Source organism: Streptomyces sp. NPDC018610 (assembly GCF_044391765.1).
Classification (GTDB): Bacteria; Actinomycetota; Actinomycetes; order Streptomycetales; family Streptomycetaceae; genus Streptomyces.
In genome coordinates this window covers 174399-228980 of record NZ_JBISAL010000007.1, presented here as the reverse complement: position 1 = coordinate 228980, position 54582 = coordinate 174399, and the positions used below count along the sequence as shown (strand labels likewise).

The window sequence follows — 54582 nt, the reverse complement described above, 5'->3', positions numbered from 1 at the left end:
GCTCGGCCTCATGAGCCGCGACCCGGCCACCGCCGCGCACTACCTCGGCTCCGACACCCATATGAGCTACCTGATGAAGGACCGCGACTGGAAGGTCATCCTTCAGGAGCGGAGCTCGGGGAGCGGCTACTCGCCGCGCCTGGACACGGACGACCGGGCCGGCTTCGGCGCGGCCCTCCAGGCGGCGGCCACGGGCATCGACCCGGCGGACCGGCACGCACACTACGTCCCCCACACGAAGCAGAACGACGCGGTGCTCAAGTCGGCCCTGTCCCACCTGTCCGGCCAGGGCGACGACTTCCCTCCGTCCCTGCGCGGACCGATGGCGAGCATCCTGGTCAACCACGGCTCCACCGTCCACGCCGCCATGAGCGAGATCGACATCTCCCGATCCCCCCTGGAGCAGGACCAGCTCTTCGAAGTGGTCAAGCAGGCCTCCAAGGACAAGGACGCCTACGGCACCCTGAACGGCGGACTCAACCAGGCCATGGTCGCCGCCCTCCACGACGACCACTCGAAATCCACCGAGTCCCTCACCCGCGCCGGCCGCACGGTCGGCTTCCTGGAGGAGGCCCGCATCCAGGCCCAGGGCGACCCCCAGACCGCCGCCTTCGAGTCCAAGCCCCTCTTCGACAAGGCGATCAGCTACATCCCGGTGGCGAGCGGAGAGATCCAGGAGGGCTTCGACCTCGTCACGGAGAAGTGGCTGGAGGACGAGCAGGAGCGGTTGGACAAGAAACAGTCCGATGAGAATTTCAAGGCGTATGCCGGGAGAAATCACCAGTTGATGGCTCTGGTAGATGAATGGTCGAAGACACACCCGGGAAACGGGACCGCGTACTTTGATCCGCAGACTGAGATCACCAGATCCGCCTCGGACGGGATTGCCCACGCGACCGGAGTATCTGGGGAGCGTGCTAAATGAGCATTCGTATCGGTACCGCGGGCCTTGCCGGCTTACTCCTGCTCGCTTCTCTTTCCTGCGGTGCCCCTACGGACGGCACAGTGCCGAGCGAAGTCTGTGGAACTCGTGTCGACCCCGACCTCACACGTCCGCTTGTGAAGCCGGGGACCGGCTGGCATGAGTACAACAAGGTTGATCGCTCTGAGGCCGTCACGGCCCCCTGCTTGGTCTTCTCAGGGAGCGAAGCGGTCCTCAGCCTTCGCTTCTCATGGCGGCCGGTAGCGACGGACCTGATGTACCTTGCCACGGACACGGGCACGGTCTCAGGCGTAACAGACCCCCACAGCATCGCCTCTCCCTACAAGACGATCGTGGGAACCGACGGAGCGATCTCCACCGCACCATGCAAGACCAAGGGCGGAAACTACTTCACGCTCACCCTCCAGCTGCCGCGGATCCAACTCCTGGACCGAACCCACCGCAAGGACATCGAGAAGTTCATGCGGGCCTACTTTCCGGCCACGGTCAAGACGCTGGGGTGTCGGGCGACTCCTCCTTGAACAGGTGCACCACGGACCACCACTCATCCGGACGGCTCTCCCGGCCAGGGCGTGCACCCGGTGAAGAACCGGCACATGAGTACAAGCACTCATGTGCTGTCGAGTCCCGTCCGATTGGATGGTTGTCGACGACCGGCTCGGACCGCTCGGTGGTCGGTCCGAGCCGGAACCGCTGACGGTCGTAGCTACAGTTGTCACCGAGGCTTGCGCACGAACGCACGGGGGAGGTTGTTGAGTTGTCGAGCGATCCTGGATCCGACGCGCCGTTGTCGCCGCTGGTGCCGTTGCTGACCGGCCTGGCGGGTCTGGGCGGCATCGCGGGCGCCGCCGGCGGAGCCGCGGCCAACCTGTACACGGAACTGTCGTCGTTCACGGAGTTCCAGAAGAAGGTCGACGACCTGATCCGCGACCTGAAGGGTTCGCAGGCGGGACCGGGGAAGGTCGGCCGGGACCAGCTGACACGGCACCAGTTCGGCGGCGGGGGCGGATCGTGGGCCGAGGCGGCCGGTCTGTACTCGGCGTACGAGTCGGTGATCACCGAGCTGGAGACGCTGTCCAAGCTGCTGTCCGACTCCATGGAGGGCATGGGCATCGCCGTCCTGGCCTCGCACAAGGGCTACAAGAACATCGACGTCGACGTCCGCAACCGGATGATGGCGATCAGCGCGGAGACGACCAAGCACTACGGCGGCAGCTACGACCCCTCGCAGCAGAAGAACGCCGGCGGCCATGGTCAGGGCGGCGAGACGAAGCCGGAGGAGTCCGGGCCGCCGTCGACGGGCGACACGGGCGGCACGATCTGATGGTTCTCAAGACGACGGGGGAAGGCTGATGGCTGGTGGAGGTACGTCCTTCGAGAGCATGAGCCACGAGCAGATGCTGGCGTGGCTCGATCAGGCGAACTCGGGTGAGGTGCAGGCCGCGGCGAGTCGTCTGGCGACGGCCGCCACGGAGATCCAGAAGATCGGTGAACAGCTGAAGCTCCGCCCGCAGATGGTGGAGTGGAAGGGCGAGGGCGCGGACGCGTTCCGTTCCTGGGCCAATGATCTGGCGAACTCCACGCTCCGGCTGGCCGACTTCAGCAAGGCGGCAGGGGAGCAACTGGGGCACGCGTCGAACGCGATCGCCACGGCCCAGGCGTCGATCCCGCGGGACACCAAGAGCGCACAGGCGAACCTGGACGCGGCCACGGCCGCGCACAACGACCCGGACGCGGCGGCGATCCGCGCGAAGTCCGCGGGCGAACTGGCCGCGCTGAAGGCGAACCAGGAGAAGGTCCGCCAGGAGGCGGCGGACCAGATGCGCAAACTGGCCCAGTCCTACCAGGCGTCCACAAGCCAGATGAACAGCTTGGAACGCCCCAAGTTCCCTCCGCCGCCGAAAACGATGATGCCCGGTCACGGTGAAACGTCCGAAGACCTTGCGCGCCCGGGGAGCGGAATGCAGGGTGCACAGAAGGGCGTATATGCCGGAGGTGGCTCCGGTGCGAAGGCCGTCGGCGGCTCGGGGACGGCGAGCCCGGAGCACCACAGCGCCGTTGTGACCCCCGGGCCTCACGCCGAGTCACTGAGGCGCGGTTCGACACCGGAAAGCGATACTCCCGAACACTTGGGTCCGCCCACACCCGCGCCTTCTCCACACGTCGGTGTCGACTCGGTAGGCACGCTGCCGGACACTCGTCAACAGCCGCCCGCAGGACCGACGAACGTTCCTTCCACGACCAACCGTCCGGACCCTGGGCCTGTGCTGCCGACGAACGCCCCGATCCCGCCGATGGCGGGTGGTGCCGCGCGTCTGCCGTCGGCTTCGGGGCAAGTGGGGAAGCAGTTCAGTGGAGGACGTGTGTCTGGCCAGACCGGGCTGGGACCTGGCGGCTCTACTCCGTTCCGCGGCGTCACCGGGGCGACCCCTGCTCCGGGACGGAGTCTGCCCAGTACCGGCGGAGCAACCGGGCGACCTGTTACAGGTGTTCAGCAACCGGCGTCCGGCCGGGGCTCCTCGTCCGGTTCGGGCATCACCGGTGGGCGCCCATCGGCAAATACCGGCACCGGCCGTTCAACGGGGCGCCTCCGTGGTGGAGCGCTCAGCGAAGGACCCGCCGGCGGGCGGGGCTCCACAGGCCGTACACCGCTCGCGGGCCAGTCGGGTCAGGCGGCCGCTCGGGCAACAGGCCCCACCACCGGACGTGCGATGCCATCGGCTCGCGATGGCATCGTCGGCGGCACCCAGCAGCGGCCGGGCCGTACGCCGACGCGACCCGGTGCACCCGTGCCCTCGGCACCGACTCGGGGAGGCATCTCCGGCGGCGTGCCCAGCGAACGCGACAGCAGGGGAAGGCTCCGCGACGCTGCAGGCGGCTCTACAGCGGGTGCTCGCAAGCGGCGGGACAAGCGTGACGACGAGCGCCGCGGCGAACGACCGACCACCGAGTGAGACCAGGGGATACGACGATGCACATGCCCGCCGGTAGAGCGTGGCGCAGAGGAGTTCGGGCTACGGCTTCGCTGGCCGTTGGCCTGTTGCTGGTGGGCGGTGCGGCCACCCAGGCCCATGCCGACTCGACGCGCTCCCAGCAGTGGTTCCTGGACGCCATGCACGCCGAGGAGATGTGGCGGACGAGTACCGGCAAGGGCATCACCGTCGCTGTCATCGACCGTGGAGTCGACCCGCAGAACCCCGACCTCAAGGGACGTGTCCTTGACGGATTGGACCTGGCTGTCGGCCGCCCCGGAGACGAACATACGGATATCGACGGCCATGGCACGGGGATGGCTGGGCTTATCGCCGGCACGGGCGCCTATGGGGGAGGCAAAGGCGCCTTCGGTCTCGCGCCGGGCGTGAAGATCCTTCCGATCCGCATGCCAGGGGCTGAGGATGAAAGTCCTTTCTCAGGGCCCGAATACCTCAGCAAGGCAATTCGGTACGCAGCGAACGCCGGTGCTCGGTTGATCAACATCTCTCTGGGGTCGACCGCGCATTCTCCGCAATTGGACGATGCTGTGAGATACGCCTTGGGTCACGGCTCGCTCATCTTCGCAGCTACCGGAAACTCCGGAAACAAGGGCAACCCGGTCGAATACCCGGCCGCCACGCCCGGCGTTGTAGGCGTGGGGGCTGTCGGCGAGAACCTCCGGCGGGTGCCGTGGTCGACGTACGGCGCGCAAGTCGATGTCTCCGCCCCCGGCGAGGACATGGTCCACGCCTGCGGCGGCAAGACCGGCCTCTGCAAGACGGACGGCACCAGCGACGCCACCGCCCTCGCCTCCGCCAGTGCCGCCCTGATCTGGTCCAAGCACCCGACCTGGACCAACAACCAGGTCCTGCGCGTCATGCTCAACACCATCGGTGGCCCCACCGACGGTTCCAAGCGCAACGACTCCATCGGCTACGGCATCGTCCGGCCCCGCATCGCGCTGAAGACCCCGGGCGATCCGGGCCCGGCCGACGTCTACCCCCTCCCGGACCTGGCCGCGGCCGCATCCCCGTCCCCCAGCGCGAAGAGCTCCGCCCCCAAGGGCGAGAGCGGCTCCGTGCCGGACAAGAACACAGCCGCGGCATCCACGTCCGCCACCGAGAAGGACGACGGCAACAGCACACTCTGGATCGCCCTGGGCGCCGGAGCGGTCGTCGTCCTCGGCGGCGCCGCGGCGGCCCTCGTGCTGGCCAAGCGCCGACGTTCCGCAGGCAGCACAGAGGCAGGCAACGCAGGCAACGCAAGGGCAGGCAACGCAGGCGATGCGATCAGCACAGGCAGGGCGGCCCGGGAGAGCGCTGTGGCGGCGGCGGCCCAGTACCTGAACACGATCGCCTATCCGGACCGGGGCGGCACCGTCGTCGTCCTCCCGGACACCGGAACCGAGTACGCGTACGGCTGGACGTTCCAGTTCGACTTCGTGCAGCCCGGCCAGACCGCAGCCCCGGCGAACGCCTCTTCCCGTTACGTCATCGTCGTCCCGCATTCCGGCGTGGCTCCGCACTTCCCCGCGGCTCATCTGCCGACAGCCCAGTACATGGCGATGTGCGCCGCAGGAAACAGGGCGGCCGTCGATTCCTGACACCCCGATGCCGTGAAAACCCGGATGCGGCGCTCAGTAAGTTGATCCGGTGGGAATTTTCGACTGGTTGACCGGCACCAGGTACCCGGACAGTGGCGTGGCTCCGTCGTCCGCCGTGGATCTGCGGGCCGCACTGTTCGCGATCAATGGTTCGGACAAGCCGTACCGCGTACGCAACGCCCTGCCCGCGGAAAAGACCGATGTGGTGGCGGAATGGCGTGTCCTGGAACCCGCGTGGGGCTCCGGCCCGTACCGCAGGCAGGTCGAGCGGATCTTCAAGACCCGGATGCGTCTGGACCCGTCACGTCATGAGGTGCGGGTCTGCGACGAACTGAAGGAGGTCACGAGGGCCGGGGGCCCGCCCGGGCGGATCGTGGCCCGCAAGTCGGGCTGTGGTCCCAGGTTGCACATCGTGTCGTGGAAGGGGCACTACGAGCGGGGGCCCGACGGACGCCGGCAACGGGTCGAAGAGGTCCGCTTCGATTCGCGGGACATGCGTGATCCCCTGCAACAGGCGGTTCTCGGCGCGGGATGGACCTGGCGTGGAGCGTTCAGGCCCTGACCGGCGGCGAGGACGGACCCGCGTCCTGTTGCTTCCCACGCGAGGCAGACCGGCCTGGAGACCCTCGTCGGCGCTGCGGCCGAGACAGGAGACCTCAACGCGGACGGCATCGTCTTCGCGGGCAGCCTCGGCGTCCAGGTGTCCGGCGCCGATGAGCTGGACGTTCCTAAAAGGGCACGTGTGAAGCGAGGAGGCCGATAGCCCCCGTTCCGGACATGGGCCGCTGGGGCCACAGAGGGAATGGCTTCGTCATTCCCAGCGACCTGGTCGTGGTCGGGAAGGGCGATGACGTGGCGCTGAAGCCGCCGCCCGACCCGTGGGCGCACGTGAAGTAGGAGCGATGTCCGGGGCACTGCTGTGATGACCGGCCCGAAGAAGTAAGGCTTGCCGACGTGAAGACCAAGCTGAGCGCCTCCGCGCTCGCCCTACCCCTCGCACTGATCACACTTTCGGGATGCAGCATGACTGACGACTCGGGCTCCGACGACACCTCCTCGGTCGCTACGAGCACTTCGAAGGACGCCTCCGACGCGATGGAAAGGGTGTCCAGCGGTATCTACGACCTGATCGGGATCAAGGGCAAGGCGTCCGACAGCCGTCCGGGAGTCATGGACTGCCCGGGCAAGGACACGAAGAAGTACTTCCGCATCTTCCACCCGTGGAGCTTCTACCCGGCCTCGGCAAGTGATCTCGACGAGGCGATGGGGCGTCTCAAGACGGAACTGCCGAAGCACGGCTGGAAGATCACCGAGTACGGGCCCGACACCAGCAAGAATCAGAACATCAACCTGACCGCGGACAACGACGAGCAAAAGGTCGGCGTGGACATCGTCCAGATGGCGAAGAACGACCCGTCGAAACTGAGCTTCACCGTCGTCTCCGGCTGCTACCAGGTTCCGGACGGCGAATCGGTCGAGCGCTTCTGACGTGCGTCCCGCCGGGGCGGACCGCGGGGTCGAGGCGGGTCCTCCCCGTACCCGCAGGGGAGGCGGCGCGGACCGCCCGCGTGTGCCGGCTGATCTCAGCCGAGTCGCCCATTCGGCGTTGCGCGGTCCTGACAGACCACGAGCAGCAGACGGAGTTTGTTGCGCAGGTAGGCAAGGTAATAGCCCCAGCTGGCCGGTTTCTCCGGGTCCTTCTTCTTCTGCGCCTCGATCGCGAGGACGAAGGCCCGTGGTCCTCCGTCTCGATTCTCAGCAGGGTGTCGATGCGGCGGTCGACGGGCTTGGTCTCGGTGACGTCGTTGGGTAGCACACCGACCGCCGTTGCCTGGAAAAAGGGGGGGCACGCTAGGGTTTTGGGCACCCATCGGGAAGTGTCCTCTTCCTCGGTGGCCAGGCCCTCGATCGGGATTGCGAGTCCCGGCCGGGGGCCGATGCATGTGTGCGGTTGTTGGGGCTGAGAGTAGGGCAGTCGAGGGACCCGAAATCCAGCCGAGCCGGTGATGTTCACCCGCCCGAGTGAGTGCCGACCACGGGCGGGAGGGGTGGGGCTTGGTGGGGTTCTTTCTCCCCCGGGTTCTCTCAGTGGTTACGGCCTTCGGTGCCGGAACCCGTGGGTGCGGGTTCCGGTGGTGAGCAGCGCAGTTCGGCCCACACGATCTTGCGCGGGAACCGGTCCCCGCTCACGCCCCGCTCCCGGTCCGTCGAGAGCCCTGATCATGTGGCGGGACAACGCTTCAGCGTCCGAGTCCCCGCGTCCGGAGGACGGCCAGCGTGTACGCGACCCGGACGTCCAGGTGCTGGGGCGCCAGGCGGTAGGTCTTGCTGATGCCCCGGTAGTCCAGAACCGTGCCCGCGACGGGCGTGCGCCAGCGGGTTCGGGCCGGACCGCGGAGTGTGCAGTCGTCCGCGGTGCCATCGAAGAACGAGTACGCCATTGCGCAGAGTGCGAGTAGGAGCCAGCAAGGGGCGGTCATGACGTAGGTGAGCCAGGCGTACCAGGTGCCGGCCTTGCCCGTGACCGACTGCGGCGGGCTGGTGAGCTCTGCCGACCAACGGGCGCGCCGTGGCCAGGGAGCGATGCGGGCGGCTCGGCGGGTGATGCGCGCCAGGAGGGCGCCGTCGTCCGCGTGGACGTCGTAGGTGTCCGCAGTGGTGGGGCGGACGGAACACCACGGGCCGCCATCCGGTCCGACGTGGATCCAGAAGGGCCCAGGCGTCCGGGGGCCGAAATGCTGAGTGGTGCGGGGCTCGTACACCCGCGCCAGTGGGGCGTCCTCGGGGCGGGCGGACGGCCCCCGGATCATCCAGGCCGTGACGGCGTCGGTGGGCAGGTGCGCCGGCAGCGGGTCGAGTGCCGGAACGGGGTTCCTCGCAGAGACCTGGAACGAGTGCGGGGCACCGGTCATCGCTTCATCCATGCGTCGGGGCAGCGTAGCTCCAGCCAGCCAGCCGGGCAGGCTGAGCTCGGCGTTCTCGGCCAGCACCCATCCACACTCGTTGTGGGCGATGTCGAAGGCGCGCCGTGCGCCCAGCAGCCGGTAGTAGCTGTCGTCGATGCCGAGGCGGTGCTGACCGCCCGAGCAGGGCAGAGGCGGGGCCGCTCCAGGGCGCGGGGGGACACAGGTGAGGCTGTGGTCGCTCAGCAACTGCCTCAGTTCCCGTTCCTGGGTCTGGGGCTCGGTGATGCGCTCCAGCCGCAGACGCTCCCGGTCGATCCAGATCCGCCTTCGCCACCGTGGCTTTCGCATGCGCCCTCGGCCCGATTGCGGAACTTCCACTTCGAGCACGGTGAGCAGCAGCAGTGGGAGGCGGGCGAGCAACCAGATCGGCGGTCCCCACAGCCACTGGACGCAGTAGCGTCCCCAAAGGCGCAGCGCCGGCTTGGGCGGGCGAGGACCCCAGACGCCGTACGAGCAGGTCGTCACGGCGGTCATCCGGGTGCTTCCAACCCGTGGTGGACCGCGTCCTTGTACTTCTCGTATGTGCCGTGCACCTCATCGGAGACGGCTGTTTCTGCGGATGCGTACAACTTGTAACCGCGATACGCGGTTTCGGCGCCGCGCGACACCCACGAGGTCGGGTCGATGAACGTCTTGCCGTTTTCACCGGGCTTCACCGCATCGGCCAGGCCGGGGATCTTCCTGCGGGGGGAACGGTCGATGACCTTCGGGAAGACGTGTTCGTCCAGGTACCTCACGGGGCTGGTCAGCGGCCGTTCGTGACAAGTGGCGTGGTTGAACACCCGTTCCGCGAAGGGCACGAATCCGGCCAGGTCGAGACCGATATCGGTCCACGATCCCTTGGCCTCGAATTCCGCCTTGCAGTAACTGGTCAATGCCGTCGATCCCCCGTAGTCCGTAGGGCAACGATTGTGGCACGAGAGGTTTCTGGAGCAGGGGCTGCAGACCTCACCACGGCCGGTATCGAGCCAGGAGCCCTTGGGCTGGTCGACGGGCAGGCGGTGCCTGGAACCCCGTTTCGAGATGCGAAGCGTAGGAGTGATGCGGCTGCGGGCAGAGAAGGGGTGTCGGCAGGGGCGGAAAGGTGCAATTTCTTCATCGGGCAAGGCCTGTGGCATCTCTAGTCGGGCCGAGGAGGTCGTCGTCCGGCCACCGTCGACGGCCCGGCGGACAACGTCGGATCTCAGACTCTGGACGGTAACCGCGCGCATGCTGGCCTCGGGGTTTACACAGGGGTAACACTGAGGGGTCGGCCGTTCTCGGAAGGACCGGACCAGCGGTAGCTGACGAGGGATCCCCGGGACGGCCCCATCCCGCGCGCGGCAACGGCGCCGAGCGCCCATCCGCCGGTCTCGTACCGGCATCACCGGTCTCGTACCGGTAGCAGCCGTGCCAGAAAGGGGCCCAGTGACGACCCGAGACGACACCAAGACCCAGCTCGACGCCCTGCGCGTCGAGATCGAGCGCCGCAACCCCGCACAGCCCGAGTTCCACCAGGCCGTGCACGAGGTGCTGGACACGCTCGCGCCCGTGCTGGCGGCGCGGCCGGAGTACGCGGAGCCGGGGCTCATCGAGCGGCTGTGCGAGCCGGAGCGGCAGGTCATCTTCCGCGTCCCGTGGCAGGACGACCGGGGGCGCGTGCACGTCAACCGAGGGTTCCGGGTGGAGTTCAACAGCGCGCTCGGCCCGTACAAGGGCGGTCTGCGCTTCCACCCGTCCGTCAACCTCGGGATCATCAAGTTCCTCGGGTTCGAGCAGATCTTCAAGAACGCGCTGACCGGGCTCGGCATCGGCGGCGGCAAGGGCGGCAGCGACTTCGACCCGCACGGGCGCAGCGACGCGGAGATCATGCGGTTCTGCCAGTCGTTCATGACGGAGCTGTACCGCCACATCGGCGAGCACACCGACGTGCCGGCCGGTGACATCGGTGTCGGCGGTCGCGAGATCGGTTACCTGTTCGGGCAGTACCGGCGGATCACCAACCGCTGGGAGGCCGGCGTCCTCACCGGCAAGGGCTCGGGATGGGGCGGCTCGGCGATCCGGCCCGAGGCGACCGGGTACGGCAGCGTGCTGTTCGCGGCGGCGATGCTGCGCGAGCGCGGCGAGGACCTGGAGGGGCAGACGGCGGTGGTCTCCGGCTCCGGGAACGTCGCCATCTACACCGTCGAGAAGCTGCTCGCCCTCGGCGCCAACCCGCTGACCTGCTCCGACTCCAGCGGGTACGTCGTCGACGACAAGGGCATCGACGTCGACCTGCTGAAGCAGATCAAGGAGGTCGAGCGCGGGCGGATCAGCGAGTACGCCGAGCGGCGCGGGGCCTCGGCCCGGTTCGTGCCCGGCGGGCGGGTCTGGGAGGTGCCGGCCGATGTCGCGCTGCCCTCCGCCACCCAGAACGAGCTGGACGAGAACGACGCGGCGGTCCTGGTCCGCAACGGTGTGAAGGCGGTGGCGGAGGGCGCGAACATGCCCACCACGCCCGAGGCCGTGCACCTGTTCCAGCGGGCGGGTGTCGCCTTCGGCCCCGGCAAGGCCGCCAACGCGGGCGGGGTCGCGGTGAGCGCCCTGGAGATGGCGCAGAACCACGCGCGTACGGCGTGGTCGCCGGCCCGGGTGGAGGAGGAGCTCGCGCACATCATGAGCGACATCCACACCACCTGCCACGAGACCGCCGAACGCTACGGCGCTCCCGGCGACTACGTGACCGGCGCCAACATCGCCGGCTTCGAGCGCGTCGCCGACGCGATGCTCGCCCAGGGCGTCATCTGACGCGACGGGGGGCTTTTCCGCGTCCGTACACACACCGCGCCCCGTCCCGGGGAGACCGGGACGGGGCGCGGTGTGTGTACGGGACCGGGGGTGCGCTCAGTGCGCGGCCGCCCCCGCCGGGGCGCCGCCCTGGCCGCGGCCGGCCGGGCGGGCGACGACCAGGATGCTGGAGGTCACCGCGGCGATCAGCATCGCGGCCACGCCCCACCAGATCGCCTGCGTGTAGCCGTGGACGATGCCCTCGCGCAGCACCTGCGCCTTCTGCGAGGGGTTGGTCAGGTGCTGGCCGACGTACGTGCTCGTCGCCGAGGTGGCGATGGTGTTCAGCAGCGCCGTACCGAGCGAACCGCCCACCTGCTGGGAGGTGTTGACCATCGCGGAGGTCACACCGGCGTCCTGCGGCCGCACCCCGTGGGTCGCGGTGGAGAAGACCGGCATGAAGGTCAGGCCCATGCCGAGGCCGAGCAGCAGCTCGGCGGGCAGGACGTGGGTGGCGTACGCGGAGTCCACGCCGAGCTGGGTGAGCACCGCGAGGCCCGCGGCCGCGAGCAGCATGCCGGGCACCATCAGCAGGCGCGGGGGCGTGCGGGGCAGCAGCCGGGCGGAGATCTGCGTGGAGCCGAAGATGATCGCCGCGGACATGGGCAGGAACGCCAGGCCGCTCCTGACCGGGGTGTACCCGAGGATGCCCTGGAAGTAGTAGGTCATGAACAGGAACAGGCCGAACATGCCGATCGTGGCCAGGCCCATGTTCAGGAAGCAGCCCGCGCGGTTGCGGTCGGCGAGGATGCGCAGCGGCAGCAGCGGGTGCTTGGCCTTCGTCTGCCACAGCACGAACGCCAGCAGCAGCACGACACCGCCGGCCAGCATGCTCACCACCAGGCTGTCGCTCCAGCCGCGCGGCTCGGCCTCGGAGAAGCCGTAGACGACGGCGACCAGGCCGCCGCAGCCCAGGATCACGCCGGGGATGTCCAGCTTGGCCTCACGGTGGCCCGGTCGGTCGTGCAGCAGCATGAGGGCGCCGACGACCGCGACGGCCGCGATCGGGATGTTCACGTACAGGCACCAGCGCCAGTTCGCGTACGAGGTCAGGACGCCGCCCAGGAGCAGGCCGATCGCACCGCCCGCGCCGGCGATGGCGCCGTAGATGCCGAACGCCTTGCCGCGCTCGCGGGGGTCGGTGAACGTCGTCGTCATCAGGGAGAGCGCGGAGGGCGCGAGGAGGGCGCCGAACACGCCCTGCAGGGCGCGCGCCCCGAAGAGCATGCCGGGGCTCTGGGCGGCGCCGCCGATCGCGGAGGCGACGGCGAAGCCGGCCAGGCCGATGACGAAGGTGCGCTTGCGGCCGACCAGGTCGGCGACGCGGCCGCCGAGCAGCAGCAGGCCGCCGAAGGCGAGGGTGTAGGCCGTGATGACCCACTGGCGGTTGCCGTCGGACATGCCGAGGGCCTTCTGCGCGGACGGCAGCGCGATGTTCACGATGGTCGCGTCGAGGACCACCATCAACTGCGCCAGCGCGATGACCACCAGACCCCACCAGCGGCGGGGGTCCGGGGCGTCGGCGGCGCCGTTCGCGGTGGGGGCCGGAGCCGTGCGTATGGCCTCGGCCGGGGGAGAGTCGTTCATGACGAGAACGTCACTTCCTTGCTCGTGATGGTGGCGTGCGTGGTCCGCGGTGCGTGCGGTGGTGCGGGGGCGGTCAGGGCGCCACGTCGATGGGGCGCCCGTCCCCCTGGAGGGCCCGACTCCCGGAGGGCCGCCCCCCAGGGGCCCGGTCCGGCGGGTGCTCCGCGGACGACGTGCTCCGCGGGCGTTCGGCGCCCCGCGGACATCGGGGTACCGGGTGACCCGTTCTCCGGTCGCTTGAACGGACCAATGATCGGTCATTGAAGCCGATCGTCAGTATGGCTGATGGTCAGGTGAAGTGTACGCTGCCCGCATGAAGGACGAGTGTCCCCCTGATGTTCTTTCCCGTCGGCTGGGATATCTCCTGAAGCACGCCTACGTGGCCATGGCCGCCGAGATGGAGGCGGCGCTCGCGCCCTTCCGCCTCCTCCCGCGGGAACTCGGCGTCATGGCGGTGATCGCGGCCTCGCACGAGCAGCCGTCCCAGCTGGAGATCGCCGCGCGTCTCGGCGTCGACCGCACGACGATGGTCGGCGTCATCGACTCGCTGGAGAGCAAGGGGTACGTGGAGCGCCACCGCAGCGACCGCGACCGCCGCCGCAACGTGGTGACGCTCACCCCGGCCGGACAGGTGTGCCTGAAGGAAGCGGAGGAGGCCCGCGAACGCGTGGAACGCGACTTCCTCGCCCCCCTCGACGAAACCTCCGCCACCGCCCTGACCGAAGCCCTGCTCACCCTGCACGTCGCCCAGTCGAGGATGGGCCGCACACCCCTCGCCGGCCCCGGCCCGTGCGGGCCCTCCGCGCCCGGCGGGCCCGCCGGGGAACTCGTCGGCGAATGACCGGCCCGCGCGCCGACGCGTCCTTGTCGACGCGCCGGGGGCGGACGCGCCGGGGGCGGGCGAGTCGGCCGGCACACGTGCCGGCGGCCCCGGCCGGCGCGTAGCCGCCGGTACGCTCCGCCGGGCGTGACGGCGCTCCCGGATCGGACTCGGTGCACACCCCGGTGCTCCGCGCCGCCCCTCCCGTACGATGCGTCACCGTGGCGATACAGAACCCGCCCCCGTGGGGGCCGTACGGCGGCCCGCCGCCTCCACCGCCGGACATCCCGTCGAAGGACCTGCGGCCGCGACGCCTCTGGTACCTGGTGGCGGCGTTGCTGGGGCTCGTCCTCGCCGGAGTCGGCGCCGCCTTCCTCGTGGTGACGGTGAAGGACACGGTCGACTCGGTCGAAACATCCCGGAGCTTCCCCGGCGGCGAGTCGCGGACGTTCCGCTTCACCGCGGGGGAGACGAAGGCGATCTACGTCTCCCAGACCGGGCCGGGACACGTCGAGTGCCGGATCCCGGGGATGGCGTCCGGGGCGATGACCCGGCCGGACGGCACGTTCCGCGTCACCTCGGGGTCCCGGACCTGGGAACGCGTCTTCGAGGTGACGCCCGGCAGCAGCGGCGACTACGCACTCACCTGCACCTCGCAGCTGCCGGCCGAGTTCGCGCTCGGGGACAAGCCCCGGGTGGGAGCGACGATCGGCGGCATCGCCGCGGGCGTCGGCTGCTTCGTGGCCGCGTTCGCCGCGACGGTGACCATCTGCGTCGTCACCGCCGTCCGCCGCGGCCGCCACCGCCGCCGGCTCGCCGCCGCGTGGACCCGGCCCCCGCAGTGGGGCGGCCCCCCGCCGCCGTACGGACCCGCCCCGGGAACACCCGCCCCGCCCACGTACTGACCGGAGCCCCGGGCGTCACGGACCCCCGCGATCCCGTAGCCCTGACCGCGCACGCCCGCCTGGGTGCGCACCCGTCACCGATCGCGGCGGAGCGTGTCCGGCCGGCGGGACGCGCCGAGGGGCGACGGCGCGGGTGAGTGGTCCGTGGCGGAGGGGTCCGGGCGTGCCGCCGGTTTGACCTACGTCACCCCAGGGGTAATCTCTTCGGCTCGATTGGCCAGGCTGCCGTGGCGTGTGGCAGACTGTCCGAGTTGCTCGGTCGAGTGTTGATGCTGCGCGCCTCCCGCCGGGAGGACCGGAAGCGAGTCCCACAGTACTCGTCGCCCTAACTGCCTCATGGCAGCGCTGGGGCGGACGTACGGGAATCTTCCGGGAAGTGTGAGCGCGACACCGGCCAGGCGCCCGGTGGGTCTTCGATCCCCGGCTCGCGGATCCGGTAGGGCCGTGTGCAATCCCGCAGGGATGTTCGAACAAGGGACATCTGTGTCGGCGGGAGCGCGACACACCCGACCGCGTGGGTCGGAGAGTGACATGAAGGACCAAGGGAAACCGCGGAAGCGCACCGGGTTCCAGAGCGTGAGAAGAGACAGGACTACGAAGTAGCCATGGCGGGACAGAAGATCCGCATCCGGCTCAAGGCCTACGACCACGAGGTCATCGACTCCTCGGCGAAGAAGATCGTCGAGACGGTGACCCGCACTGGTGCGTCGGTCGCGGGCCCGGTGCCGCTGCCCACTGAGAAGAACGTGTACTGCGTCATCAAGTCGCCGCACAAGTACAAGGACTCGCGCGAGCACTTCGAGATGCGCACGCACAAGCGCCTGATCGACATCCTCGACCCGACCCCCAAGACCGTTGACTCTCTGATGCGACTCGACCTCCCGGCCGGTGTCGACATCGAGATCAAGCTCTGAGGGCTGGTGATCTGAGAATGGCTAAGCAGATCAAGGGCATCCTGGGCGAGAAGCTCGGCATGACGCAGGTGTGGGACGAGAACAACCGTGTTGTTCCGGTCACCGTCGTCAAGGCCGGCCCCAACGTCGTCACCCAGGTCCGTACGAACGATGTCGACGGCTACGAGTCCGTCCAGATCGCGTTCGGCGAGATCGACCCGCGCAAGGTGAACAAGCCCCTCAAGGGCCACTTCGCCAAGGCCGACGTCACCCCCCGCCGCCACCTCGTCGAGATCCGCACCGCGGACGCCTCCGAGTACACGCTGGGCCAGGAGATCTCCGCTGAGGTCTTCGAGGCGGGCGTCAAGGTGGACGTGACCGGCAAGAGCAAGGGCAAGGGCTTCGCCGGTGTCATGAAGCGTCACAACTTCCGTGGCCTCGGCGCCGGACACGGCACCCAGCGCAAGCACCGCTCGCCCGGTTCCATCGGTGGCTGCGCCACCCCGGGCCGCGTGTTCAAGGGCCTCCGCATGGCGGGTCGCATGGGCAACGAGCGGGTCACCACCCAGAACCTGACCGTCCACGCCGTTGACGCGGAGAAGGGTCTGCTGCTCATCAAGGGCGCGGTTCCCGGTCCGAACGGCGGCCTCGTCCTGGTCCGCACCGCGGCCAAGGGGGCCTGAGGTAACCGATGAGCACTGTTGACATCCTTTCGCCGGCGGGCGAGAAGGCCGGTACCGTCGAGCTCCCCGCGGAGATCTTCGGCGTTGAGAAGGTCAGCGTTCCGCTGATCCACCAGGTCGTCGTCGCGCAGCTGGCCGCCGCCCGTCAGGGCACGCACAAGACCAAGACCCGTGGCGAGGTCCGCGGCGGTGGCAAGAAGCCGTACCGCCAGAAGGGCACCGGTCGCGCCCGTCAGGGTTCGACCCGCGCGCCGCAGTTCGCCGGTGGTGGCGTCGTGCACGGTCCCGTGCCGCGCGACTACTCGCAGCGGACCCCGAAGAAGATGAAGGCCGCGGCCCTGCGCCACGCCCTCACCGACCGGGCCCGCCACGACCGCATCCACGTCGTCTCCGGCGTGGTCGAGGGCGAGATCTCCACCAAGGCCGCCAAGACGCTGTTCGGCAAGATCAGCGAGCGCAAGAACCTGCTGCTCGTCGCCGACCGCTCCGACGAGGCCGCGTGGCTGTCCGCCCGCAACCTGCCCCAGGTCCACATCCTGGAGCCGGGCCAGCTGAACACGTACGACGTTCTCGTCTCGGACGACGTGGTCTTCACCAAGGCCGCTTTCGAGTCCTTCGTCGCCGGCCCGAACAAGGCCAACGACACCGAAGGGAGCGAGGCCTGATGGCTACGCGTCACCCCTCCATCGCCTCGAAGGCCGCCAAGGCCGCCAAGGCCGCGCGCGTCGCCAAGGCGCGCCGTCACGCCGCCGAGGGCAAGAACACCGTCGAGACCCCGCTGAGCAAGTCGTACACGGACCACCGTGACGTGCTGCTCAAGCCGGTCGTCTCGGAGAAGAGCTACGCGCTCCTCGACGAGAACAAGTACACGTTCATCGTCGACCCGAACGCCAACAAGACCCAGATCAAGCAGGCCGTCCAGGCGGTCTTCGAGGTCAAGGTCACCGGGGTCAACACGATCAACCGCCAGGGCAAGCGCAAGCGGACCAAGAGCGGCTTCGGCCAGCGTGCCGCCACCAAGCGCGCGATCGTGACCCTCGCCGAGGGCGACCGTATCGACATCTTCGGCGGTCCGACCGCCTGACGGCGGTCCGGATCGTCCGATATCGGACGAGGACTGAGAAATGGGTATCCGCAAGTACAAGCCGACGACTCCGGGCCGTCGTGGCTCCAGCGTCGCCGACTTCGTCGAGGTCACGCGGTCCACGCCGGAGAAGTCGCTGGTCCGCCCCCTGCACAGCAAGGGCGGCCGTAACAACGCCGGTCGTGTGACCGTTCGCCACCAGGGTGGCGGACACAAGCGCGCCTACCGCGTGATCGACTTCCGTCGTCACGACAAGGACGGCGTGCCGGCGAAGGTCGCGCACATCGAGTACGACCCCAACCGCACCGCGCGCATCGCGCTGCTGCACTACGCCGACGGCGAGAAGCGCTACATCCTCGCCCCGCGCAACCTGCAGCAGGGCGACCGCGTGGAGAACGGTCCCGGGGCCGACATCAAGCCGGGCAACAACCTGGCCCTCCGCAACATCCCGGTCGGTACCACGATCCACGCGATCGAGCTCCGTCCCGGTGGCGGTGCCAAGTTCGCCCGTTCCGCCGGCGCCTCCGTGCAGCTGCTCGCGAAGGAGGGCACGATGGCCCACCTCCGCATGCCGTCCGGTGAGATCCGCCTGGTCGACCAGCGCTGCCGCGCCACGGTCGGCGAGGTCGGCAACGCCGAGCAGAGCAACATCAACTGGGGCAAGGCCGGCCGCAAGCGCTGGCTGGGCGTCCGCCCGACCGTTCGCGGTGTGGCGATGAACCCGGTTGACCACCCCCACGGTGGTGGTGAGGGCAAGACCTCCGGTGGTCGCCACCCGGTCAGCCCCTGGGGTCAGAAGGAAGGTCGTACTCGTTCTCCCAAGAAGGCGAGCAACAAGTACATCGTCCGCCGCCGCAAGACGAACAAGAAGCGCTAAGGACGGGTTGAGATGCCTCGTAGCTTGAAGAAGGGGCCTTTCGTCGACGACCACCTCATCAAGAAGGTGGACGTCCAGAACGAAGCCGGCACCAAGAACGTCATCAAGACCTGGTCCCGCCGCTCGATGATCGTCCCGGCGATGCTGGGCCACACGATCGCGGTGCACAACGGCAAGACCCACATCCCGGTGTTTGTCACCGAGTCCATGGTCGGCCACAAGCTCGGCGAGTTCTCGCCGACGCGCACCTTCCGGGGTCACGTCAAGGAAGACCGGAAGTCGAAGCGCCGCTAGTCAGCGGGGTGTGAATGACCATGACAAACACTGAAGGGACAACCATGGAAGCCAGGGCCCAGGCGCGGTACATCCGCGTCACGCCCATGAAGGCCCGCCGCGTGGTGGACCTCATCCGTGGCATGGATGCCACGGAGGCTCAGGCGGTCCTGCGTTTCGCCCCGCAGGCCGCGAGCGTGCCGGTCGGCAAGGTGCTGGACAGCGCCATTGCCAACGCCGCGCACAACTACGACCACACCGACGCCGACAGCCTCTACATCTCCGAGGCCTACGTCGACGAGGGCCCGACCCTGAAGCGGTTCCGTCCGCGCGCCCAGGGCCGCGCCTACCGGATCCGCAAGCGGACCAGCCACATCACCGTGGTCGTCAGCAGCAAGGAAGGAACCCGGTAATGGGCCAGAAGGTTAACCCGCATGGGTTCCGGCTCGGTGTCACGACCGACTTCAAGTCGCGTTGGTACGCCGACAAGCTGTACAAGGACTACGTCAAGGAAGACGTCGCCATCCGTCGGATGATGACGTCCGGCATGGAGCGCGCCGGCATCTCGAAGGTGGAGATCGAGCGCACCCGTGACCGCGTGCGTGTGGACATCCACACCGCTCGTCCGGGCATCGTCATCGGCCGCCGTGGCGCCGAGGCCGACCGCATCCGCGGCGACCTCGAGAAGCTCACGGGCAAGCAGGTCCAGCTGAACATCCTCGAGGTCAAGAACCCCGAGACCGACGCTCAGCTGGTTGCCCAGGCCGTCGCCGAGCAGCTCTCCTCCCGCGTCTCCTTCCGCCGTGCCATGCGCAAGAGCATGCAGTCGGCGATGAAGGCCGGCGCCAAGGGCATCAAGATCCAGTGCGGTGGCCGCCTCGGCGGCGCCGAGATGTCCCGCTCGGAGTTCTACCGCGAGGGCCGCGTGCCCCTGCACACGCTCCGCGCGAACGTGGACTACGGCTTCTTCGAGGCCAAGACGACCTTCGGCCGCATCGGTGTGAAGGTCTGGATCTACAAGGGCGACGTGAAGAACATCGCCGAGGTCCGCGCCGAGAACGCCGCCGCCCGTGCGGGCAACCGCCCGGCTCGTGGTGGCGCTGACCGCCCGGCCCGTGGTGGCCGTGGTGGCGAGCGGCGCGGTCGCAAGCCGCAGCAGCAGTCGGCCCCCGCCGCCGAGGCCCCCAAGGCCGAGGCTCCGGCCGCTGCCGCTCCGGCTGAGAGCACCGGAACGGAGGCCTGACCGAAATGCTGATCCCCCGTAGGGTCAAGCACCGCAAGCAGCACCACCCGAAGCGCAACGGTATGTCCAAGGGTGGAACGCAGGTTGCGTTCGGCGAGTACGGCATCCAGGCGCTGACCCCGGCCTACGTGACGAACCGCCAGATCGAGGCGGCTCGTATCGCGATGACCCGCCACATCAAGCGTGGCGGCAAGGTCTGGATCAACATCTACCCGGACCGTCCGCTGACCAAGAAGCCCGCCGAGACCCGCATGGGTTCCGGTAAGGGTTCGCCGGAGTGGTGGATCGCGAACGTCAAGCCCGGTCGGGTGATGTTCGAGCTGTCCTACCCGAACGAGAAGATCGCCCGTGAGGCGCTGACTCGTGCGGCCCACAAGCTGCCGATGAAGTGCCGGATCGTCAAGCGCGAGGCAGGTGAAGCGTGATGTCGGCCGGTACCAAGGCGTCCGAGCTGCGCGAGCTGGGCAACGAGGAGCTTCTGGGCAAGCTCCGCGAGGCCAAGGAAGAGCTGTTCAACCTCCGTTTCCAGGCGGCGACGGGCCAGCTCGAAAACCACGGCCGTCTGAAGGCGGTCCGCAAGGACATCGCGCGGATCTACACCCTGATGCGCGAGCGTGAGCTGGGCATCGAGACGGTGGAGAACGCATGAGCGAGAACAACGTGACTGAGCAGAAGACCGAGCGGAACGCCCGCAAGACGCGTGAGGGTTACGTCGTCAGCGACAAGATGGACAAGACCGTCGTCGTCGCCGTCGAGGACCGCGTCAAGCACGCGCTGTACGGCAAGGTCATCCGCCGCACCAGCAAGCTCAAGGCGCACGACGAGCAGAACGCTGCCGGCATCGGCGACCGCGTCCTCCTGATGGAGACCCGGAAGCTGTCCGCCACCAAGCACTGGCGCGTCGTCGAGATCCTCGAGAAGGCCAAGTAAGTAATTCCCGCAAGGGGATTCCTTAAGCAGGGTTCCTGCGGGGCATCCCTCGCAGGACAGTTCCGCCAGGCTCCGGGGGCCGCTCGCTGAGCGGCCCCCGGGGAACCGGCAGACAAACAGGAGATAGACGTGATCCAGCAGGAGTCGCGGCTGCGTGTCGCCGACAACACTGGTGCGAAGGAGATCCTTTGCATCCGTGTGCTCGGTGGCTCCGGTCGCCGCTACGCGGGCATCGGTGACGTCATCGTCGCCACCGTGAAGGACGCGATCCCCGGTGGCAACGTGAAGAAGGGTGACGTCGTCAAGGCGGTCATCGTTCGCACCGTCAAGGAGCGCCGCCGTCAGGACGGCTCGTACATCCGCTTCGACGAGAACGCCGCCGTCATTCTGAAGAACGACGGCGACCCTCGCGGCACCCGTATCTTCGGCCCCGTGGGCCGTGAGCTGCGCGAGAAGAAGTTCATGAAGATCATCTCCCTCGCGCCGGAGGTGCTGTGAGCATGAAGATCAAGAAGGGCGACCTGGTCCAGGTCATCACCGGTAAGGACAAGGGCAAGCAGGGCAAGGTCATCGCGGCCTTCCCCCGTGAGGACCGCGTCCTGGTCGAGGGTGTCAACCGGGTCAAGAAGCACACCAAGGCCGGCCCGACCGCCAGCGGTTCCCAGGCCGGCGGCATCGTGACCACCGAGGCCCCGATCCACGTCTCCAACGTCCAGCTGGTCGTGGAGAAGGACGGCAACAAGGTCGTCACGCGCGTCGGTTACCGCTTCGACGAGGACGGCAACAAGATCCGCGTTGCCAAGCGGACGGGTGAGGACATCTGATGGCTACCACCACTGCCCCGCGTCTGAAGCAGAAGTACCGCGACGAGATCGCCGCCAAGCTGCGTGACGAGTTCAAGTACGAGAACGTCATGCAGATCCCCGGCCTCGTCAAGATCGTGGTCAACATGGGTGTGGGCGACGCCGCCCGCGACTCCAAGCTGATCGAGGGCGCCATCCGCGACCTCACCACGATCACCGGCCAGAAGCCGGCGGTCACCAAGGCCCGTAAGTCCATCGCGCAGTTCAAGCTGCGTGAGGGCCAGCCGATCGGTGCCCACGTCACGCTCCGTGGCGACCGCATGTGGGAGTTCCTGGACCGCACCCTGTCGCTCGCGCTGCCGCGCATCCGCGACTTCCGCGGCCTGTCCCCCAAGCAGTTCGACGGCCGTGGCAACTACACCTTCGGTCTCACGGAGCAGGTCATGTTCCACGAGATCGACCAGGACAAGATCGACCGTGTCCGGGGTATGGACATCACCGTGGTCACCACGGCGACCAACGACGAAGAGGGCCGTGCCCTTCTCCGTCACCTCGGCTTCCCGTTCAAGGAGGCGTGAGCGAGATGGCGAAGAAGGCTCTCATCGCGAAGGCTGCTCGCAAGCCCAAGTTCGGTGTGCGCGGCTACACCCGCTGCCAGCGCTGCGGCCGTCCGCACTCCGTGTACCGCAAGTTCGGCCTGTGCCGCGTGTGCCTTCGTGAGATGGCTCACCGTGGCGAGCTGCCGGGCGTGACCAAGAGCTCCTGGTAACAACCCACTTGGGTTAGATCAGGACTCTCGGTAAGCAACTGGGGTCGGCAGGAGGCCCGCCCCCCATGGCTTAGGCTTGTGGGGTTGGGCGCCTGCCGCGCCCTAAACGACTTACTACGCCGTAGGTCCACCGCGCCGCACCCGTCCCGTCTCGGATCGGGGAGAGGGATGGCGCACCAGGAAACCCCGGCGAGAGAGGCCGAAGGCCAATTCATGACCATGACTGATCCGATCGCAGACATGCTTACGCGTCTGCGGAACGCGAACTCGGCATACCACGACTCCGTGACGATGCCGGCATCGAAGATCAAGTCGCACATCGCGGAGATCCTCCAGCAGGAGGGCTTCATCACCGGCTGGAAGACCGAGGACGCCGAGGTCGGCAAGAACCTCGTCCTCGAGCTGAAGTACGGCCCGAACCGTGAGCGCTCCATCGCGGGCATCAAGCGGATCTCCAAGCCCGGTCTCCGGGTCTACGCGAAGTCCACCAACCTGCCGAAGGTGCTGGGCGGCCTCGGCGTGGCGATCATCTCCACGTCGCACGGGCTCCTCACCGACAAGCAGGCCGGCAAGAAGGGCGTGGGTGGGGAAGTCCTCGCCTACGTCTGGTAGCGGAAGGGAACGGAGGAAACAGCTATGTCGCGTATTGGCAAGCTCCCCATCACGGTTCCCGCCGGCGTGGACGTCACCATCGACGGCCGTACGGTCAAGGTCAAGGGCCCCAAGGGCGAACTGACCCACACCGTCGCCGCGCCGATCGAGATCGTCAAGGCTGAGGACGGCGTCCTGAACGTCACCCGCCCGAACGACGAGCGTCAGAACAAGGCCCTGCACGGCCTGTCCCGCACGCTGGTGGCGAACATGATCACCGGCGTGACCCAGGGTTACGTGAAGAAGCTCGAGATCAGCGGTGTCGGTTACCGCGTGACGGCCAAGGGCTCGAACCTCGAGTTCGCTCTCGGCTACAGCCACCCGATCACCGTCGAGGCGCCCGAGGGCATCACCTTCAAGGTGGAGGCCCCCACCCGCTTCTCGGTCGAGGGCATCGACAAGCAGAAGGTCGGCGAGGTTGCGGCCAACATCCGCAAGCTGCGCAAGCCCGACCCGTACAAGGCCAAGGGTGTCAAGTACGAGGGCGAAGTCATCCGCCGCAAGGTCGGAAAGGCGGGTAAGTAAGCCATGGCATACGGGCAGAAGATCCTCAAGGGCGACGCCTACAAGCGCGCCGCGATCAAGCGCCGTCACATCCGGATCCGCAAGCGGATCGCGGGTACGGCGGAGCGCCCCCGTCTGGTCGTGACCCGCTCGAACCGCCACATCGTGGCGCAGGTGATCGACGACCTCAAGGGCCACACCCTGGCGTCGGCGTCCACGCTGGACACGTCGATCCGCGGTGGCGAGGGCGACAAGTCCTCGCAGGCCAAGCAGGTCGGCGCCCTGGTCGCCGAGCGTGCCAAGGCCGCCGGTGTCGAGGCCGTCGTGTTCGACCGTGGTGGCAACCAGTACGCCGGGCGCATCGCCGCCCTGGCGGACGCCGCCCGCGAAGCCGGCCTGAAGTTCTGAGCCGGTTCCGAGCTAGCGGAAACAGAGAGAGGTAATTCCAATGGCTGGACCCCAGCGCCGCGGTGGCGGTGCCGGTGGCGGCGAGCGGCGGGACCGGAAGGGCCGTGACGGCGGCGCAGCTGCCGCCGAGAAGACCGCGTACGTTGAGCGCGTCGTCGCGATCAACCGCGTCGCCAAGGTTGTGAAGGGTGGTCGTCGCTTCAGCTTCACCGCGCTGGTCGTGGTGGGCGACGGTGACGGCACCGTGGGTGTCGGATACGGCAAGGCCAAGGAGGTGCCGGCCGCCATCGCCAAGGGCGTTGAGGAGGCCAAGAAGCACTTCTTCAAGGTCCCCCGCATCCAGGGCACCATCCCGCACCCGATCCAGGGTGAGAAGGCTGCCGGCGTCGTGCTGCTCAAGCCCGCGTCGCCCGGTACCGGTGTTATCGCCGGTGGTCCGGTGCGCGCCGTGCTCGAGTGCGCCGGCATCCACGACATCCTGTCGAAGTCGCTCGGCTCCGACAACGCGATCAACATCGTGCACGCCACCGTGGAGGCCCTCAAGGGCCTGCAGCGTCCCGAGGAGGTCGCGGCCCGCCGCGGTCTGCCGCTCGAGGACGTCGCTCCCGCGGCTCTCCTGCGTGCGCGTGCCGGGGCGGGTGCGTAATCATGGCGCAGCTCAAGATCACGCAGACGAAGTCCTACATCGGCAGCAAGCAGAACCACCGCGACACCCTGCGTTCCCTGGGCCTCAAGCGCCTGGGTGACGTGGTCGTCAAGGAGGACCGCCCCGAGTTCCGCGGCATGGTGCACACCGTCCGCCACCTCGTGACGGTCGAGGAGGTCGACTGATCATGGCGGAGAACAACCCGCTCAAGATCCACAACCTCCGTCCCGCCCCGGGCGCCAAGACCGCCAAGACCCGTGTGGGTCGTGGTGAGGCGTCCAAGGGTAAGACGGCCGGTCGTGGTACGAAGGGCACGAAGGCCCGTTACCAGGTTCCGGAGCGCTTCGAGGGTGGCCAGATGCCGCTCCACATGCGCCTCCCGAAGCTGAAGGGCTTCAAGAACCCGTTCAAGACCGAGTTCCAGGTCGTGAACCTCGACAAGCTGACCGCGCTGTACCCCGAGGGTGGCGAGGTCACGGTCGAGGACCTGGTGGCCAAGGGCGCCGTTCGCAAGAACAGCCTGGTCAAGGTCCTGGGCCAGGGCGAGGTCTCCGTGGCGCTGCAGGTGACGGTGGACGCCGTCTCCGGCTCCGCCAAGGAGAAGATCACCGCCGCAGGCGGCACCGTCACCGAGCTCGTCTGAGTCCCTCAGGCGTCTCGATGACGTAGACGAACCCGACCGGGGATGCCTCACAATGAGGTATCCCCGGTTGGTCGTTCCATGGGGGGCATGGTCGCCGGTAAGGTGGCCTGCACTGTTCTTTTTCGTCGAACCTCAAGACCCGTCACCCTGACGCACTTGCGCGGGGGTCGCAGGAGGCACCGTGCTCACCGGCTTCGCCCGGGCGTTCAGGACGCCCGACCTGCGCAAGAAGCTGCTCTTCACGCTCGGCATCATCGTGGCGTACCGCGTCGGTACCCACATCCCGATCCCGGGCGTCAACTACAAGGCCGTCCAGCAGTGCGTGACCGAGGCCTCCGGCAACCAGGGTCTCTTCGGTCTCGTCAACATGTTCAGCGGCGGCGCGCTTCTGCAGATCACCGTCTTCGCGCTGGGGATCATGCCGTACATCACGGCGAGCATCATCCTGCAGCTGCTGACCGTGGTGATCCCGCGCCTGGAAGCCCTCAAGAAGGAGGGCCAGGCCGGCACCGCGAAGATCACCCAGTACACGCGGTACCTGACGGTCGCGCTCGCGATCCTCCAGGGCACCGGCCTGGTGGCCACCGCCCGCAGCGGCGCCCTGTTCAACGGCTGCTCGGTCGCCGGCAACATCGTCCCGGACCGCGCGATCTTCACCACCATCACGATGGTCATCTGCATGACGGCCGGCACCGCCGTCGTCATGTGGCTCGGTGAGCTGATCACCGACCGCGGCATCGGCAACGGCATGTCGATCCTGATGTTCATCTCGATCGCCGCGACGTTCCCGTCGGCGCTGTGGGCCATCAAGAAGTCGGGCAAGCTGGCCGACGGCTGGATCGAGTTCGGCACCGTCATCCTGGTCGGCCTGGTCATGGTCGGTCTGGTCGTCTTCGTCGAGCAGGCCCAGCGCCGCATCCCGGTGCAGTACGCCAAGCGCATGATCGGCCGCCGTTCCTACGGCGGCACGTCCACGTACATCCCGCTCAAGGTGAACCAGGCGGGTGTGATTCCCGTCATCTTCGCCTCGTCGCTGCTCTACATTCCGGCCCTCGTCGCCCAGTTCGCGGGCGGCAACGCGGGGTGGAAGACGTGGGTCACCCAGAACCTGACCAAGGGTGATCACCCGATTTACATCACTCTGTACTTCTTGCTCATCGTGTTCTTCGCGTTCTTCTACGTGGCGATCTCCTTCAACCCCGAGGAAGTCGCGGACAACATGAAGAAGTATGGTGGCTTCATCCCGGGCATCCGGGCTGGCCGACCGACCGCTGAGTACCTCTCGTACGTGCTCAATCGGATCACCTGGCCGGGTTCGCTGTACCTGGGTCTGATCGCTCTCGTACCGACGATGGCGTTGGTTGGCTTCGGGGCAAGCCAGAACTTCCCGTTCGGCGGGACGAGCATCCTGATCATCGTGGGTGTCGGCCTGGAGACGGTGAAGCAGATCGAGAGCCAGCTCCAGCAGCGCAATTACGAAGGGTTCCTCCGCTGATGCGAATCGTCCTCGTCGGGCCGCCGGGCGCCGGTAAGGGAACGCAGGCCGTACGCCTTGCCGAGAAGCTGTCGATCCCCCACATCTCCACGGGCGACCTGTTCCGCGCCAACATCAGCGGGCAGACGGAGCTGGGCAAGCTCGCGAAGTCCTACATGGACGCCGGCGATCTCGTACCCGACGAGGTCACGATCGCCATGGCCAAGGACCGCATGGGGCAGCCGGACGCCGAGGGCGGCTTCCTGCTGGACGGCTTCCCGCGCAACGTTTCGCAGGCCGAGGCGCTGGACGAGCTGCTGAACGGCGAGGGCATCAAGCTGGACGCGGTGCTCGACCTGGAGGTCCCCGAGGACGAGGTCGTCAAGCGGATCGCCGGCCGGCGCATCTGCCGCAACGACTCCAGCCACGTCTTCCACGTGACGTACAGCAAGCCGAAGCAGGAGGGCGTCTGCGACGTCTGCGGCGGCGAGCTGTACCAGCGCGACGACGACCACGAGGACACCGTCCGCAAGCGCCTCGAGGTCTACCACTCGCAGACCGAGCCGATCATCGACTACTACAGGGCCCAGGGCCTGGTCGTGACGATCTCCTCGCTCGGCCCGGTGGAAGAGATCACGCGGCGCGCGCTGGAGGCGCTGAAGCGCGAGGACGCCACCCAGTAACCCGTATCGCGTGGTGCAGCCGCGGTTCCTTCCCAGGGGCCGCGGCTGCGCTGTGGGCGGGGTGCGCCCGCCCACGGCGTGACGGACACCCCCGTATCGTTGTAGTAGTCGACCCCGCCTCCGGTCCAGAAAGGCCCCCGTCCCCATGGTGCAGATCAAGACCCCCGAGCAGATCGCCAAGATGCGTGCGGCGGGGCTGGTCGTCGCCGCGATCCACGCGGCGACCCGCGAGGCGGCCGTGCCCGGGGCGACCACCAAGGACCTGGACCAGGTGGCCCGCAAGGTGCTCGCCGAGCACGGCGCCAAGCCGAACTTCCTCGGCTACGGCGGCTTCCCGGCGACGATCTGCACCTCCGTGAACGAGGTCGTCGTCCACGGCATCCCCTCCGACGAGGTCGTCCTCAAGGACGGCGACGTCATCTCCATCGACTGCGGCGCGATCGTCGACGGCTGGCACGGCGACGCGGCGTACACCGCCTTCGTCGGATCGGGTCACTCCCCGGAGCTGGTCGAGCTGTCCCGGGTGACCGAGGAGTCGATGTGGGCCGGCATCGCGGCCATGAAGCTGGGCAACCGGCTGCTCGACATCTCCCGCGCGATCGAGACGTACATCCGCCGCCAGCCCAAGCCGGGCGGCGGCCGCTACGGCATCATCGAGGACTACGGCGGCCACGGCATCGGCACCGAGATGCACATGGACCCGCACCTGCTGAACTACGTCGACCGCCGGCGCGGCAAGGGCCCCAAGCTGGTCCCCGGCTTCTGCCTGGCCATCGAGCCCATGGTCTCCCTCGGCACCCCCAGGACGCGGGTGCTGGAGGACGAGTGGACGGTCATCACCACCGACGGCACCTGGTCCTCCCACTGGGAGCACTCCGTCGCCCTGACCGAGCAGGGCCCGCTGGTCCTGACCGCCCCCGACGGCGGCAGGGCCAAGCTCGCCGAGTACGGCATCACGGCCGCCCCCGACCCGCTGGCATAACGATCTCCGGCGTGGGGCAGGCTTCCCCGATTCGTGTTTCCGGGTGCGCTGACGTAGACTGACTCGTCGGCTCTCGTGCACCCGCATGTCCGCATGCGCCCGCAAGGGAAGCAGGAGAGTCGATCAAGGTAGTCGATTCGAAGGGCGAAGCGTGGCCAAGAAGCAAGGTGCCATCGAGATCGAGGGCACTGTCGTCGAGTCTCTGCCGAACGCCATGTTCAAGGTCGAGCTCCAGAACGGCCACCAGGTCCTGGCACACATCAGCGGCAAGATGCGCATGCACTACATCCGCATCCTCCCTGACGACCGGGTCGTGGTGGAGCTGTCTCCGTACGACCTGACGCGTGGCCGGATCGTCTACCGGTACAAGTAGATCTTGCCCAGGTCCCGTGACCTACCACGGGGCCGCCGGCAACTGACCCGGAGAACCTCACCCAATGAAGGTCAAGCCGAGCGTCAAGAAGATCTGCGACAAGTGCAGGGTGATCCGCCGTCACGGCCGGGTCATGGTCATCTGCGAGAACCCGCGCCACAAGCAGCGCCAGGGCTGACGCACGACCGACCGCACCCTCTGCACCTCTATCGCAGAGTTTCGCGCGACGCGAGCTGAATATGTTCATACGCAGGTCCCGAGCGGCGTAAGCGTCCGTTCGACACCCCCGGCTCGGAGGCCGGGGACCCGGTTCGTACCTGGTACGGCGGCCGGGAGCCGGTCCTGCGGAAGACCTCCGAAGATCACCAGGAGCCATTGAATGGCACGCGTTTCCGGTGTTGACATCCCGCGCGAAAAGCGCGTGGAGGTCGCCCTCACCTACGTGTTCGGCATCGGCCGGACCCTGTCCCAGGCGACGCTGGCTGCCACCGGCATCGACCCCAACACCCGCGTCCGCGACCTCTCGGAAGAGCAGCTCGTCGCGATCCGCGAGTACGTCGACAACAACATCAAGACCGAGGGTGACCTCCGTCGCGAGATCCAGGCCGACATCCGCCGCAAGGTCGAGATCGGCTGCTACCAGGGTCTGCGGCACCGCCGCGGTCTGCCCGTCCGCGGTCAGCGCACCAGCACGAACGCCCGTACCCGCAAGGGCCCGCGTCGCGCCATCGCCGGCAAGAAGAAGCCGGGCAAGAAGTAGTCCGCAGCGGACTCGCCGTCCAGCGGTCTTCGCTGTAGGACCGACCACCTCCCGTAGGAGAAGACATGCCCCCCAAGGGACGTCAGGGCGCTGCCAAGAAGGTGCGCCGCAAGGAAAAGAAGAACGTCGCTCACGGCCACGCGCACATCAAGAGCACGTTCAACAACACCATCGTTTCGATCACCGACCCGAGCGGCAACGTGATCTCCTGGGCCTCCGCCGGCCACGTCGGCTTCAAGGGCTCCCGGAAGTCCACGCCGTTCGCCGCGCAGATGGCCGCCGAGTCGGCCGCCCGCCGCGCCCAGGAGCACGGCATGCGCAAGGTCGACGTGTTCGTGAAGGGCCCGGGTTCCGGTCGTGAGACCGCGATCCGTTCGCTTCAGGCCACCGGTCTCGAGGTCGGCTCCATCCAGGACGTCACCCCGACCCCGCACAACGGCTGCCGCCCGCCGAAGCGCCGCCGCGTCTGACGTCGGTGTCTCGGCGGTCCGGCCTCCGGCTGGGGGTGTGGGGGTCGCCCCCCACAGTCTCGCAGCACGGCTGCCGCCCGCCGAAGCGCCGCCGCGTCTGACGCACGTCGCTTCGCAAGGCCTGTCGGGCGGTACGGCTCCTTCGGGCCGTGCCGCCCGTACCCTTGCAGTACCCGCGCCCCTTCGGGCGCGGTCCGTCGGACGTCAAATAGCGGGCGTCCACGAAAGAAGGATCTGATCAACAGATGCTGATCGCTCAGCGACCCTCGTTGACCGAAGAGGTCGTCGACGAGTTCCGCTCCCGGTTCGTGATCGAGCCGCTGGAGCCGGGCTTCGGCTACACCCTCGGCAACTCCCTGCGCCGTACGCTCCTCTCCTCGATCCCGGGTGCGGCGGTCACGTCCATCCGCATCGACGGTGTCCTGCACGAGTTCACCACCGTGCCGGGCGTCAAGGAGGACGTCACCGACCTGATCCTCAACATCAAGCAGCTGGTCGTCTCCTCGGAGCACGACGAGCCGGTCGTGATGTACCTGCGCAAGCAGGGCCCGGGTCTGGTCACCGCCGCCGACATCGCGCCCCCGGCCGGTGTCGAGGTGCACAACCCCGACCTCGTCCTCGCCACGCTCAACGGCAAGGGCAAGCTGGAGATGGAGCTGACCGTCGAGCGCGGTCGCGGCTACGTCTCCGCCGTGCAGAACAAGCAGGTGGGCCAGGAGATCGGCCGTATCCCGGTCGACTCCATCTACTCGCCGGTGCTGAAGGTCACGTACAAGGTCGAGGCCACGCGTGTCGAGCAGCGCACCGACTTCGACAAGCTGATCGTCGACGTCGAGACCAAGCAGGCGATGCGTCCCCGTGACGCCATGGCCTCCGCCGGCAAGACCCTGGTCGAGCTGTTCGGTCTCGCCCGCGAGCTGAACATCGACGCCGAGGGCATCGACATGGGCCCGTCCCCCACGGACGCCGCCCTGGCCGCCGACCTGGCGCTGCCGATCGAGGAGCTGGAGCTCACCGTTCGGTCGTACAACTGCCTCAAGCGCGAGGGCATCCACTCCGTGGGTGAGCTCGTGGCGCGTTCCGAGGCCGACCTGCTCGACATCCGCAACTTCGGTGCGAAGTCGATCGACGAGGTCAAGGCGAAGCTGGCCGGCATGGGCCTGGCCCTCAAGGACAGCCCGCCCGGATTCGACCCGACCGCCGCGGCGGACGCCTTCGGGGCGGACGACGACGCGGACGCCGGTTTCGTCGAGACCGAGCAGTACTGAGAGCTCGGGGCCACTGGTCCGTTTTCGGCTGCCGGCCCGCTGTGGCTGGTCGCGCAGTTCCCCGCGCCCCTTCGGGCGCGGGGTCTCCGACAGGCGACCGCCTGCTCGGATACTGACCCCGGTACCTGACACGGCCGGGGCAGACACCTAGGAGAAACACCATGCCGAAGCCCACCAAGGGTGCCCGTCTGGGCGGCAGCGCCGCGCACGAGAAGCTGCTCCTCGCGAACCTCGCGAAGAGCCTCTTCGAGCACGGCCGTATCACCACCACCGAGGCGAAGGCCCGCCGCCTGCGCCCGTACGCCGAGCGTCTGATCACCAAGGCGAAGAAGGGCGACCTTCACAACCGCCGCCAGGTGCTCCAGGTCATCACGGACAAGGGCATCGTCCACACGCTCTTCACCGAGATCGGCCCGCGTTACGAGAACCGTCCCGGTGGCTACACCCGCATCACCAAGGTCGGCAACCGCCGTGGCGACAACGCGCCCATGGCCGTCATCGAGCTGGTCGAGGCGCTGACGGTGCAGCAGAACGCCGTGGGTGAGGCCGAGGCCGCCACCAAGCGCGCGGTCAAGGAGGCCGACGAGGCCAAGGCCGAGCAGGCCGAGGCCACCGAGGCTCCGGCCGAGGAGGCCGCTGCCGAGGAGTCGAAGGACGCCTGAGGCACTTCCTCGCGTCAAGCGGGTCCGCCCTTCGGGGCGGGCCCGCTTTTCCGTACCTGAGAGGATTCGCGTGTGAGTGACGAAGTACAGCCCGGTCATGTACGTATCCGTCTCGACCTGTCCTACGACGGTTCAGGCTTCCACGGCTGGGCCAAGCAGGCCGGCGGCAAGCGGACCGTTCAGGGGGAGATCGAGGACGCGCTGCGGACGGTCACGCGGTCCCAGGAGACGTACGAGCTGACCGTGGCCGGGCGGACCGACGCGGGCGTGCACGCGCGCGGGCAGGTGGCCCATGTGGACCTGCCCGAGCAGGTGTGGCGCGAGCACCACGAGAAGCTGCTCAAGCGGCTCGCCGGGCGGCTGCCCCGCGATGTCCGGGTGTGGGCCCTGCGACCCGCCCCCAGCGGGTTCAACGCCCGGTTCTCCGCCGTCTGGCGCCGCTACGCCTACCGCGTCACCGACAACCCCGGCGGCGTCGACCCGCTGCTGCGCGGGCACGTCCTGTGGCACGACTGGCCGCTCGACGTCGACGCCATGAACGAGGCCGCCCGGCATCTGCTCGGCGAGCACGACTTCGCCGCCTACTGCAAGAAGCGCGAGGGCGCGACCACCATCCGCACCCTCCAGGAGCTGAGCCTCGAGCGCGGCGCCGACGGGATCGTCACGGCGACCGTCCGGGCCGACGCCTTCTGCCACAACATGGTGCGCTCGCTGATCGGCGCGCTGCTCTTCGTGGGCGACGGCCACCGCACGCCCGACTGGCCCGGGAAGGTGCTGGCGGCGGGCGTACGGGACTCCGCCGTGCACGTCGTGCGGCCGCACGGGCTCACCCTGGAGGAGGTCGGCTACCCCGCCGACGAACTGCTGGCCGCGCGCAGCCGCGAGGCCCGCAACAAGCGCTCCCTGCCGGCGGCCGGCTGCTGCTGAGCCGCCGCTCACCGACGGTGACGGTACGGTCGCGGCCTGGCGGGAACTCGCCGGTGCACCCGCTCGCCGGACGGCTCGGCGGGGACGTACGGCGTAAGGGGCTGGTCCATGCGGCTCACCGTCATCGGCACCGGGTACCTCGGTGCCACGCACGCCGCCTGCATGGCGGAGCTGGGACACGAGGTGGTCGGCGTCGACACCGACGCCGGCCGGATCGCCGCGCTGCGGACCGGCCGGACGCCGTTCCACGAGCCGGGGCTGGCCGAGCTCGTCGCCCGGCACACGGCGAGCGGACGGCTGCGGTTCACGGGCTCGTACGAGGAGGCCGGGGCCTTCGGACAGGTGCACTTCGTGTGCGTCGGCACCCCGCAGCGCCGGGACTGCGACGGCGCCGACCTGACGTATGTCGACAGCGCGTTCGACGGCATCGCCCGGCACGCGCGCAAGGGCGCACTGCTGGTGGGCAAGTCGACGGTGCCGGTCGGCACGGCGGCGCGGCTGGCCGGGCGGCACCGCTCCGAGATCGCCTGGAACCCGGAGTTCCTGCGGGAGGGCTTCGCCGTCCGGGACACGCTCGCACCGGACCGGCTGGTGTTCGGAGTGCGCACGGCGCGCGCGGAAAGGCTGCTGCGCCAGGTGTACGCGAGCGTCCTCGCCGCCGGGACGCCCCTGATCGTCACCGACTTCGCCACCGCCGAGCTGGTCAAGACGGCCGCGAACTCCTTCCTCGCCACGAAGATCTCCTTCATCAACGCGATGGCCGAGGTGTGCGAGGCGACGGGCGGCGACGTGCGGAGGCTGTCCGAGGCGCTGGGGCACGACGAGCGCATCGGCCGGGCGTTTTTGAGGGCCGGGGCCGGTTTCGGCGGCGGCTGCCTGCCCAAGGACATCAGGGCCTTCGCGCACCGCGCCGCCGAGCTGGGCGTCGACCTGGGTTTCCTGCGGGAGGTCGACGCGATCAACATGCGCCGCCGGGACCGGGTGGTCGAACTGGCCCGTGAGCTGTGCGGCGGGACGGTCCTCGGGGCGCGGGTGGCCGTGCTGGGCGCGGCCTTCAAGCCGGACTCGGACGACGTCCGCGACTCGCCGGCGCTGAACGTGGCCGCGCGTCTGGACCTGGACGGCGCGGACGTGACGGTCTACGACCCGGAGGCCATGGACAACGCGCGCAAGGCGTTCCCGCTGCTCGGGTACGCGCTGTCGGCGCAGGAGGCGCTGCGCGGGGCGGAGCTGGTGCTGCACCTGACCGAGTGGCCGCAGTTCCGGGACCTGGATCCGCGCCGGGCGGCCGCCCTGGTGCGCCGGGCCTGGATCGTGGACGGCCGGGGCGCGCTCGACGCGGACCGCTGGCGGGCGGCGGGCTGGCGGTTCCGGGCGCTGGGCGGCCCGGCGGCACCACCGGAGCCCTCGGCGACCGCGCCGACCGCGTATCCCAAGGCGGACGCGGGGCCGGGACCGGTGCCGGAGACCGCGCCGGGCTGGTCGCGGGCGGTGGGCGCGTGAACCCCGACGGACGGCCGGCGGGGGACCGGGGGCTCAGGGACCGGTCCCCGGAGGGGGCCCGGGGGCCGGGCCGCGGCCGGGCGTCCGCGTGGGGCTACTGGTTCGTCGCCGCCGAGGCCTGGGCCTCGCCGCGGCGGCGGATCTGGCCGAAGGCGAACTCGGCGAGGTCGTCGCCGGCGCCGAACACCTTGGTGTCCTTGGTCGTCACGTTCTTGCCGCCGGGGAAGCCGCTGAGGGTGAAGTAGGCGTAGCGGCCGTAGGAGTTGGTGGTGGAGCGGCAGACCGCGCCGTTGCAGAAGGCCTTGACGCCGCCGCCGGTCAGCGGCTTGACGATGCTCTTCTTGTCGGCCTGGGTCTTGGCCTTGGTGGCCTGCGCCTCGGTGTCGAAGACGGCGATCCCGACCGTGGCGGCGACGCCGTCCTTGGTGTAGGTGGCGCGGATCAGACGGGTGCAGCCGTTGGCGGTGAGCACCTTGGCCAGGGTGCCCTGGGCGGCCGAGGCGCAGTTCTTGGTGTCGGCCGTGGAGCCCTTCTTGTACACGCTCCCGGCCATGGTCAGCTGTGCGCCGGGGAAGAGGGTGTCCGCGCTGAGCGGGGCCGTGTCCTTCTTGGCGCTGGATATGAAGTCCTTCGGATCCAGCGGGGGCGGCGCGGTGGTGGGCGCGAAGGACGGGGCGGCCGAGCCGCTCGGCGGCGTCGCGGTGGCGGGCTGCCGGGAGGGCCCGCCGGAGGCGTCGTTGTCGCCGTTCGCGGACATCACGGCCATGGTGACGGCCGCGCCGACCGCGACCGTGGCCAGCACGCCGCCGCCGACGAACAACAGACGGCGCCGTTTGTTCCGGCTCTCCGAGGCCTCGGCCAGCGCGGCCCAGTCCGGAGTCCCGTCGTCGCCCCCGCCGTTCCACGGCTGCTGGGAGTGCGGTTTCCAGGGATCCCACTGGGACTGCGAGCCCCCCTGCCCAAAACTCATGGGGCGCATCTTAGACGCGTCCGGCGGGGCGCCCGGCCCTCATGAGGCAGCGGGGACAAGGGCTCGGGGGCGTTCAGGACGATTGCGGCGGGTATGGGGTGGGGGCTTCGGGGCGCGGCGCCCCGTACACTGGGCGTGGAACACGCAGGGGACCGCGCCGGCCACCCCGTTTTGACCCCCGGAGGGCCGCGCAGGTACTCTGCATGTTCGTTGTGTATTGGCTTGGCTCTTCTCACGGACCCGGCCCTTACACCGGTCCACCGGGCCGATGACCAGCGACCAGCACGCGGTTTGCGTCACCGCTGTGCGGTCAGGGCTGTCGTGATCGTCTTCGGTGACCTTGTCAGGACCACTCACTGAAGAAGCGAAGGCTACGAACCGTGCGTACGTACAGCCCCAAGCCCGGCGACATCACGCGCCAGTGGCACGTCATTGACGCCCAGGACGTCGTCCTGGGCCGCCTGGCGTCCACCGCCGCCACCCTTCTGCGGGGTAAGCACAAGCCGATCTACGCGCCGCACGTCGACGCTGGTGACTTCGTCATCATCGTCAACGCCGACAAGGTGCACCTCTCCGGCAACAAGCGCACCCAGAAGATGGCGTACCGCCACTCCGGCTACCCGGGCGGTCTGCGGTCCGTCCGCTACGACGACCTCCTCGCGAACAACCCCGAGAAGGCCATCGAGAAGGCCGTCAAGGGCATGCTCCCCAAGAACTCCCTTGGCCGTCAGATGCTCTCGAAGCTGAAGGTCTACAAGGGTGACCAGCACCCGCACGGCGCCCAGCAGCCGGTGCCGTTCGAGATCACCCAGGTCGCGCAGTAAGTCCGGCCACCCCCTAAGCCTGAAGAGAATCTGAGGAGAATCGTGGCCGAGACCACTGCCGAGCAGCCGCTCGAAGAGCTTGACATCGACAGCTACACCACCGAGTCCGAGGTCCCCGTCGAGGGCGAGTACACCTCGGAGTCCCTGGCCTCCCGCTTCGGCGAGCCGCAGCCGGCCGCCGGCCTGGGCCGTCGCAAGAACGCCATCGCCCGCGTCCGGATCGTCCCGGGCACCGGCAAGTGGAAGATCAACGGCCGCACCCTCGAGGACTACTTCCCGAACAAGGTGCACCAGCAGGAAGTCAACGAGCCCTTCAAGGTGCTGGAGCTCGAGGGCCGTTACGACGTCGTCGCCCGCATCGCCGGTGGCGGTGTCTCCGGCCAGGCCGGCGCCCTGCGTCTCGGTGTCGCCCGCGCCCTGAACGAGGCCGACGTCGACAACAACCGCGGCCCGCTCAAGAAGGCCGGCTTCCTCAAGCGCGACGACCGTGCGGTCGAGCGCAAGAAGGCCGGTCTCAAGAAGGCCCGCAAGGCTCCGCAGTACAGCAAGCGCTAATCAGCGGCTGCCTGCGGACAGGCCTACTCCGAACGCCCCGGCGGCACGCCATTGTGCCACCGGGGCGTTCGTCTATCACAGAACTTGGGCGTATAACGGCACAAGGTGCTCAAACGCTGGTGTGATCGGATGCCGGGATGGTGAACACACCGGCACGGCCGCACGAACTGACGCTTTCTCAGGAGGACAAGTGGGACGACTCTTCGGCACGGACGGCGTGCGTGGCGTCGCCAACGCGGACCTGACCGCCGAGATGGCGCTCGGCCTCTCCGTCGCCGCGGCGCACGTACTGGCCGAGGCGGGCACCTTCGTGGGCCACCGTCCGACGGCGGTGGTCGGCCGGGACCCGCGTGCGTCCGGGGAGTTCCTGGAGGCCGCCGTGGTCGCCGGCCTGGCGAGCGCGGGCGTGGACGTGCTGCGTGTCGGCGTGCTGCCCACGCCCGCCGTGGCCCACCTGACCGGCGCGCTCGGCGCCGACCTCGGCGTGATGCTGTCGGCCAGCCACAACGCGATGCCCGACAACGGCATCAAGTTCTTCGCCCGCGGCGGCCACAAACTCGCCGACGACCTGGAGGACCGGATCGAGAAGGTCTACGAGGAGCACCGCACCGGCGCTCCCTGGGACCGTCCCACCGGCTCGGGCGTCGGCCGTGTCCGGGACTACGACGAGGGCTTCGACCAGTACGTCGCCCACCTCCTGAACGCCCTGCCGAACCGCCTCGACGGGCTGAGGATCGTGCTGGACGAGGCGCACGGCGCCGCCGCGCGCGTCTCCCCGGCGGCGTTCGAGCAGGCCGGCGCGGAGGTCGTCACCATCGGCGCCGAGCCGGACGGCCTCAACATCAACGACGGCTGCGGCTCCACCCACCTGGGCAAGCTGAAGGCCGCCGTCGTCGAGCACGGCGCCCACCTCGGCATCGCGCACGACGGCGATGCCGACCGCTGCCTGGCCGTGGACCACACCGGCGAGGAGGTCGACGGCGACCAGATCCTGGCCGTGCTCGCGCTGGCGATGCGGGAGCGTTCCGCACTGCGCTCCGACGCCGTCGTGGCGACCGTGATGTCGAACCTGGGCTTCAAACTGGCCATGGAGCGCGAGGGCATCCACCTCGTGCAGACCGCCGTCGGCGACCGCTACGTCCTGGAGGAGATGAAGGACAAGGACTACGCCCTCGGCGGCGAGCAGTCCGGGCATGTCATCATCCTCGACCACGCCACCACCGGCGACGGCACGCTGACCGGTCTGCTGCTGGCGGCCCGGGTCGCCCAGACCGGCCGCACGCTGCGCGACCTGGCGTCCGTGATGGAGCGCCTGCCGCAGGTCCTCGTCAACGTCCCCGACGTGGACAAGTCGCGGGTGAAGACCTCCGCCGACCTGGCCGCCGCCGTCACCGAGGCCGAGCGCGAGCTCGGCGAGACCGGCCGGGTGCTGCTGCGCCCCTCCGGCACGGAGCCGCTGGTGCGCGTCATGGTCGAGGCCGCCGACATCGAGCAGGCCCGCTCGGTGGCGGGCCGCCTGGCGGACGCGGTGAAGTCGGCGCTGGGCTAGGGCCTCTCGTTCGGATCACTCCGGGCACGCGTGCCCTGGTGCCGCGTCTCGCCGCGTTGTCGTCGGTTGCCATGGCTCCGCCATGACGCCCTCCTCCGCCTTGCGAGACACGGCACCAGACCCCGCTCCCTGACCCGGCCTGATCCGAACGAAAGCCCCTGGCCCGGCGCGGCGCGCCCGCTTCGGGGGCCGGTCCGTGGGGCGGGACGCGAGTCCCGCCCCGGCGGCGCTCCGGTGCGCGGGCCCGGCCTGAACCGAACGGAAGGCCCTAGCGCGGGCCCCGGTGCGCCGTGGCCTGGGTACGGTCGCGATGCGCCGCCCAGAGGAGCTTCTGGGCGAGCAGGGTGAGGACGCCGGCGAGGACGATGCCGAACAGGTTCAGCAGCAGCTGTTTGGTGGAGCCCCAGGTCTGGGCGGTGTCCCCGTAGGAGAGCGCGACGGCCGCGTTGGCGGCGGCCGGGACGGTGGTCACGGAGATGGCCACGCCGACCAGGGCGCCCGACTTGGCCGAGGTGAGCGAGAGCGTTCCGGCGGCGCCGGCGAGGACCGCCACCACGAAGGAGAACGCGTCGGGCGCGTAGACGAAGTTCGTGTTGGGCCGCGCCCCCTCCAGCTTCGCCTTGCTGAACAGGCCGAGCGCGTCCATGAGGAGGCTGAAACCGACCGTCACGGCCATCGCCAGGGCGAAACCGGCCAGCAGCGCCACCAGGGAGCGCAGCGCCAGCCGCGGGGCCCTGCGCACCAGGGCCGTGCCGATGCCGGCCAGCGGCCCGAACTCCGGGCCCACCGCCATCGCCCCGACGATCAGCACCGCGTTGTCGAGCACCACGCCGCAGGCGGCGATCATGGTGGCCAGGGTGATGAACGCCAGGTAGGTGATCGACAGCGTCGACTCCTCGTGGGTGGCCTCCGTCAGCTCCTCCCACAGCACCGCGTCCGCGGCCTCGCCCGGCGCCTCCCGCTCGGCCTCGTCGGCCCGCTCCGACAGCGACAGGTCGATGCTCTCCACGGCGATCGAACCGGCCTCGTCGATCCCCAGCGCCCGCAGCTTCCCCACGAGTTCGTCGGCGGCCTCGCGGGCGATGTCGCACATGACCACATCGCCCGCCGGATCGCGGGCCGCGCCCGGCAGCACCACGAGGTGCGCGGTGCCGACCGTCCCCCGCATCGCCGCGACCACGTCGTCGGTCCGGTCCGCGGGGGTGATCAGTCGTAGATGCAGCATGGGGGGCAGCGTAGACGCCCCCGCGCGACCGGCGCGTTCACAGCTTGCGCAGGCTCAGGCGCTGCACCTTGTGGTCGGGCCCCTTGCGCAGCACGAGCGTGGCACGGCCGCGGGTGGGCGCGATGTTCTCCACCAGGTTGGGCTTGTTGATGGTCCGCCACATGGTGCGGGCGTAGTCGAGCGCCTCGTCCTCCGCGACCTGGGTGTACTTGCGGAAGTAGGAGGAGGGGTCCTGGAAGGCGGTGTCGCGCAGCTTGCGGAACCGGTTCAGGTACCAGCGCTCGATGTCCTCGGTGCGCGCGTCGACGTACACGCTGAAGTCGAAGTAGTCGGCGAGTCCGACCCTGGTGCGGCCGTCCGTGCCGGGCAGGGCGGGCTGCAGGACGTTGAGCCCCTCGACGATCAGGATGTCCGGGCGGCGCACGGTGAGCTTCTCGCCGGGGACGATGTCGTAGATCAGGTGGGAGTAGACCGGGGCCGTGACCTCGCGCTTGCCGGCCTTGATGCCGGCGACGAACCGGGTCAGCGCGCGGCGGTCGTAGGACTCCGGGAAGCCCTTGCGGGACATCAGCCCGCGCGCCTCCAGCTCCCGGGTGGGCAGCAGGAAGCCGTCGGTGGTGACCAGCTCGACCCGCGGGTGCTCGGGCCAGCGGGAGAGCAGTGCCTGCAGCAGCCGGGCGACGGTGGACTTGCCCACGGCGACCGAACCCGCCACCCCTATGACGAAGGGCGTGCCCGACTGGGAGCCCTGTTCGCCCAGGAAGGTGTTGAGCGCGCCGCGCAGTTCGTCGGTGGCGCCGACATAGAGGTTGAGCAGGCGGGACAGCGGCAGGTAGATGTCGCGCACCTCGTCGAGGTCGATGACGTCGCCCAGGCCGCGCAGCCGCTCCACCTCCTCGGCGGTCAGCGGGAGCGGCGTCTTGTCGCGCAACGCGCTCCACTCGGCTCGGGTGAGGTCGACGTAGGGAGTCGCCTCCGGCTTGGACCGGTGGGCGCTCCGGGGCATCGAGGGGACCGGTGAGATCACAGTCCATTGTTAACGGAGTTCGAACGGGGCGGGAGGTGGGGTGCGTCACGCGGGTCCGGCCGGCTGTGCGTGGCCTGTGAAGATCACGTGGGTGTCACGGTCGGGTACCGGGTGGTAAAGGCATGATCATTTAGTTGACTGTGACACGTAAAGTGCGGGCAAAAGCACTGCGGAGGGTTTCCGCAGGCCCGAAGAGAAAGAGCTCGCCTCCGTGAGATCCCTGGTGATCCGCCGTACGTGCCTCGCCGCGTCCGCCACCGCCCTCGCCCTGCTCGTCACCGCCTGCGGCGGTTCCTCCGACGACGACGGCGAGAAGGGCGGTGCCGGCAAGACCGCTCAGGCCGAGAAGTCCGCGTCCGCCGCGCCGGCCGCCGCGAAGCCGCTGTCCGCCGCCGAGCTGGAGAAGGCCGCGCTCACGCAGGCCGACGTCAAGAGCGGCAAGGTCACCAAGGTCCCGGCCAAGGACGAGGTGGCGCAGGACAAGGTCACCGCGGACAAGGCGGCCTGCACCCCGCTCGCCCAGCTCCAGCTCGGTTCCTACCTCGGCAAGCCGGCCGCGGTCGTCAAGCGGGAGTGGAAGGGCGACCCGAAGAAGCCCGCCGCGAACGCGAGCGACGAGGAGAAGTTCCTCGCCGGTGTGGACGTGCCGCAGGTCCTGGTGACGCTGGCCTCCTACGAGGACGGCGGCGCCGAACAGGTGATGAAGGACCTGAACGCGGCCGTCACCTCCTGCGCCGGCGGCTACACCTACAGCGCCGCCGGGGAGAAGACCAAGAGCCTGAAGGTCACGAAGACCGACGCGCCGCAGGGCGGCGACGAGGCCCTGGCCGTGACCTCGACGGTGGACGCCGAGGACGGCGTCAAGGCCCCGGCGAAGGGCGTCGTCGTCCGCAAGGGCGCCACCGTCGCCTACTTCCCCGCGGTGAACTTCGCCGCCGCCGCCACGGGCAAGGACTTCGCCTTCCCCACCGAGATCGTGGACGCGCAGCTCGGCAAGCTGAAGTGACGTCGCGGTGAGGTGATTCCCACCGGGGTGCGCGGGTCAGGCGTTCGTACCCCGGTGGGAATTCCCGATTTCGGGCACGCAGAGCCGCCTTCCGCGGCCTGACAGCCCTTAGGCTGCGGTGCCATGTGCGGAATCGTGGGTTACGTGGGGTCGCAGTCGGCGCTCGAGGTCGTGATGGCCGGGCTGAAGCGGCTGGAGTACCGGGGCTACGACTCGGCCGGCGTCGCCGTCCTCTCCGACGGCGGGCTGGCGTCGGCGAAGCGGGCCGGCAAGCTGGTCAACCTGGAGAAGGAACTCGTCGACCGGCCGCTGCCGACCGGCTCGACCGGCATCGGGCACACCCGCTGGGCCACCCACGGCGGCCCCACGGACGCCAACGCGCACCCGCACCTGGACAACGCGGGCCGGGTCGCCGTCGTGCACAACGGCATCATCGAGAACTTCGCCGCGCTGCGGGCCGAGCTCGTCGAGCGCGGGCACGAGCTGTCCTCGGAGACCGACACCGAGGTCGTCGCGCACCTGCTCGCCGAGGAGTTCTCCGCCTGCGCCGACCTGGCCGAGGCGATGCGGCTGGTCTGCCGCCGTCTGGAGGGCGCGTTCACCCTGGTCGCGGTGCACGCCGACGAGCCGGACGTGGTCGTGGGCGCCCGCCGCAACTCCCCGCTGGTGGTCGGCGTCGGCGAGGGCGAGGCCTTCCTCGCCTCGGACGTCGCCGCGTTCATCGCCCACACCCGCTCCGCGATCGAACTGGGCCAGGACCAGGTGGTGGAGCTGCGCCGGGACGGCGTGACGGTCACCGGCTTCGACGGGCGGCCCGCCGACGTGCGCTCCTACAACGTCGACTGGGACGCGGAGGCCGCCGAGAAGGGCGGCTACGACTACTTCATGCTCAAGGAGATCGCCGAGCAGCCCAAGGCGGTCGCCGACACGCTGCTGGGCCGCATCGACGCGGCCGGCAACCTGTCCCTGGACGAGGTCCGCATCTCCGCGCCCGAGCTGCGCGAGATCGACAAGGTCGTCATCGTCGCCTGCGGCACGGCCTTCCACTCGGGGCTGATCGCCAAGTACGCCATCGAGCACTGGACCCGCATCCCCTGCGAGGTCGAACTCGCCAGCGAGTTCAGGTACCGCGACCCGATCCTGGACGCGCAGACCCTCGTCATCGCCATCTCCCAGTCCGGCGAGACCATGGACACGCTGATGGCGCTGCGGCACGCCCGGGAGCAGGGCGCCAAGGTGCTCGCCGTCTGCAACACCAACGGCTCGACGATCCCGCGCGAGTCCGACGCGGTGCTGTACACGCACGCCGGGCCGGAGGTGGCGGTCGCCTCCACCAAGGCGTTCCTGACCCAGCTGGTGGCCTGTTACCTGGTGGCGCTGTACCTGGGCCAGGTGCGGGGCACCAAGTGGGGCGACGAGATCAGGGCCGTCATCCGCGACCTGTCCCGGATCGGCGGCGCGGTGGAGCGGGTCCTGGAGACCATGGAGCCGGTCAGGGCCCTGGCCCGCTCGCTCGCCGACAAGAACACGGTGCTGTTCCTGGGCCGGCACGTGGGCTACCCGGTCGCGCTGGAGGGCGCGCTCAAGCTGAAGGAACTCGCCTACATGCACGCCGAGGGCTTCGCGGCCGGCGAGCTGAAGCACGGGCCGATCGCCCTGATCGAGGAGGACCTCCCGGTCGTCGTGGTCGTCCCGTCCCCGCGCGGCCGCTCCCTGCTGCACGACAAGATCGTCTCCAACATCCAGGAGATCCGGGCGCGCGGGGCCCGCACGATCGTGATCGCCGAGGAGGGCGACGAGGCGGTGGTCCCGTACGCGGACCACCTGATCCGCATCCCGGTCACCCCGACGCTGCTCCAGCCCCTGGTGGCCACGGTCCCCCTCCAGGTCTTCGCCTGCGAGCTGGCCACCGCGCGCGGCAACGAGGTGGACCAGCCGCGCAACCTGGCCAAGTCGGTGACGGTGGAGTGAGGAGCCGAGGGAGCCGGGGCCGGTGGCGCGTGTCGTGAACTGATCGGCGGACGGCCGATGAGTTCCTCCCCCCGGGGCGGTCGTACGTGTGACAGTCGCACCGACGACATGAGCGCAGGAAGGACCGCCGTCATGACCGCACCGGCCAAGGCCGTCAAGGGACCCGCCAGCTACTTCCCCTCCATCGAGAAGAAGTACGGACGGCCGATCGCCGAGTGGCAGGAGCTGATCCGTTCCTCGCCGCTCGGCAAGCACATGGAGCTGGTGAACTGGCTCAAGGCCGAGCACGGCCTCGGACACGGCCACGCCAACGCACTGGTGGCGCACACCCTCGCCGAGGCCGCCGGGAAGTGAGCCGCGGGCCCGCCCGGCCCCGGCGACTGGCCCGTCCGGCCCCGGCGGCGGGGTCGCCCGCGGACGCGTCCGGCCGACGAGAGGGCGGCCCGTCCGCCTGTGGCCCGTCCGCCCGTGGAGTCACGGCCCGCGGTGATGCCCTGAAGGGCGATCAGGCCGCGGCGGGGTGTGACACGGGGGAGGGCCAGGCGGCGGGCCGTAGGGTGCTCGGCATGAGCATCATCGGGGTCGGCATCGACGTGGCCGAGATCGACCGGTTCGCGGCGTCGCTGGAGCGGACGCCCAACCTGGTCAAGCGGCTGTTCGTGGAGCGGGAGCTGCTGCTGCCCAGCGGGGAGCGGCGGGGCATGGCGTCGCTGGCGGCTCGGTTCGCCGCCAAGGAGGCGGTCGCCAAGGCGCTCGGCGCCCCGGCCGGACTGCTGTGGACGGACGCCGAGGTGTACGTCGAGGACACCGGCCGGCCGCGGCTGCGGGTGAAGGGGTCGGTCGCGGCACGCGCCGCGGAACTGGGGGTGCGGGCGTGGCACCTGTCGCTCAGTCATGACGCGGGGGTGGCGTCGGCGGTCGTGATCGCCGAGGGGTGACTTCCCCGGGGCGCGCCGGGGGGTGCGCGGGGAGGCAGGGACGGCCCCGGAGACGGGGGCAGCCGGGCGCGTCCGGCGGCGGGGCGGGGGGCGCGCCCGCGGAGATCCTCACCCGCCGGTGTCGTCGTCCCCCACGAGGCGGAAGGCGAGCACGGTGGCGTCGTCCTGCACGTGCGGTCCGGTGAGCCGGTCGACCAACTGCCGGACGTAGACGTCGAGGGCCTCGTCGCCCGGCGGGATGCGGTGCTCGGCGCTCTCCTGGACGGCCCGCACCAGGCGCGAGGAGTCCCGGTCGAGGTCCGAGCCGCGGCGTTCGATCAGACCGTCCGAGTACAGCAGCACCACGTCGTCGGGGTACAGCAGGGTCTCGGCCGCCGTGTAGCTCTCGCCGGGCAGGACGCCCAGCGGCATGCCGGGGCCGCCCGGCGGCGGGTCGAGCAGGCGCGCCCGCCGGTCGCGCACCAGGATGGGCAGCGGATGACCCGCGCAGGTCCAGCGCAGCAGCGCGCGGTCGGGGTGGTAGTGGGCGATGATCGCCGTGGCGGTGGACTCCTCGCCGTCGTCGCAGGCGACCAGGTTCAGCCAGCCGGTCAGCCCCTCCACCAGTTCGCCCGTGAACGCCAGCCCGGCCAGCGCGTAGCGCAGCTTCGCCATGAGGGTGACGGCGTCGAGTCCGTGGCCGCGGGCGTCGCCGAGCGCGATCAGCACCTGGCCGGTCGGCAGGATGCGGGTCTTGTACCAGTCGCCCCCCACCCGTGCCGCGCGGCCCGCGGGCCGGTAGACGGCGGCCGCCTCGACGCCGTGCCGGGCCAGCTCCGTCGGGAAGCGCGGCACGATGGCGTCGCGCAGCCGCTCGGCCACGTCGGCGACCGTGTCGGCCCGCTCCCGCTGGGCCCGCGCCTCCCGTACCGCCTGCTCGGCCACCGCGCGGCTGTGCACGTCGGAGGTCACGTCGCGGCACACGGCGCGCACGGTCCACACCGGCCCCAGCCGGGGGCGCACGGGTTCGCCGATGAAGCGGAGGGTCCGCTCGTGCGGCGAGGCCAGGCTCAGTTCGACGTCCACGACGTCCCGCTCGCGCAGCAGGATGTCGTGGAGCGCCTTGTACAGCGGCTCCCGGCTGTCCGGCGAGAGCATGCGGCCCAGTTCGAGCAGGTCCGGCAGGGGCTGCGAGGCGGACAGGCCGAGCACCCGGTCCAGCCCCGTCGCCTCGACGGTCCCGTCGCCGAGGTTCCATTCGGCCCAGCACACCCGCGCCAGGTTCTGCGCCGCGTCCGCCATCCGGGCGCGGGCCTTCTCCGAGCGCTCCCAGGTGATGAGCAGCAGTTCCCCGAAGGATGCGACGCGCGCCTCGCTGCTCAGGCGCACCGCCTGCCCGTCCGGGCCGGACAGCGACCACTCGGCGGACTCGGGGCCCTGGGGCAGCTTGGTGCGGTGGGCCTCGGTGAGCAGGAGGGGCAGGGGGGTGTCGGCGAGGTTGGGGAAGCGTTCGAACAGCGGGACCGGTCCGGTGCGCGGCGGCAGGGCGTCGGGCGGGAAATGGCTCTCGGCGTACCGCCGTGCGGCGGCGTTCTCGCCCACGTAGCAGAAGTCCGCCACCTCGCCCGCCTCGTCCAGTACCGGAAGGACCACGATGGCGGCGAGCGGGAGGGCGTCGAGCAGCTGCCAGGCGGCCGGTTCGGGGATCTCGGCGGAGGGCGTGTGCGCGGAGGGGGCGTGGCGCCCCTCCGCCGCCGGGGGGTGCGCGGGGCACACGGGGACGGCGCAGGCGGCGACGTACTGGCCGATCCGGAAGCGCTGTTCGGCCAGCAGCAGCTCCAGCTCCTGGAGCCATCGGGCACCGCGCTCGTCGTCGCCGCCGTCGTGCGCCGTCCGGGCCGGGCGCGCCGCGTCGGTCCCGACCGGTTCGTCTGTCATGTCCGCTCGGGTCCCTTCTCCTCGTCCGGTCCCGCCGTGGGCGAGCCGCCGGGCAGCGCCGTCCGGTGGCCGCCGGGGCCAGGACTGCCGGGTTCCCCGGTGGGGCGGGTACGCACATGGCGCCCGCGACGGACGATGCGCGGGCGTATCCGACCGGCGGCCCGGTTTCCCGCGCGGCATCGGGCGGATCCGGGGCAGACTCGTCGGCATGCGTACCGCGTACAGCGTTGAGACGGTCAGGACGGCGGAGCGCGCGCTGATGGCGAGGCTCCCGGACGGCGCCCTCATGCAGCGCGCCGCGGCGGGGCTCGCCGCCACCTGCGCGGATCTGCTCGGACGGGTCTACGGCCGCCGGGTGGTGCTCCTGGTGGGCAGCGGGGACAACGGGGGCGACGCCCTGTACGCCGGGGCCCGCCTGGCCCGCCGCGGCGCCGGGGTGACCGCGGTCCTGTTCGCCCGGGACCGCGCCCACCCGGGCGGCCTCGCCGCGCTGCGCCGGGCCGGCGGCCGGGCCGTCGGCCCAGAGGCGGCGGGGGAGTCGATCGACCGGGCCGACCTGGTCGTCGACGGCATCGTCGGCATCGGCGGCACGGGCGGTCTGCGCCCCGACGCCGCCCCGTCGGCCGAGCGCGCGGCGCGCTCCGGCGCCGTCGTCGTCGCCGTGGACCTGCCCAGCGGCGTCGAGGCCGACAGCGGGCAGGTGCGCGGCGCCGCCGTGCGCGCCGACCTGACCGTCACCTTCGGCGCCCACAAGCCGGCCCTGCTGATCGACCCGGCCCGCGAGCACGCCGGCACGGTGCGCCTCGTCGACATCGGCCTGGGCCCCGAACTGCCCGCCGATCCCGAACTGGAGGCGCTGCAGCACGCCGACGTGGCCGCCCTGCTGCCGGTGCCGGCCGCCGAGAGCGACAAGTACCGCCGGGGCGTCGTCGGCATCGCCGCGGGCTCGGCCCGCTACCCCGGCGCCGCCGTGCTCGCCGTGTCGGGCGCGCTGCGCGGCGGCGCGGGCGCCGTCCGGTACGTGGGTCCGGCCGGCGAGGCGGTCCTCGCCCGCTTCCCCGAGACCCTGGTGTCCGACCGCGGGCCGCACCAGGCCGGCCGGGTGCAGGCGTGGGTGGTGGGACCGGGCGCCGGGGACGACGCCGCCACCGTCGCCGAGGTGCTGGAGACGGACGTGCCGGTGCTGCTGGACGCCGACGGCCTGCGCCTGGCCGCCCGCGACGCCGTACGCGCCCGTACCGCCCCGACGCTGATGACCCCGCACGCAGGCGAGGCGGCCGCCCTGCTCGGCGTGGCCCGCGAGGAGGTCGAGGCGGCCCGGCTGTCCGCCGTGCGGGAGCTGGCCGCCCGTTACCGGGCGACCGTCCTGCTGAAGGGCTCGACCACGCTCGTCGCCGATCCGGACGGAGGGCCGGTGCGGGTCAACCCGACCGGCACGCCCTGGCTCGCCACGGCCGGCAGCGGCGACGTCCTGTCGGGGCTCGCCGGGTCCCTGCTCGCCGCCGGCCTGCCGCCGCGCGACGCCGGCAGCGTGGCGGCCTACCTGCACGGACTGGCCGGCCGCTTCGCCGCGGACGGCGCCCCCATCGGTGCGCACGACGTCGCGGAGTGCCTCCCGCGCGCCTGGCGGGACGTACGGGAGTGAGGCGCCGCGCGTTCGCCGCCGGCCCGGGGCGGGCCCGGCGCCGCGGGGGCCCAGCGGCCCTCTGAGACACTGGGGGCGCGATGAACGAGACAGCACACCCGCGGACGGCCCCGCTGCGCGCCCGCGCCGAGATCGATCTGGCCGCTCTGCGGGCCAACGTGCGGGCCCTGCGCGGACGGACGCCCGGCGCGGCCCTGATGGCCGTGGTCAAGTCCGACGCGTACGGCCACGGAGCCCTCCAGTGCGCCCGCGCGGCCCTCGCCGCCGGCGCCACCTGGCTCGGCACCGCCACGCCCGAGGAGGCCCTGGCGCTGCGCGCGGCCGGGCTGTCGCCGGAGCGGACGCGGATCCTGTGCTGGCTGTGGACGCCGGGCGGGCCGTGGCGAGAGGCCGTCGAGGCCGACGTGGACGTGTCCGTCAGCGGGCTGTGGGCCCTGGCCGAGGTACGGGAGGCGGCCCGCGCCGCCGGCCGGCCCGCACGGGTGCAGCTGAAGGCCGACACCGGACTCGGCCGCAACGGCTGCCAGCCCGCCGACTGGCCCGAACTCGTCGCGGAGGCGCTGCGCGCCGAGGCCGAGGGGCTGGTCCGGATCACCGGGCTGTGGTCCCACTTCGCCTGCGCCGACGAGCCCGGCCACCCCTCCATCGCCGCGCAGCTCGACCGGTTCCGCGAGATGGTCGCCCACGCCGAGGCGCGGGGCGTGCGCCCCGAGGTGCGGCACATCGCCAACTCGCCCGCCGCGCTCACCCTCCCCGAGACCCACTTCGACCTGGTGCGCACCGGCATCGCCCTCTACGGCATCTCGCCCAGCCCCGAGCTGGGCACCCCGGCCGACTTCGGGCTGCGGCCGGTGATGACGCTGTCCGCCTCGCTGGCCCTGGTCAAGCACGTGCCCGGCGGCCACGGCATCAGCTACGGGCACCACTACGTCACCGCGGGCGAGACCACCCTCGGCCTGGTGCCCGTCGGGTACGCCGACGGGATCCCGCGCCACGCCTCCGGCACCGGCCCCGTCCTGGTCGGCGGCAAGTGGCGTACGGTCGCGGGGCGGATCGCGATGGACCAGTTCGTGGTCGACCTGGGGGGCGACGAGCCCGAGGTGGGGTCGCGGGCCGTGCTGTTCGGGCCCGGCGACGGGGGCGAGCCCACCGCGGAGGACTGGGCGCAGGCGGCGGGCACGATCGCGTACGAGATCGTCACCCGCATCGGGACACGCGTTCCCCGCGTCCATGTGAACGAGGAAGGGGACGAGGGGGACGGGGAGCGGGTCGCGCCGAGGCGGTGACCCGCACGGCGGAGGCGGGCCGCGGGGCCCGGCCGTCACCGTGACCCCGAACACCAGTACGTCGCATCGGCACGGCACGAGCACGAGTACGAGGAGGAGCGGTACGTGAGCGAGAGCAGTGCGGCGGCGGCCGGGGCCTCCACCGCGGGGGCGGGCGGCTGGCGCCGGGCGACCGGCATCGCGGGGGCCGCGATAGGCGTGGTGGCCGCGGGCGCGGCGGCCACCGTAGCCATCGAACGGATGACCGTGGGCCGGGGCATGCGCAGGAAGGCCCGGCTCGCCCTGGACTCGGCGGGCCCGTACGGGACCCTGCGCGGCACCCCGGGCACGGCGTACGCCGACGACGGCACCGAGCTGTACTACGAGATCGACGACATCGACCCGGCCGCCGCCGCGGACCTCGGCCCGCGCCGCCGCAGGCTCTTCGGCCGCAAGGCCCCCGCACCCGTCACCGTCGTCTTCAGCCACGGCTACTGCCTCAGCCAGGACTCCTGGCACTTCCAGCGCGCGGCGCTGCGCGGCGTCGTACGGACCGTGCACTGGGACCAGCGCAGCCACGGCCGTTCGGGGCGGGGCGTGGACCAGCTCACAGACGACGTGCCGCTGACCATCGACCAGCTGGGCCGCGACCTGAGGGCCGTCATCGACGCCGCCGCGCCCGAGGGGCCGATCGTGCTGGTCGGGCACTCCATGGGGGGCATGACCGTGATGGCCCTGGCCGCCCAGTACCCCGAACTGATCCGCGAGCGGGTCGTCGCCACCGCCTTCGTGGGAACGTCCCCGGGCCGGCTCGGCGAGGTCAACTTCGGACTGCCGGTGGCCGGCGTCAACGCGGTGCGCCGGGTGCTCCCCGGCGTGCTGAAGGCGCTCGGGCAGCGCGCCGAACTGGTGGAGAGGGGCCGGCGGGCCACCGCCGACCTGTTCGCCGGGATCATCAAGCGGTACTCCTTCGCCGGCCGGGACGTCGATCCCGCGGTCGCCCGGTTCGCCGAACGGATGATCGAGAACACGCCGATCGACGTGGTCGCCGAGTTCTACCCGGCCTTCACCGACCACGACAAGACCGAGGCGCTGGCCCTCTTCGCGGACCTGCCGGTGCTCGTCCTGGCCGGCCTCCAGGACCTGGTCACGCCCAGCGAGCACAGCGAGGCCATCGCCGATCTGCTGCCGGAGGCGGAACTGGTGCTGGTGCCGGACGCCGGGCACCTCGTGATGCTGGAGCACCCGGAGGTCGTCACCGACCGGCTCGCCGACCTGCTGACCCGCGCGGGGGCGGTCCCGGCAGGTACTACCGTGGGCACTTATGGAAGCACCAGCAGCACCGCACAGCCCGGCTGACCCCGCGTCCGTCGAGATCACCGTCACCTCTCCCGACCAGATGCGGGAGCTGGGCCGCCGGCTCGCGAAGCTGTTGCGCGCCGGCGACCTCGTGATGCTCAGCGGTGAGCTCGGCGCGGGCAAGACGACGCTGACCCGCGGGCTCGGCGAAGGACTCGGCGTGCGCGGCGCCGTCACCTCCCCGACCTTCGTGATCGCCCGTGTGCACCCCTCGCTGGGCGACGGCCCGCCGCTCGTTCACGTCGACGCCTACCGGCTCGCCGGCGGCCTGGACGAGATGGAGGATCTCGACCTCGACGTCTCGCTGGCGGACTCGGTGATCGTCGTGGAGTGGGGCGAGGGCAAGGTCGAGGAGCTGACAGACGAGCGGCTCCAGGTCCGGATCCACCGGACCGTGGGCGACGGGTCCTCCCTGGGGGCGGCCCCCGAGGCCGCGGAGACCGACGAGGTGCGGCACATGACGGTGACGGGGATCGGCGACCGATGGGCGGCCGTGGACCTGGGGGTTCTGACCGCCTGAGGAGGCGGCGGGTCCTTGAGCGGGGACTCCCGGGCGTGGTCACATGGTGTCCAGCTCGTGGTCAGGTTTACCTGACCATGCCCGCCCCCGTCCCCAGGAGGCGTCCATGCCGGCTGCCGAGAACCCGTCCCGGCCGTACCCGGCCACCGGTGTGTCCCTGCGCGACCTGTTGGCCTCCTGCGCCGCCGCCGCGGCGGTCTCCCGCCCGCCCCGGGCCCCGGAACCCGCGGAAGCCGGCCCGGACCGGTCCGGCGCCCGCACCGATCCCCGGTCCGCCGCCCGCACGAATGCCCAGCCCGGTACCCGCACGGATCCCCGGCCCGGTTCCCGCACGGACCCGCGCGCCGTGACCCGCGAGGACGACCGCCCCGTTCCCCGCACGGTGGGAACGCACCGGGAAGCGGCGTAGCCCTATCGGATGACGACGACCTTCTGCCCGATCGTCGCGAACATCCACATCGTCTCGCCGTCCGTCCGCGACTCGCGGATGCCGCCCGTCTTCACGCTCGTGTCCGCCCGCTGCGCCGACTGGTCCACCGCCGCGCTGAACCCGATGACCACGCCCCGCACGTCGGCGAAGCGCACGACGTGCTCCACGGGGACGCCGTCGGTGCCGATGATCGTCTTCGACCGCGAGGTGACCGCGTAGGTGCCCGGGGCCGGGTCGACGCTGCCGGGAGTGACCCTGAAGGTGTTCTCCACCGTGCCGCCCGGGCCCACCAGCCACACCCGGTCGTCGTCCACCGAGTACACGACCCGCTCGCCCGTGCCCGAGCCGCCGGGCAGCGCGGCCGGGTGCCGCCGGTCGCGAGGCGCCTTGACGACGCTCGCCGCCGGCGTCGCGCTCGCGCCGGGCCTGCCGCTCAGGGACTCCGGGACGGTCGAGGCCGCCCGGTGGGCGAGGAGGCCGACCGTGGCGAGCGCCGCCGCGGTGAGCCCGGCCACCCATCCCGAGCTGCTCCGTGCCACGGTCGTCCACCTCTGGATCAGTCGCTGTACCAGTGCCAGGCTCGCGACGGTAGCAGCCGGAACGTGCCCGGCCCGGGCGGCCGTGCGGGGCTCGCGGGAGCCGTAGGCTGTTTGCGTGCTCTTGCTCGCTCTGGATACCGCCACCCCCGCCGTCACCGTCGCCCTGCACGACGGAACGGCCGTCATCGCGTCGTCGAGCCAGGTGGACGCGCGCCGGCACGGAGAGCTCCTGCTTCCGGCCGTCGACCGCGTCCTCACCGAGGCCGGACTCGCACTGGACGCCGTCACGGGCATCGTGGCCGGCACCGGACCCGGCCCCTACACCGGACTGCGCGTCGGCCTGATGACCGCCGACACCTTCGGCCTGGCGCTCGGCGTCCCCGTGCACGGCGTGTGCACGCTCGACGGCCTCGCCTACGCCGCCGACGTCGCCGGCCCCTTCGTCGTGGCGACCGACGCCCGCCGCAAGGAGGTGTACTGGGCGCGCTACGCCGACTCCCGCACCCGTCTCACCGACCCGGCGGTCGACCGGCCCGCCGACATCGCCGACGAGGTCCGGGGCCTGCCCGCGGTCGGCGCCGGCGCGCTGCTCTACCCGGACACCTTCCCCCACGCGCACGAACCCGAGCACGTGTCGGCCGCCGCCCTCGCCTGCCTGGCCGCCGAGAGGCTGGCCGCCGGCGAGGAGCTGCCCGCGCCCCGGCCGCTGTACCTGCGCCGGCCGGACGCGCAGGTGCCCAAGAACTACAAGGTGGTCACCCCCAAGTGACCGGCGAGACGACGACCGGGGCCGCGTCGCCCGCCCTGCGCGAGATGCGCTGGTGGGACATCGACCCGGTGCTGGAGCTGGAGAAGGACCTCTTCCCCGAGGACGCCTGGTCCCGGGGCATGTTCTGGTCCGAGCTGGCCCACTCCCGCGGCCCCGAGGCCACCCGGCGCTACGTGGTGGCCGAGGAGGACGGCCGGATCGTCGGCTACGCCGGGCTCGTGGCCTCCGGGGACCAGGGCGACGTCCAGACCATCGCGGTCGCCCGCGACCACTGGGGCAGCGGGCTCGGCGCCCTGCTGCTGACCGAACTGCTGCGGGCCGCGACCGCCTTCGAGTGCGCCGAGGTGATGCTGGAGTGCCGCGTGGACAACGTCCGCGCCCAGCGCCTCTACGAGCGCTTCGGCTTCGCCCCCATCGGCTTCAGACGCGGCTACTACCAGCCGGGGAACGTGGACGCCCTGGTGATGCGCCTGACCGACCCCTCCACCTCCGTACAAGGAACCGAGATCAATGGCTGACCCACGCGACGAGCCGCTCGTCCTCGGCATCGAGACCTCCTGCGACGAGACCGGCGTCGGCATCGTGCGCGGCACCACGCTGCTGGCCGACGCGGTCGCCTCCAGCGTCGACGAGCACGCCCGCTTCGGCGGTGTCGTCCCCGAGGTCGCCTCGCGGGCGCATCTGGAGGCGATGGTGCCGACCATCGACCGCGCGCTGAAGGAGGCGGGGGTGAGCGCGAAGGACCTGGACGGCATCGCGGTCACCGCCGGACCCGGCCTGGCCGGCGCCCTCCTGGTCGGCGTCTCGGCCGCCAAGGCGTACGCGTACGCGCTCGGCAAGCCGCTGTACGGCGTCAACCACCTCGCCTCGCACATCTGCGTGGACCAGCTGGAGCACGGTCCGCTGCCGGAGCCGACGATGGCGCTGCTCGTCTCGGGCGGCCACTCCTCGCTGCTGCTGTCCACCGACATCACCTCCGACGTACGGCCCATGGGCGCCACGATCGACGACGCGGCCGGCGAGGCCTTCGACAAGATCGCCCGCGTGCTGAACCTGGGCTTCCCCGGCGGCCCGGTCATCGACCGCTACGCCCGCGAGGGGGACCCGACGGCGATCGCGTTCCCGCGCGGCCTGACCGGCCCGCGCGATGCGGCGTACGACTTCTCCTTCTCCGGGCTGAAGACCGCGGTGGCCCGCTGGATCGAGGCCAGGCGGGCCGCCGGGGAGGAGGTCCCGGTGCGCGACGTGGCCGCCTCCTTCCAGGAGGCGGTGGTGGACGTGCTGACCCGCAAGGCCGTGCGGGCCTGCAAGGACCAGGGCGTGGACCACCTGATGATCGGCGGCGGCGTGGCCGCCAACTCGCGGCTGCGGGCGCTGGCCCAGGAGCGGTGCGAGGCGGCCGGCATCCGGCTGCGCGTCCCGCGGCCCAAGCTGTGCACGGACAACGGCGCGATGGTGGCGGCGCTGGGCGCGGAGATGGTCAGCCGCAACCGGGCCGCCTCCGACTGGGACCTGTCGGCGGACTCGTCGCTGCCGGTCACCGACCCGCACGTCCCGGGCGACGCGCACCGCCAGGCCCACGCCCACGGTCACACCCACGACCACGTGCACGAGGTCAGCAAGGAGAACCTGTACTCGTGAGCGTGGCGCTGATGTGGGAGGCCCGCGCGGTGCCGGGCCGGGGCGAGGAGTTGCTGGCGTGGGTGCGGGAACAGCCGCTCGCCGGGCGGCCGTCGCGCCGCGAGGTGTTCCGCGCCCCGCAGGACCGGGTCCTGGTCATCACCTGGTGGGACGCGCCCTACGACGCCGATCTCCCGGAACTCCCCGAGCCCGCCGCCGATCTGGTCACCCGCGCTGTGCACCGCTGGCGGTTCGAGCCGGTGCCCTGGGCGCCGGAGCACTGACTGGCGCACCGCCCGCCCCGTGCTCTATGATCATCACACGCAAGCGGGCAACAACGGT

General features: G+C 70.5%; 66 protein-coding genes (1 of these 66 cut by a window edge). 58 read left to right on the top strand and 8 right to left on the bottom strand.

The window, feature by feature from the left end; genetic code table 11:
* The 7 genes from ACH5A8_RS19655 to ACH5A8_RS19625 form a co-directional block, all read left to right on the top strand.
* A protein-coding gene (locus ACH5A8_RS19655; protein ID WP_399003550.1) for a hypothetical protein crosses the window boundary here: on the top strand, positions 1-925 show its 3' end. 1133 nt of this gene lie to the left of the window's left edge; the window shows 925 of its 2058 coding nt (coding positions 1134-2058); its start codon lies beyond the left edge, outside the window; it ends in the stop codon at positions 923-925.
* 350 nt (positions 926-1275) lie between these two features.
* Positions 1276-1464, top strand: coding sequence for a hypothetical protein (locus ACH5A8_RS19650; protein ID WP_399003548.1), 189 nt, complete (start codon positions 1276-1278; stop codon positions 1462-1464).
* A 236-nt stretch (positions 1465-1700) separates the two neighbouring features.
* Positions 1701-2267 carry a hypothetical protein gene (locus tag ACH5A8_RS19645; protein WP_399003546.1) on the top strand — a complete coding sequence of 189 codons (567 nt, stop codon included), beginning with the start codon at positions 1701-1703 and terminating at the stop codon, positions 2265-2267.
* A 58-nt stretch (positions 2268-2325) separates the two neighbouring features.
* On the top strand, positions 2326-3897 hold the full coding sequence (locus tag ACH5A8_RS19640) for a translation initiation factor IF-2 (RefSeq protein ID WP_399003544.1): 1572 nt from the start codon (positions 2326-2328) through the stop codon (positions 3895-3897).
* Between the two features lie 17 nt (positions 3898-3914).
* Positions 3915-5519, top strand: coding sequence for a type VII secretion-associated serine protease mycosin (gene mycP, locus ACH5A8_RS19635; protein ID WP_399003542.1), 1605 nt, complete (start codon positions 3915-3917; stop codon positions 5517-5519).
* A gap of 115 nt (positions 5520-5634) precedes the next feature.
* The gene (locus ACH5A8_RS19630) at positions 5635-6081 is read left to right on the top strand and encodes a hypothetical protein (RefSeq protein ID WP_399003540.1); all 447 of its coding nucleotides are present in this window, start codon (positions 5635-5637) and stop codon (positions 6079-6081) included.
* 461 nt (positions 6082-6542) lie between these two features.
* Positions 6543-7007 carry a hypothetical protein gene (locus ACH5A8_RS19625; RefSeq protein WP_399003538.1) on the top strand — a complete coding sequence of 155 codons (465 nt, stop codon included), beginning with the start codon at positions 6543-6545 and terminating at the stop codon, positions 7005-7007.
* A gap of 752 nt (positions 7008-7759) precedes the next feature.
* On the opposite strand, the gene ACH5A8_RS19620 is transcribed toward ACH5A8_RS19625, so the two are convergent.
* Together ACH5A8_RS19620 and ACH5A8_RS19615 are read right to left on the bottom strand one after the other, a co-directional pair.
* Positions 7760-8959: a hypothetical protein gene (locus ACH5A8_RS19620; RefSeq protein ID WP_399003536.1), complete on the bottom strand. Its 1200-nt coding sequence runs from the start codon at positions 8957-8959 to the stop codon at positions 7760-7762.
* Entirely contained in the window at positions 8956-9360 is a 405-nt protein-coding gene (locus tag ACH5A8_RS19615; protein WP_399003534.1) for a hypothetical protein, read from the bottom strand. Before ACH5A8_RS19615 ends, ACH5A8_RS19620 begins: the two co-directional genes overlap by 4 nt.
* Before the next feature lie 532 nt (positions 9361-9892).
* Between ACH5A8_RS19615 and gdhA the strand changes: the two genes are divergently transcribed.
* A complete protein-coding gene (gene gdhA / locus ACH5A8_RS19610; RefSeq protein WP_399003532.1) occupies positions 9893-11251 on the top strand; it encodes an NADP-specific glutamate dehydrogenase in 1359 nt (452 codons plus the stop codon).
* Between the two features lie 96 nt (positions 11252-11347).
* Here the strand turns inward: gdhA and ACH5A8_RS19605 are convergent, their stop codons facing one another.
* On the bottom strand, positions 11348-12877 hold the full coding sequence (locus tag ACH5A8_RS19605; protein WP_399003530.1) for an MFS transporter: 1530 nt from the start codon (positions 12875-12877) through the stop codon (positions 11348-11350).
* 313 nt (positions 12878-13190) lie between these two features.
* Here ACH5A8_RS19605 and ACH5A8_RS19600 point away from each other — a divergent pair, with 313 nt between their 5' ends.
* The 34 genes from ACH5A8_RS19600 (at position 13191) to ACH5A8_RS19435 (ending at position 34111) form a co-directional block, all read left to right on the top strand.
* On the top strand, positions 13191-13718 hold the full coding sequence (locus ACH5A8_RS19600; protein WP_399003529.1) for a MarR family winged helix-turn-helix transcriptional regulator: 528 nt from the start codon (positions 13191-13193) through the stop codon (positions 13716-13718).
* A gap of 200 nt (positions 13719-13918) precedes the next feature.
* Positions 13919-14602, top strand: a complete 684-nt coding sequence (locus ACH5A8_RS19595) for a serine/arginine repetitive matrix protein 2 (protein WP_399003527.1) — start codon at positions 13919-13921, stop codon at positions 14600-14602.
* Positions 14603-15207: 605 nt separating this feature from the next.
* Positions 15208-15516 (top strand): 30S ribosomal protein S10, encoded by a 309-nt coding sequence (gene rpsJ / locus ACH5A8_RS19590; protein ID WP_003948644.1) that lies wholly within the window; start codon positions 15208-15210, stop codon positions 15514-15516.
* Positions 15517-15533: 17 nt separating this feature from the next.
* Positions 15534-16178: a 50S ribosomal protein L3 gene (gene rplC, locus ACH5A8_RS19585; protein WP_396318915.1), complete on the top strand. Its 645-nt coding sequence runs from the start codon at positions 15534-15536 to the stop codon at positions 16176-16178.
* An 8-nt stretch (positions 16179-16186) separates the two neighbouring features.
* On the top strand, positions 16187-16843 hold the full coding sequence (gene rplD / locus ACH5A8_RS19580; protein WP_399003524.1) for a 50S ribosomal protein L4: 657 nt from the start codon (positions 16187-16189) through the stop codon (positions 16841-16843).
* A complete protein-coding gene (rplW, locus tag ACH5A8_RS19575; protein ID WP_399003522.1) occupies positions 16843-17262 on the top strand; it encodes a 50S ribosomal protein L23 in 420 nt (139 codons plus the stop codon). The genes rplD and rplW overlap by 1 nt, the downstream gene beginning before the upstream one ends.
* A 40-nt stretch (positions 17263-17302) precedes the next feature.
* Positions 17303-18139, top strand: coding sequence for a 50S ribosomal protein L2 (gene rplB / locus ACH5A8_RS19570; RefSeq protein ID WP_007384068.1), 837 nt, complete (start codon positions 17303-17305; stop codon positions 18137-18139).
* Positions 18140-18151: 12 nt separating this feature from the next.
* Positions 18152-18433, top strand: a complete 282-nt coding sequence (rpsS, locus tag ACH5A8_RS19565; RefSeq protein WP_009190133.1) for a 30S ribosomal protein S19 — start codon at positions 18152-18154, stop codon at positions 18431-18433.
* A 44-nt stretch (positions 18434-18477) separates the two neighbouring features.
* On the top strand, positions 18478-18825 hold the full coding sequence (gene rplV / locus ACH5A8_RS19560; RefSeq protein WP_019329637.1) for a 50S ribosomal protein L22: 348 nt from the start codon (positions 18478-18480) through the stop codon (positions 18823-18825).
* A complete protein-coding gene (gene rpsC, locus ACH5A8_RS19555) occupies positions 18825-19655 on the top strand; it encodes a 30S ribosomal protein S3 (protein WP_009190135.1) in 831 nt (276 codons plus the stop codon). The genes rplV and rpsC overlap by 1 nt, the downstream gene beginning before the upstream one ends.
* A 5-nt stretch (positions 19656-19660) precedes the next feature.
* Positions 19661-20080: a 50S ribosomal protein L16 gene (gene rplP, locus ACH5A8_RS19550; RefSeq protein ID WP_009190136.1), complete on the top strand. Its 420-nt coding sequence runs from the start codon at positions 19661-19663 to the stop codon at positions 20078-20080.
* A complete protein-coding gene (gene rpmC, locus ACH5A8_RS19545) occupies positions 20080-20304 on the top strand; it encodes a 50S ribosomal protein L29 (RefSeq protein WP_018564811.1) in 225 nt (74 codons plus the stop codon). The genes rplP and rpmC overlap by 1 nt, the downstream gene beginning before the upstream one ends.
* Positions 20301-20585, top strand: coding sequence for a 30S ribosomal protein S17 (gene rpsQ / locus ACH5A8_RS19540; protein ID WP_399003519.1), 285 nt, complete (start codon positions 20301-20303; stop codon positions 20583-20585). The genes rpmC and rpsQ overlap by 4 nt, the downstream gene beginning before the upstream one ends.
* 129 nt (positions 20586-20714) lie before the next feature.
* Entirely contained in the window at positions 20715-21083 is a 369-nt protein-coding gene (gene rplN / locus ACH5A8_RS19535; protein ID WP_003956455.1) for a 50S ribosomal protein L14, read from the top strand.
* Between the two features lie 2 nt (positions 21084-21085).
* The gene (gene rplX / locus ACH5A8_RS19530; protein ID WP_399003517.1) at positions 21086-21409 is read left to right on the top strand and encodes a 50S ribosomal protein L24; all 324 of its coding nucleotides are present in this window, start codon (positions 21086-21088) and stop codon (positions 21407-21409) included.
* The gene (gene rplE, locus ACH5A8_RS19525) at positions 21409-21966 is read left to right on the top strand and encodes a 50S ribosomal protein L5 (protein WP_399003515.1); all 558 of its coding nucleotides are present in this window, start codon (positions 21409-21411) and stop codon (positions 21964-21966) included. Before rplX ends, rplE begins: the two co-directional genes overlap by 1 nt.
* 5 nt (positions 21967-21971) lie before the next feature.
* On the top strand, positions 21972-22157 hold the full coding sequence (locus ACH5A8_RS19520) for a type Z 30S ribosomal protein S14 (RefSeq protein WP_003948630.1): 186 nt from the start codon (positions 21972-21974) through the stop codon (positions 22155-22157).
* Positions 22158-22370: 213 nt separating this feature from the next.
* Entirely contained in the window at positions 22371-22769 is a 399-nt protein-coding gene (gene rpsH, locus ACH5A8_RS19515; RefSeq protein ID WP_026252022.1) for a 30S ribosomal protein S8, read from the top strand.
* Between the two features lie 24 nt (positions 22770-22793).
* Positions 22794-23333, top strand: coding sequence for a 50S ribosomal protein L6 (gene rplF, locus ACH5A8_RS19510; protein WP_399003513.1), 540 nt, complete (start codon positions 22794-22796; stop codon positions 23331-23333).
* A gap of 3 nt (positions 23334-23336) precedes the next feature.
* Positions 23337-23720 (top strand): 50S ribosomal protein L18, encoded by a 384-nt coding sequence (gene rplR / locus ACH5A8_RS19505; RefSeq protein ID WP_399003511.1) that lies wholly within the window; start codon positions 23337-23339, stop codon positions 23718-23720.
* A gap of 40 nt (positions 23721-23760) precedes the next feature.
* Positions 23761-24366, top strand: coding sequence for a 30S ribosomal protein S5 (gene rpsE, locus ACH5A8_RS19500; RefSeq protein WP_015658456.1), 606 nt, complete (start codon positions 23761-23763; stop codon positions 24364-24366).
* A gap of 2 nt (positions 24367-24368) precedes the next feature.
* Positions 24369-24551 (top strand): 50S ribosomal protein L30, encoded by a 183-nt coding sequence (rpmD, locus tag ACH5A8_RS19495; RefSeq protein WP_009190145.1) that lies wholly within the window; start codon positions 24369-24371, stop codon positions 24549-24551.
* 2 nt (positions 24552-24553) lie between these two features.
* Complete coding sequence (gene rplO / locus ACH5A8_RS19490; RefSeq protein WP_399003509.1) at positions 24554-25009, top strand: 50S ribosomal protein L15; 456 nt, start codon at positions 24554-24556, stop codon at positions 25007-25009.
* A 181-nt stretch (positions 25010-25190) separates the two neighbouring features.
* On the top strand, positions 25191-26504 hold the full coding sequence (secY, locus tag ACH5A8_RS19485) for a preprotein translocase subunit SecY (protein WP_399003507.1): 1314 nt from the start codon (positions 25191-25193) through the stop codon (positions 26502-26504).
* Positions 26504-27166 carry an adenylate kinase gene (locus ACH5A8_RS19480; protein ID WP_399003506.1) on the top strand — a complete coding sequence of 221 codons (663 nt, stop codon included), beginning with the start codon at positions 26504-26506 and terminating at the stop codon, positions 27164-27166. The genes secY and ACH5A8_RS19480 overlap by 1 nt, the downstream gene beginning before the upstream one ends.
* A gap of 145 nt (positions 27167-27311) precedes the next feature.
* Complete coding sequence (map, locus tag ACH5A8_RS19475; protein WP_399003504.1) at positions 27312-28148, top strand: type I methionyl aminopeptidase; 837 nt, start codon at positions 27312-27314, stop codon at positions 28146-28148.
* A 151-nt stretch (positions 28149-28299) separates the two neighbouring features.
* Positions 28300-28521 (top strand): translation initiation factor IF-1, encoded by a 222-nt coding sequence (gene infA / locus ACH5A8_RS19470; protein WP_003948620.1) that lies wholly within the window; start codon positions 28300-28302, stop codon positions 28519-28521.
* 64 nt (positions 28522-28585) lie between these two features.
* A complete protein-coding gene (rpmJ, locus tag ACH5A8_RS19465; protein WP_003998809.1) occupies positions 28586-28699 on the top strand; it encodes a 50S ribosomal protein L36 in 114 nt (37 codons plus the stop codon).
* Between the two features lie 201 nt (positions 28700-28900).
* Entirely contained in the window at positions 28901-29281 is a 381-nt protein-coding gene (gene rpsM / locus ACH5A8_RS19460; RefSeq protein ID WP_365451851.1) for a 30S ribosomal protein S13, read from the top strand.
* Positions 29282-29346: 65 nt separating this feature from the next.
* Positions 29347-29751, top strand: coding sequence for a 30S ribosomal protein S11 (gene rpsK, locus ACH5A8_RS19455; RefSeq protein WP_003956432.1), 405 nt, complete (start codon positions 29347-29349; stop codon positions 29749-29751).
* Positions 29752-29996: 245 nt separating this feature from the next.
* Positions 29997-31019, top strand: coding sequence for a DNA-directed RNA polymerase subunit alpha (locus ACH5A8_RS19450; protein WP_003966937.1), 1023 nt, complete (start codon positions 29997-29999; stop codon positions 31017-31019).
* Positions 31020-31180: 161 nt separating this feature from the next.
* Positions 31181-31681 (top strand): 50S ribosomal protein L17, encoded by a 501-nt coding sequence (gene rplQ, locus ACH5A8_RS19445; protein WP_399003501.1) that lies wholly within the window; start codon positions 31181-31183, stop codon positions 31679-31681.
* A gap of 72 nt (positions 31682-31753) precedes the next feature.
* The gene (truA, locus tag ACH5A8_RS19440; RefSeq protein WP_399003499.1) at positions 31754-32608 is read left to right on the top strand and encodes a tRNA pseudouridine(38-40) synthase TruA; all 855 of its coding nucleotides are present in this window, start codon (positions 31754-31756) and stop codon (positions 32606-32608) included.
* A gap of 108 nt (positions 32609-32716) precedes the next feature.
* Positions 32717-34111 (top strand): UDP-glucose dehydrogenase family protein, encoded by a 1395-nt coding sequence (locus tag ACH5A8_RS19435; protein ID WP_399003497.1) that lies wholly within the window; start codon positions 32717-32719, stop codon positions 34109-34111.
* Positions 34112-34205: 94 nt separating this feature from the next.
* Here the strand turns inward: ACH5A8_RS19435 and ACH5A8_RS19430 are convergent, their stop codons facing one another.
* Positions 34206-35081, bottom strand: a complete 876-nt coding sequence (locus tag ACH5A8_RS19430; protein ID WP_399003495.1) for a hypothetical protein — start codon at positions 35079-35081, stop codon at positions 34206-34208.
* A 380-nt stretch (positions 35082-35461) separates the two neighbouring features.
* Between ACH5A8_RS19430 and rplM the strand changes: the two genes are divergently transcribed.
* From rplM to glmM, 3 genes are all read left to right on the top strand, one after another.
* Positions 35462-35905 carry a 50S ribosomal protein L13 gene (rplM, locus tag ACH5A8_RS19425; protein WP_392265952.1) on the top strand — a complete coding sequence of 148 codons (444 nt, stop codon included), beginning with the start codon at positions 35462-35464 and terminating at the stop codon, positions 35903-35905.
* 42 nt (positions 35906-35947) lie between these two features.
* Positions 35948-36460: a 30S ribosomal protein S9 gene (gene rpsI, locus ACH5A8_RS19420; RefSeq protein ID WP_019754544.1), complete on the top strand. Its 513-nt coding sequence runs from the start codon at positions 35948-35950 to the stop codon at positions 36458-36460.
* Positions 36461-36650: 190 nt separating this feature from the next.
* The gene (glmM, locus tag ACH5A8_RS19415) at positions 36651-38009 is read left to right on the top strand and encodes a phosphoglucosamine mutase (RefSeq protein WP_399003493.1); all 1359 of its coding nucleotides are present in this window, start codon (positions 36651-36653) and stop codon (positions 38007-38009) included.
* Positions 38010-38277: 268 nt separating this feature from the next.
* Here the strand turns inward: glmM and ACH5A8_RS19410 are convergent, their stop codons facing one another.
* Positions 38278-39234: a DUF389 domain-containing protein gene (locus tag ACH5A8_RS19410; RefSeq protein ID WP_399003491.1), complete on the bottom strand. Its 957-nt coding sequence runs from the start codon at positions 39232-39234 to the stop codon at positions 38278-38280.
* A 37-nt stretch (positions 39235-39271) separates the two neighbouring features.
* Positions 39272-40240 carry a type I pantothenate kinase gene (gene coaA / locus ACH5A8_RS19405; RefSeq protein ID WP_399003956.1) on the bottom strand — a complete coding sequence of 323 codons (969 nt, stop codon included), beginning with the start codon at positions 40238-40240 and terminating at the stop codon, positions 39272-39274.
* 232 nt (positions 40241-40472) lie between these two features.
* On the opposite strand from coaA, the gene ACH5A8_RS19400 reads away from it, so the two are divergent.
* The 4 genes from ACH5A8_RS19400 (at position 40473) to ACH5A8_RS19385 (ending at position 44176) form a co-directional block, all read left to right on the top strand.
* Positions 40473-41267, top strand: a complete 795-nt coding sequence (locus ACH5A8_RS19400; RefSeq protein ID WP_399003489.1) for a hypothetical protein — start codon at positions 40473-40475, stop codon at positions 41265-41267.
* Between the two features lie 123 nt (positions 41268-41390).
* Complete coding sequence (gene glmS / locus ACH5A8_RS19395; RefSeq protein WP_399003487.1) at positions 41391-43238, top strand: glutamine--fructose-6-phosphate transaminase (isomerizing); 1848 nt, start codon at positions 41391-41393, stop codon at positions 43236-43238.
* Positions 43239-43370: 132 nt separating this feature from the next.
* Positions 43371-43592: a DUF4287 domain-containing protein gene (locus tag ACH5A8_RS19390; RefSeq protein WP_396318868.1), complete on the top strand. Its 222-nt coding sequence runs from the start codon at positions 43371-43373 to the stop codon at positions 43590-43592.
* A gap of 212 nt (positions 43593-43804) precedes the next feature.
* Positions 43805-44176: a holo-ACP synthase gene (locus ACH5A8_RS19385; protein ID WP_399003485.1), complete on the top strand. Its 372-nt coding sequence runs from the start codon at positions 43805-43807 to the stop codon at positions 44174-44176.
* Positions 44177-44284: 108 nt separating this feature from the next.
* On the opposite strand, the gene ACH5A8_RS19380 is transcribed toward ACH5A8_RS19385, so the two are convergent.
* On the bottom strand, positions 44285-46093 hold the full coding sequence (locus ACH5A8_RS19380; RefSeq protein WP_399003483.1) for a PP2C family protein-serine/threonine phosphatase: 1809 nt from the start codon (positions 46091-46093) through the stop codon (positions 44285-44287).
* Positions 46094-46301: 208 nt separating this feature from the next.
* On the opposite strand from ACH5A8_RS19380, the gene ACH5A8_RS19375 reads away from it, so the two are divergent.
* From ACH5A8_RS19375 to ACH5A8_RS19355, 5 genes are all read left to right on the top strand, one after another.
* Positions 46302-47738 (top strand): NAD(P)H-hydrate dehydratase, encoded by a 1437-nt coding sequence (locus ACH5A8_RS19375; protein ID WP_399003481.1) that lies wholly within the window; start codon positions 46302-46304, stop codon positions 47736-47738.
* Between the two features lie 80 nt (positions 47739-47818).
* On the top strand, positions 47819-49024 hold the full coding sequence (gene alr / locus ACH5A8_RS19370; RefSeq protein ID WP_399003479.1) for an alanine racemase: 1206 nt from the start codon (positions 47819-47821) through the stop codon (positions 49022-49024).
* A 105-nt stretch (positions 49025-49129) separates the two neighbouring features.
* Complete coding sequence (locus ACH5A8_RS19365) at positions 49130-50362, top strand: alpha/beta fold hydrolase (protein WP_399003477.1); 1233 nt, start codon at positions 49130-49132, stop codon at positions 50360-50362.
* The gene (gene tsaE / locus ACH5A8_RS19360) at positions 50328-50882 is read left to right on the top strand and encodes a tRNA (adenosine(37)-N6)-threonylcarbamoyltransferase complex ATPase subunit type 1 TsaE (RefSeq protein ID WP_399003475.1); all 555 of its coding nucleotides are present in this window, start codon (positions 50328-50330) and stop codon (positions 50880-50882) included. Before ACH5A8_RS19365 ends, tsaE begins: the two co-directional genes overlap by 35 nt.
* A 106-nt stretch (positions 50883-50988) precedes the next feature.
* A complete protein-coding gene (locus ACH5A8_RS19355; RefSeq protein ID WP_399003473.1) occupies positions 50989-51291 on the top strand; it encodes a hypothetical protein in 303 nt (100 codons plus the stop codon).
* A 2-nt stretch (positions 51292-51293) separates the two neighbouring features.
* Here the strand turns inward: ACH5A8_RS19355 and ACH5A8_RS19350 are convergent, their stop codons facing one another.
* Positions 51294-51851, bottom strand: coding sequence for a hypothetical protein (locus ACH5A8_RS19350; RefSeq protein ID WP_399003471.1), 558 nt, complete (start codon positions 51849-51851; stop codon positions 51294-51296).
* Between the two features lie 115 nt (positions 51852-51966).
* On the opposite strand from ACH5A8_RS19350, the gene tsaB reads away from it, so the two are divergent.
* Genes tsaB through ACH5A8_RS19330 form a run of 4 tightly spaced genes read left to right on the top strand, consistent with a single transcriptional unit; the run spans position 51967 to position 54524 of the window.
* Positions 51967-52620, top strand: coding sequence for a tRNA (adenosine(37)-N6)-threonylcarbamoyltransferase complex dimerization subunit type 1 TsaB (gene tsaB, locus ACH5A8_RS19345; protein ID WP_399003469.1), 654 nt, complete (start codon positions 51967-51969; stop codon positions 52618-52620).
* Positions 52621-52664: 44 nt separating this feature from the next.
* Complete coding sequence (rimI, locus tag ACH5A8_RS19340; RefSeq protein ID WP_399003954.1) at positions 52665-53138, top strand: ribosomal protein S18-alanine N-acetyltransferase; 474 nt, start codon at positions 52665-52667, stop codon at positions 53136-53138.
* A complete protein-coding gene (gene tsaD / locus ACH5A8_RS19335) occupies positions 53131-54261 on the top strand; it encodes a tRNA (adenosine(37)-N6)-threonylcarbamoyltransferase complex transferase subunit TsaD (protein WP_399003467.1) in 1131 nt (376 codons plus the stop codon). The genes rimI and tsaD overlap by 8 nt, the downstream gene beginning before the upstream one ends.
* On the top strand, positions 54258-54524 hold the full coding sequence (locus ACH5A8_RS19330; RefSeq protein WP_399003465.1) for a hypothetical protein: 267 nt from the start codon (positions 54258-54260) through the stop codon (positions 54522-54524). Before tsaD ends, ACH5A8_RS19330 begins: the two co-directional genes overlap by 4 nt.
* Positions 54525-54582: the final 58 nt, after the last annotated feature.

Coding starts and splice junctions, on each gene's coding strand:
- ACH5A8_RS19640 (WP_399003544.1), top strand. CDS start 2,326: ATGAGCCACGAGCAGATGCTGGCGTGGCTCGATCAGGCGAACTCGGGT.
- mycP (WP_399003542.1), top strand. CDS start 3,915: ATGCACATGCCCGCCGGTAGAGCGTGGCGCAGAGGAGTTCGGGCTACG.
- ACH5A8_RS19625 (WP_399003538.1), top strand. CDS start 6,543: ATGACTGACGACTCGGGCTCCGACGACACCTCCTCGGTCGCTACGAGC.
- ACH5A8_RS19620 (WP_399003536.1), bottom strand. CDS start 8,959: ATGACCGCCGTGACGACCTGCTCGTACGGCGTCTGGGGTCCTCGCCCG.
- ACH5A8_RS19605 (WP_399003530.1), bottom strand. CDS start 12,877: ATGAACGACTCTCCCCCGGCCGAGGCCATACGCACGGCTCCGGCCCCC.
- ACH5A8_RS19600 (WP_399003529.1), top strand. CDS start 13,191: ATGAAGGACGAGTGTCCCCCTGATGTTCTTTCCCGTCGGCTGGGATAT.
- rpsJ (WP_003948644.1), top strand. CDS start 15,208: ATGGCGGGACAGAAGATCCGCATCCGGCTCAAGGCCTACGACCACGAG.
- rplC (WP_396318915.1), top strand. CDS start 15,534: ATGGCTAAGCAGATCAAGGGCATCCTGGGCGAGAAGCTCGGCATGACG.
- rplD (WP_399003524.1), top strand. CDS start 16,187: ATGAGCACTGTTGACATCCTTTCGCCGGCGGGCGAGAAGGCCGGTACC.
- rplW (WP_399003522.1), top strand. CDS start 16,843: ATGGCTACGCGTCACCCCTCCATCGCCTCGAAGGCCGCCAAGGCCGCC.
- rplB (WP_007384068.1), top strand. CDS start 17,303: ATGGGTATCCGCAAGTACAAGCCGACGACTCCGGGCCGTCGTGGCTCC.
- rpsS (WP_009190133.1), top strand. CDS start 18,152: ATGCCTCGTAGCTTGAAGAAGGGGCCTTTCGTCGACGACCACCTCATC.
- rplV (WP_019329637.1), top strand. CDS start 18,478: ATGGAAGCCAGGGCCCAGGCGCGGTACATCCGCGTCACGCCCATGAAG.
- rpsC (WP_009190135.1), top strand. CDS start 18,825: ATGGGCCAGAAGGTTAACCCGCATGGGTTCCGGCTCGGTGTCACGACC.
- rplP (WP_009190136.1), top strand. CDS start 19,661: ATGCTGATCCCCCGTAGGGTCAAGCACCGCAAGCAGCACCACCCGAAG.
- rpmC (WP_018564811.1), top strand. CDS start 20,080: ATGTCGGCCGGTACCAAGGCGTCCGAGCTGCGCGAGCTGGGCAACGAG.
- rpsQ (WP_399003519.1), top strand. CDS start 20,301: ATGAGCGAGAACAACGTGACTGAGCAGAAGACCGAGCGGAACGCCCGC.
- rplX (WP_399003517.1), top strand. CDS start 21,086: ATGAAGATCAAGAAGGGCGACCTGGTCCAGGTCATCACCGGTAAGGAC.
- rplE (WP_399003515.1), top strand. CDS start 21,409: ATGGCTACCACCACTGCCCCGCGTCTGAAGCAGAAGTACCGCGACGAG.
- ACH5A8_RS19520 (WP_003948630.1), top strand. CDS start 21,972: ATGGCGAAGAAGGCTCTCATCGCGAAGGCTGCTCGCAAGCCCAAGTTC.
- rpsH (WP_026252022.1), top strand. CDS start 22,371: ATGACCATGACTGATCCGATCGCAGACATGCTTACGCGTCTGCGGAAC.
- rplF (WP_399003513.1), top strand. CDS start 22,794: ATGTCGCGTATTGGCAAGCTCCCCATCACGGTTCCCGCCGGCGTGGAC.
- rplR (WP_399003511.1), top strand. CDS start 23,337: ATGGCATACGGGCAGAAGATCCTCAAGGGCGACGCCTACAAGCGCGCC.
- rpsE (WP_015658456.1), top strand. CDS start 23,761: ATGGCTGGACCCCAGCGCCGCGGTGGCGGTGCCGGTGGCGGCGAGCGG.
- rpmD (WP_009190145.1), top strand. CDS start 24,369: ATGGCGCAGCTCAAGATCACGCAGACGAAGTCCTACATCGGCAGCAAG.
- rplO (WP_399003509.1), top strand. CDS start 24,554: ATGGCGGAGAACAACCCGCTCAAGATCCACAACCTCCGTCCCGCCCCG.
- ACH5A8_RS19480 (WP_399003506.1), top strand. CDS start 26,504: ATGCGAATCGTCCTCGTCGGGCCGCCGGGCGCCGGTAAGGGAACGCAG.
- map (WP_399003504.1), top strand. CDS start 27,312: ATGGTGCAGATCAAGACCCCCGAGCAGATCGCCAAGATGCGTGCGGCG.
- rpmJ (WP_003998809.1), top strand. CDS start 28,586: ATGAAGGTCAAGCCGAGCGTCAAGAAGATCTGCGACAAGTGCAGGGTG.
- rpsM (WP_365451851.1), top strand. CDS start 28,901: ATGGCACGCGTTTCCGGTGTTGACATCCCGCGCGAAAAGCGCGTGGAG.
- rpsK (WP_003956432.1), top strand. CDS start 29,347: ATGCCCCCCAAGGGACGTCAGGGCGCTGCCAAGAAGGTGCGCCGCAAG.
- ACH5A8_RS19450 (WP_003966937.1), top strand. CDS start 29,997: ATGCTGATCGCTCAGCGACCCTCGTTGACCGAAGAGGTCGTCGACGAG.
- rplQ (WP_399003501.1), top strand. CDS start 31,181: ATGCCGAAGCCCACCAAGGGTGCCCGTCTGGGCGGCAGCGCCGCGCAC.
- ACH5A8_RS19435 (WP_399003497.1), top strand. CDS start 32,717: ATGCGGCTCACCGTCATCGGCACCGGGTACCTCGGTGCCACGCACGCC.
- ACH5A8_RS19430 (WP_399003495.1), bottom strand. CDS start 35,081: ATGAGTTTTGGGCAGGGGGGCTCGCAGTCCCAGTGGGATCCCTGGAAA.
- ACH5A8_RS19410 (WP_399003491.1), bottom strand. CDS start 39,234: ATGCTGCATCTACGACTGATCACCCCCGCGGACCGGACCGACGACGTG.
- coaA (WP_399003956.1), bottom strand. CDS start 40,240: ATGCCCCGGAGCGCCCACCGGTCCAAGCCGGAGGCGACTCCCTACGTC.
- glmS (WP_399003487.1), top strand. CDS start 41,391: ATGTGCGGAATCGTGGGTTACGTGGGGTCGCAGTCGGCGCTCGAGGTC.
- ACH5A8_RS19390 (WP_396318868.1), top strand. CDS start 43,371: ATGACCGCACCGGCCAAGGCCGTCAAGGGACCCGCCAGCTACTTCCCC.
- ACH5A8_RS19385 (WP_399003485.1), top strand. CDS start 43,805: ATGAGCATCATCGGGGTCGGCATCGACGTGGCCGAGATCGACCGGTTC.
- ACH5A8_RS19380 (WP_399003483.1), bottom strand. CDS start 46,093: ATGACAGACGAACCGGTCGGGACCGACGCGGCGCGCCCGGCCCGGACG.
- ACH5A8_RS19375 (WP_399003481.1), top strand. CDS start 46,302: ATGCGTACCGCGTACAGCGTTGAGACGGTCAGGACGGCGGAGCGCGCG.
- alr (WP_399003479.1), top strand. CDS start 47,819: ATGAACGAGACAGCACACCCGCGGACGGCCCCGCTGCGCGCCCGCGCC.
- tsaE (WP_399003475.1), top strand. CDS start 50,328: ATGGAAGCACCAGCAGCACCGCACAGCCCGGCTGACCCCGCGTCCGTC.
- ACH5A8_RS19355 (WP_399003473.1), top strand. CDS start 50,989: ATGCCGGCTGCCGAGAACCCGTCCCGGCCGTACCCGGCCACCGGTGTG.
- rimI (WP_399003954.1), top strand. CDS start 52,665: ATGCGCTGGTGGGACATCGACCCGGTGCTGGAGCTGGAGAAGGACCTC.
- tsaD (WP_399003467.1), top strand. CDS start 53,131: ATGGCTGACCCACGCGACGAGCCGCTCGTCCTCGGCATCGAGACCTCC.